The 55,524-nt window shown below is 66.4% G+C and carries 48 protein-coding genes and 2 pseudogenes (1 of these 50 only partly in view); 28 read left to right on the forward strand and 22 right to left on the reverse strand.

Annotation, left to right across the window (positions count from 1 at the left end; all coding sequences use genetic code 11):
* From EBQ26_RS08560 to EBQ26_RS08580, 5 genes and pseudogenes are all read left to right on the forward strand, one after another.
* Positions 1–117, forward strand: a pseudogene (locus EBQ26_RS08560) (IS5/IS1182 family transposase); the annotation flags it as partial.
* Positions 118–210: 93 nt separating this feature from the next.
* Complete coding sequence (locus tag EBQ26_RS08565; protein ID WP_122238610.1) at positions 211–1,032, forward strand: uracil-DNA glycosylase family protein; 822 nt, start codon at positions 211–213, stop codon at positions 1,030–1,032.
* A gap of 44 nt (positions 1,033–1,076) precedes the next feature.
* Entirely contained in the window at positions 1,077–1,364 is a 288-nt protein-coding gene (locus EBQ26_RS08570; RefSeq protein WP_122238611.1) for a DUF1330 domain-containing protein, read from the forward strand.
* A 145-nt stretch (positions 1,365–1,509) separates the two neighbouring features.
* On the forward strand, positions 1,510–2,796 hold the full coding sequence (eno, locus tag EBQ26_RS08575; RefSeq protein ID WP_122238612.1) for a phosphopyruvate hydratase: 1,287 nt from the start codon (positions 1,510–1,512) through the stop codon (positions 2,794–2,796).
* Between the two features lie 48 nt (positions 2,797–2,844).
* Positions 2,845–3,138, forward strand: coding sequence for an FtsB family cell division protein (locus tag EBQ26_RS08580; RefSeq protein WP_122238613.1), 294 nt, complete (start codon positions 2,845–2,847; stop codon positions 3,136–3,138).
* 168 nt (positions 3,139–3,306) lie between these two features.
* On the opposite strand, the gene EBQ26_RS08585 is transcribed toward EBQ26_RS08580, so the two are convergent.
* The 4 genes from EBQ26_RS08585 to ubiM all read right to left on the reverse strand — a co-directional run bounded on the left by EBQ26_RS08585 (position 3,307) and on the right by ubiM (position 6,045).
* Positions 3,307–3,732 carry a hypothetical protein gene (locus EBQ26_RS08585; protein WP_122238614.1) on the reverse strand — a complete coding sequence of 142 codons (426 nt, stop codon included), beginning with the start codon at positions 3,730–3,732 and terminating at the stop codon, positions 3,307–3,309.
* Positions 3,733–3,917: 185 nt separating this feature from the next.
* The gene (locus EBQ26_RS08590; RefSeq protein WP_122238615.1) at positions 3,918–4,319 is read right to left on the reverse strand and encodes a phage holin family protein; all 402 of its coding nucleotides are present in this window, start codon (positions 4,317–4,319) and stop codon (positions 3,918–3,920) included.
* A 50-nt stretch (positions 4,320–4,369) separates the two neighbouring features.
* Entirely contained in the window at positions 4,370–4,672 is a 303-nt protein-coding gene (locus EBQ26_RS08595; RefSeq protein ID WP_122238616.1) for a glycine zipper domain-containing protein, read from the reverse strand.
* 188 nt (positions 4,673–4,860) lie between these two features.
* Positions 4,861–6,045 (reverse strand): 5-demethoxyubiquinol-8 5-hydroxylase UbiM, encoded by a 1,185-nt coding sequence (gene ubiM / locus EBQ26_RS08600; RefSeq protein WP_122238617.1) that lies wholly within the window; start codon positions 6,043–6,045, stop codon positions 4,861–4,863.
* Positions 6,046–6,403: 358 nt separating this feature from the next.
* On the opposite strand from ubiM, the gene EBQ26_RS08605 reads away from it, so the two are divergent.
* Complete coding sequence (locus tag EBQ26_RS08605; protein ID WP_122238618.1) at positions 6,404–6,730, forward strand: FmdB family zinc ribbon protein; 327 nt, start codon at positions 6,404–6,406, stop codon at positions 6,728–6,730.
* Positions 6,731–6,895: 165 nt separating this feature from the next.
* On the forward strand, positions 6,896–8,689 hold the full coding sequence (aspS, locus tag EBQ26_RS08610; protein ID WP_122238619.1) for an aspartate--tRNA ligase: 1,794 nt from the start codon (positions 6,896–6,898) through the stop codon (positions 8,687–8,689).
* Positions 8,690–8,868: 179 nt separating this feature from the next.
* Here the strand turns inward: aspS and EBQ26_RS08615 are convergent, their stop codons facing one another.
* From EBQ26_RS08615 to EBQ26_RS08625, 3 genes are all read right to left on the reverse strand, one after another.
* Positions 8,869–10,401 (reverse strand): trypsin-like serine peptidase, encoded by a 1,533-nt coding sequence (locus EBQ26_RS08615; RefSeq protein WP_122238620.1) that lies wholly within the window; start codon positions 10,399–10,401, stop codon positions 8,869–8,871.
* Positions 10,402–10,556: 155 nt separating this feature from the next.
* Complete coding sequence (locus tag EBQ26_RS08620; RefSeq protein WP_122238621.1) at positions 10,557–11,288, reverse strand: ABC transporter ATP-binding protein; 732 nt, start codon at positions 11,286–11,288, stop codon at positions 10,557–10,559.
* The gene (locus EBQ26_RS08625) at positions 11,275–12,105 is read right to left on the reverse strand and encodes an ABC transporter ATP-binding protein (RefSeq protein WP_122238622.1); all 831 of its coding nucleotides are present in this window, start codon (positions 12,103–12,105) and stop codon (positions 11,275–11,277) included. The genes EBQ26_RS08620 and EBQ26_RS08625 overlap by 14 nt, the downstream gene beginning before the upstream one ends.
* A 105-nt stretch (positions 12,106–12,210) precedes the next feature.
* On the opposite strand from EBQ26_RS08625, the gene EBQ26_RS08630 reads away from it, so the two are divergent.
* The 4 genes from EBQ26_RS08630 to gshB all read left to right on the forward strand — a co-directional run bounded on the left by EBQ26_RS08630 (position 12,211) and on the right by gshB (position 14,969).
* On the forward strand, positions 12,211–12,717 hold the full coding sequence (locus EBQ26_RS08630; RefSeq protein WP_122238623.1) for a MarR family winged helix-turn-helix transcriptional regulator: 507 nt from the start codon (positions 12,211–12,213) through the stop codon (positions 12,715–12,717).
* Entirely contained in the window at positions 12,714–13,496 is a 783-nt protein-coding gene (locus EBQ26_RS08635) for a HEAT repeat domain-containing protein (protein WP_122238624.1), read from the forward strand. The genes EBQ26_RS08630 and EBQ26_RS08635 overlap by 4 nt, the downstream gene beginning before the upstream one ends.
* A gap of 27 nt (positions 13,497–13,523) precedes the next feature.
* The gene (locus tag EBQ26_RS08640) at positions 13,524–13,877 is read left to right on the forward strand and encodes a DUF6616 family protein (RefSeq protein ID WP_122238625.1); all 354 of its coding nucleotides are present in this window, start codon (positions 13,524–13,526) and stop codon (positions 13,875–13,877) included.
* Positions 13,878–13,988: 111 nt separating this feature from the next.
* Positions 13,989–14,969, forward strand: a complete 981-nt coding sequence (gene gshB / locus EBQ26_RS08645) for a glutathione synthase (protein ID WP_122238626.1) — start codon at positions 13,989–13,991, stop codon at positions 14,967–14,969.
* Between the two features lie 59 nt (positions 14,970–15,028).
* On the opposite strand, the gene htpG is transcribed toward gshB, so the two are convergent.
* Positions 15,029–17,026 carry a molecular chaperone HtpG gene (gene htpG / locus EBQ26_RS08650; protein WP_122238627.1) on the reverse strand — a complete coding sequence of 666 codons (1,998 nt, stop codon included), beginning with the start codon at positions 17,024–17,026 and terminating at the stop codon, positions 15,029–15,031.
* Positions 17,027–17,352: 326 nt separating this feature from the next.
* Positions 17,353–18,429, reverse strand: coding sequence for a zinc ribbon domain-containing protein (locus EBQ26_RS08655; RefSeq protein ID WP_122238628.1), 1,077 nt, complete (start codon positions 18,427–18,429; stop codon positions 17,353–17,355).
* A gap of 305 nt (positions 18,430–18,734) precedes the next feature.
* On the opposite strand from EBQ26_RS08655, the gene EBQ26_RS08660 reads away from it, so the two are divergent.
* From EBQ26_RS08660 to EBQ26_RS08675, 4 genes are all read left to right on the forward strand, one after another.
* Complete coding sequence (locus tag EBQ26_RS08660; protein WP_122238629.1) at positions 18,735–18,959, forward strand: (2Fe-2S)-binding protein; 225 nt, start codon at positions 18,735–18,737, stop codon at positions 18,957–18,959.
* Positions 18,960–19,235: 276 nt separating this feature from the next.
* On the forward strand, positions 19,236–20,012 hold the full coding sequence (locus EBQ26_RS08665) for an energy transducer TonB (RefSeq protein ID WP_122238630.1): 777 nt from the start codon (positions 19,236–19,238) through the stop codon (positions 20,010–20,012).
* Positions 20,013–20,051: 39 nt separating this feature from the next.
* The gene (locus tag EBQ26_RS08670; protein ID WP_122238631.1) at positions 20,052–20,762 is read left to right on the forward strand and encodes a MotA/TolQ/ExbB proton channel family protein; all 711 of its coding nucleotides are present in this window, start codon (positions 20,052–20,054) and stop codon (positions 20,760–20,762) included.
* Positions 20,763–20,767: 5 nt separating this feature from the next.
* Positions 20,768–21,241 (forward strand): ExbD/TolR family protein, encoded by a 474-nt coding sequence (locus tag EBQ26_RS08675; RefSeq protein ID WP_122238722.1) that lies wholly within the window; start codon positions 20,768–20,770, stop codon positions 21,239–21,241.
* A 219-nt stretch (positions 21,242–21,460) separates the two neighbouring features.
* Here the strand turns inward: EBQ26_RS08675 and EBQ26_RS08680 are convergent, their stop codons facing one another.
* Entirely contained in the window at positions 21,461–22,195 is a 735-nt protein-coding gene (locus EBQ26_RS08680) for a substrate-binding domain-containing protein (protein WP_238944260.1), read from the reverse strand.
* Between the two features lie 17 nt (positions 22,196–22,212).
* The gene (locus EBQ26_RS08685) at positions 22,213–23,670 is read right to left on the reverse strand and encodes an aldehyde dehydrogenase (RefSeq protein WP_122238632.1); all 1,458 of its coding nucleotides are present in this window, start codon (positions 23,668–23,670) and stop codon (positions 22,213–22,215) included.
* A 193-nt stretch (positions 23,671–23,863) separates the two neighbouring features.
* Here EBQ26_RS08685 and EBQ26_RS08690 point away from each other — a divergent pair, with 193 nt between their 5' ends.
* The 3 genes from EBQ26_RS08690 to EBQ26_RS08700 all read left to right on the forward strand — a co-directional run bounded on the left by EBQ26_RS08690 (position 23,864) and on the right by EBQ26_RS08700 (position 28,876).
* Positions 23,864–24,706: a p-hydroxycinnamoyl CoA hydratase/lyase gene (locus EBQ26_RS08690; RefSeq protein ID WP_122238633.1), complete on the forward strand. Its 843-nt coding sequence runs from the start codon at positions 23,864–23,866 to the stop codon at positions 24,704–24,706.
* Positions 24,707–24,731: 25 nt separating this feature from the next.
* Positions 24,732–26,942, forward strand: coding sequence for an acetate--CoA ligase family protein (locus EBQ26_RS08695; RefSeq protein WP_122238634.1), 2,211 nt, complete (start codon positions 24,732–24,734; stop codon positions 26,940–26,942).
* A 125-nt stretch (positions 26,943–27,067) separates the two neighbouring features.
* Positions 27,068–28,876, forward strand: coding sequence for an acyl-CoA dehydrogenase (locus EBQ26_RS08700; RefSeq protein ID WP_122238635.1), 1,809 nt, complete (start codon positions 27,068–27,070; stop codon positions 28,874–28,876).
* A 186-nt stretch (positions 28,877–29,062) separates the two neighbouring features.
* Here EBQ26_RS08700 and EBQ26_RS08705 read toward each other — a convergent pair.
* Positions 29,063–29,953, reverse strand: a pseudogene (locus EBQ26_RS08705) (MBL fold metallo-hydrolase); the annotation flags it as partial.
* A gap of 220 nt (positions 29,954–30,173) precedes the next feature.
* Positions 30,174–30,863, reverse strand: coding sequence for a ribulose-phosphate 3-epimerase (gene rpe / locus EBQ26_RS08710; protein ID WP_122238724.1), 690 nt, complete (start codon positions 30,861–30,863; stop codon positions 30,174–30,176).
* Positions 30,864–31,107: 244 nt separating this feature from the next.
* Here rpe and EBQ26_RS08715 point away from each other — a divergent pair, with 244 nt between their 5' ends.
* From EBQ26_RS08715 to EBQ26_RS08745, 7 genes are all read left to right on the forward strand, one after another.
* Positions 31,108–31,641, forward strand: coding sequence for a tetratricopeptide repeat protein (locus EBQ26_RS08715; RefSeq protein ID WP_122238637.1), 534 nt, complete (start codon positions 31,108–31,110; stop codon positions 31,639–31,641).
* A gap of 139 nt (positions 31,642–31,780) precedes the next feature.
* On the forward strand, positions 31,781–32,404 hold the full coding sequence (locus EBQ26_RS08720) for a peptidylprolyl isomerase (RefSeq protein WP_122238638.1): 624 nt from the start codon (positions 31,781–31,783) through the stop codon (positions 32,402–32,404).
* A 38-nt stretch (positions 32,405–32,442) separates the two neighbouring features.
* Positions 32,443–32,940: a peptidylprolyl isomerase gene (locus tag EBQ26_RS08725; protein ID WP_122238639.1), complete on the forward strand. Its 498-nt coding sequence runs from the start codon at positions 32,443–32,445 to the stop codon at positions 32,938–32,940.
* 242 nt (positions 32,941–33,182) lie between these two features.
* Positions 33,183–34,001: a UDP-2,3-diacylglucosamine diphosphatase gene (locus EBQ26_RS08730; RefSeq protein WP_122238640.1), complete on the forward strand. Its 819-nt coding sequence runs from the start codon at positions 33,183–33,185 to the stop codon at positions 33,999–34,001.
* Positions 34,002–34,191: 190 nt separating this feature from the next.
* Positions 34,192–36,735, forward strand: coding sequence for a TonB-dependent receptor (locus EBQ26_RS08735; RefSeq protein ID WP_147474035.1), 2,544 nt, complete (start codon positions 34,192–34,194; stop codon positions 36,733–36,735).
* 261 nt (positions 36,736–36,996) lie between these two features.
* Positions 36,997–37,521, forward strand: a complete 525-nt coding sequence (locus EBQ26_RS08740; RefSeq protein WP_095551970.1) for an RNA polymerase sigma factor — start codon at positions 36,997–36,999, stop codon at positions 37,519–37,521.
* Complete coding sequence (locus EBQ26_RS08745; protein WP_238944261.1) at positions 37,518–38,591, forward strand: FecR family protein; 1,074 nt, start codon at positions 37,518–37,520, stop codon at positions 38,589–38,591. The genes EBQ26_RS08740 and EBQ26_RS08745 overlap by 4 nt, the downstream gene beginning before the upstream one ends.
* 54 nt (positions 38,592–38,645) lie before the next feature.
* On the opposite strand, the gene EBQ26_RS08750 is transcribed toward EBQ26_RS08745, so the two are convergent.
* The gene (locus tag EBQ26_RS08750; protein WP_122238642.1) at positions 38,646–40,253 is read right to left on the reverse strand and encodes a M48 family metalloprotease; all 1,608 of its coding nucleotides are present in this window, start codon (positions 40,251–40,253) and stop codon (positions 38,646–38,648) included.
* 294 nt (positions 40,254–40,547) lie between these two features.
* Between EBQ26_RS08750 and EBQ26_RS08755 the strand changes: the two genes are divergently transcribed.
* On the forward strand, positions 40,548–41,066 hold the full coding sequence (locus tag EBQ26_RS08755) for a bactofilin family protein (protein ID WP_122238643.1): 519 nt from the start codon (positions 40,548–40,550) through the stop codon (positions 41,064–41,066).
* A 149-nt stretch (positions 41,067–41,215) separates the two neighbouring features.
* Here EBQ26_RS08755 and EBQ26_RS08760 read toward each other — a convergent pair whose 3' ends face one another.
* From EBQ26_RS08760 to EBQ26_RS08795, 8 genes are all read right to left on the reverse strand, one after another.
* Positions 41,216–41,470 (reverse strand): DUF2789 family protein, encoded by a 255-nt coding sequence (locus EBQ26_RS08760; protein WP_122238644.1) that lies wholly within the window; start codon positions 41,468–41,470, stop codon positions 41,216–41,218.
* A gap of 23 nt (positions 41,471–41,493) precedes the next feature.
* On the reverse strand, positions 41,494–42,270 hold the full coding sequence (creB, locus tag EBQ26_RS08765; protein ID WP_122238645.1) for a two-component system response regulator CreB: 777 nt from the start codon (positions 42,268–42,270) through the stop codon (positions 41,494–41,496).
* 12 nt (positions 42,271–42,282) lie between these two features.
* On the reverse strand, positions 42,283–42,750 hold the full coding sequence (locus EBQ26_RS08770; protein ID WP_122238646.1) for a barstar family protein: 468 nt from the start codon (positions 42,748–42,750) through the stop codon (positions 42,283–42,285).
* 463 nt (positions 42,751–43,213) lie between these two features.
* On the reverse strand, positions 43,214–45,493 hold the full coding sequence (recD, locus tag EBQ26_RS08775) for an exodeoxyribonuclease V subunit alpha (protein WP_122238647.1): 2,280 nt from the start codon (positions 45,491–45,493) through the stop codon (positions 43,214–43,216).
* Between the two features lie 57 nt (positions 45,494–45,550).
* Positions 45,551–47,665: a glycosyltransferase gene (locus tag EBQ26_RS08780; RefSeq protein ID WP_122238648.1), complete on the reverse strand. Its 2,115-nt coding sequence runs from the start codon at positions 47,663–47,665 to the stop codon at positions 45,551–45,553.
* Complete coding sequence (locus EBQ26_RS08785; RefSeq protein WP_147474036.1) at positions 47,665–49,791, reverse strand: tetratricopeptide repeat protein; 2,127 nt, start codon at positions 49,789–49,791, stop codon at positions 47,665–47,667. The genes EBQ26_RS08780 and EBQ26_RS08785 overlap by 1 nt, the downstream gene beginning before the upstream one ends.
* 255 nt (positions 49,792–50,046) lie before the next feature.
* Positions 50,047–51,381, reverse strand: a complete 1,335-nt coding sequence (ccsB, locus tag EBQ26_RS08790) for a c-type cytochrome biogenesis protein CcsB (RefSeq protein WP_122238650.1) — start codon at positions 51,379–51,381, stop codon at positions 50,047–50,049.
* A 68-nt stretch (positions 51,382–51,449) separates the two neighbouring features.
* Positions 51,450–53,801 (reverse strand): cytochrome c biogenesis protein ResB, encoded by a 2,352-nt coding sequence (locus EBQ26_RS08795; protein WP_122238651.1) that lies wholly within the window; start codon positions 53,799–53,801, stop codon positions 51,450–51,452.
* Positions 53,802–53,969: 168 nt separating this feature from the next.
* Between EBQ26_RS08795 and mutM the strand changes: the two genes are divergently transcribed.
* Positions 53,970–54,833, forward strand: coding sequence for a bifunctional DNA-formamidopyrimidine glycosylase/DNA-(apurinic or apyrimidinic site) lyase (gene mutM / locus EBQ26_RS08800; protein ID WP_122238652.1), 864 nt, complete (start codon positions 53,970–53,972; stop codon positions 54,831–54,833).
* Positions 54,834–55,068: 235 nt separating this feature from the next.
* Positions 55,069–55,524: the 5' portion of an HlyC/CorC family transporter gene (locus tag EBQ26_RS08805; RefSeq protein WP_122238653.1), read on the forward strand. The gene runs 408 nt beyond the window's last position; only the first 456 of its 864 coding nucleotides appear in the window; it begins with the start codon at positions 55,069–55,071; its stop codon lies off the right edge, out of view.

The following is a 55,524-nucleotide window of genomic DNA, read 5'->3' on the forward strand; positions in this document are numbered from 1 at the left end:
TTGTCTCGTGATTACGAGCGATTGCCAGACGTACTGGGGGGATTGCACTTCGTGGTCTTTGCCATTCTCATGCTGCCCAATGCCATGCCGTTGATTCGGTTGGCTCAAAGTTCATAACACGCTCTAGATGCATGGTCCTCAAGGCAATGTCTCTACAATCGGCGGCCTTTCTTGCCCTCCGCCTGCCTTGCGCCTTTCGTCTTTCGCCCCATGCTTGCCTTGTCCCTGGATAGCCGCAGACTCGCCATGTTGAAGGCGATGGGGACGGATGCGTGGTGGCTGAAGCCGCCTGCGGCCGTGGCAGAGCTTGCGGCAGCGCCTGAGGCCAAGCCAGCCGCCGTGCAGGCAGCGGTAGCCTCGCCCGCAGGGGCCAGGCAAGCGCCGCCGCCGATGCAGCCCCAGGCTTCGGAGCGCGCCCAAGCGAGGCCTTCGCCCGCCAAGCCCTTGCCGCCAGCGCCCAGCGCGCGGGCGGCGCATGCGCCAGCCTCATCGCCCGCTGCGCGCCAGCGCGCCAGCGCACCGGCGCCAGCCGTTGTGCCCGCTTTGGCGCCGCTGGGCTTGCTGGCCGCAAGCCCGTGGCTGCGCCCCGATGCGCTTGCAGCAGCGCCAGCCGCCTCGTCACCCTCTTATCTGCTGGTGGTGGACGATCTCAGCGCCTTGGGGCAAGAGCAGGAAACGGCTCAGCGCCTCTTGCACAACATGCTGCATGCCATGGGTTTGGCACAAAGCCCGGCGGTTTGGTGGAGTCAGGCGCGCCGCCTCGCTCAAGGGGAGCAGGCCACGCCCATTGAGGCGTTGCTCAGCCAGTGCCAGCCCCGGGTGCTGATTGCCCTGGGGCGCGATGCGGCGCAGGCGGTGCTGGGCGATGAGCGCCCGTTGGGCGTGTTGCGCCGCACAGAGCACCGCATGGCCCATGCGCCTACGGTGCCCGTGGTGGTGACGTACAGCCCTGCCTATTTGCTGCGCGCCGCACATGCCAAGCGTGGCGCGTGGGAGGATTTACAGCGTGCCCTGCAATTGGCAGCGGTGTGATTGCAACAATGCAACTTTTGCCTACGGAAGAAAAGGAAGCATCCATGCCTTACGGCTACGTTATTGCCAACGTCGATACCACCGATCCAGAAAAAATGGCCGAATACCGCCAGTGGAGCACCGCCGCTGTGCAGGCCCACGGTGGCGAGTTTCTGGTGCGCGGTGGGCAGCAGCAGGTGCTCGAAGGCAGCGCGTTTGCGCGCACCGTGGTGATCCGCTTTCCTGACTATGCGGCGGCCCAGGTGTTCTATGATTCGCCGCAGTACCGCAAGGCGCGTGAAATCCGCGAAGGTGCGGGCGTTTTTAATGTGGTCTGCGTTGAGGGCCTGTAATCAGGTAATGCCTGACAAGCGCTTTGAGGCCCGGCCTGCTGTGGCGGCTTTTCGCTGCCGCCTTGCGCCGCAACGCCCATCGTGCCGTTGCCTACTCCCTTTTCCCCATTCCCTATCCGATTCAAGCTTCAATTGAAGGAACATCATGAGCGCAATCGTAGATATCGTCGGCCGTGAAGTGCTCGACAGCCGCGGCAACCCCACTGTCGAATGTGATGTGCTGCTGGAGAGCGGCGTCATGGGCCGTGCGGCCGTGCCATCGGGCGCTTCCACTGGCGCGCGCGAAGCCATTGAGCTGCGCGATGGCGATAAAAGCCGCTATCTGGGCAAAGGCGTGCTCAAGGCCGTCAACCACATCAACACCGAAATTTCCGAAGCCGTGCTGGGGTTGGACGCTGCCGAGCAGTCCTTCCTGGATCGCACCCTGATCGATCTGGACGGCACGGACAACAAATCACGCCTGGGCGCCAACGCGCTGCTGGCCGTCTCCATGGCTGTGGCGCGCGCTGCTGCCGAGGAGTCGGGCCTGCCGCTGTACCGCTACTTCGGCGGCATGAGCGGGGTGACGCTGCCCGTGCCGATGATGAACGTCATCAACGGCGGCGCACATGCCAACAACAGCCTGGACTTGCAGGAGTTCATGATCATCCCCAGCGGCGCGCAGAGCTTTCGCGAAGCGCTGCGCTGGGGCGCAGAAGTGTTCCACGCGCTCAAGAAAATCATCCACGACAAGGGCATGAGCACCGCCGTGGGCGATGAGGGCGGCTTTGCCCCCAGCGTGGAAAACCACGAAGCGGCCATCGGCCTGATCCTGCAAGCCATCGAAGCGGCAGGCTATCGCCCCGGCGAGCAAGTTGCCCTGGGGCTGGACTGCGCCTCCAGCGAGTTCTTCAAGGACGGCATCTACACCCTCGAAGGCGAAGGCGGCCTGCGCCTGGACGCCGCCCAGTGGACGGATCGGCTGGCCCAATGGTGCGACAAATACCCCATCGTCAGCATCGAAGACGGCATGGCCGAAAACGATTGGGACGGCTGGAAGCTGCTGACCGAGCGCCTGGGCCGCAAGGTGCAACTGGTGGGCGACGATTTGTTCGTGACCAACCCGAAAATCCTGCGCGAGGGCATCGAGAAGAACATCGCCAACTCCATCCTCATCAAAATCAACCAGATCGGTACGCTGTCGGAGACGTTTGAAGCCATCGAAATGGCCAAGCGCGCGCGCTACACGGCTGTCATCAGCCACCGCAGCGGCGAGACGGAGGACTCCACCATCGCCGACATCGCCGTGGGCACCAACGCCGGGCAGATCAAGACCGGCTCGCTCTCGCGCTCGGATCGCATGGCCAAGTACAACCAACTGCTGCGCATCGAGGAGGACTTGGGCGACGTGGCCGTCTATCCCGGAAAAGACGCGTTTTACAACCTGCGTTGAGTGCGTACAGGCCCAGCGCGCTGATCCACCTCCCATTTGCCTCGCCCTATGCCATTTGTGCGATTGCGTTACTTTGCCACGCTGCTGCTGCTAGTCCTTCTGGGCTGGTTGCAGTGGCAGTTATGGACGGGGCGCGGCAGTTTTCCTACCGTGGGGCTGATGCGTGAGGAAATTCGTGTGCAAAAAGCCTCGAATGAACTCATACGCCAAGACAATGAGCGCTTGGCCAACGACATCGCGGATTTGCGCGAGGGGCGTGAAAAAATGGAGGAAATCGCCCGGCAAGAGTTGGGCATGATCAAACCCAACGAGATTTTCGTGCAGTACACCAAGCCCAAATAAAACGCCGGTTTGGATGTGCTGCAAACCAAAGGAAAGAATCAATCAAAATAGCCGCGCCAATGGTGGCTATTTTTATTTTCTTTGGTTTGGAAATTTGCTGTTGCGCCACACGTAGAGCACGCCGAAAGCATGGCGCGCGGGCTTGTGGTGTGCGCAACAAGGCGGACGTTACAGCCTGGAGCGCTGTGCAAACTGCTTGGCGCGTTCCGCCATGCGCCAGCCGCGCCAAGCCAGCGGCGCGGCCCATACCGTGAATCGGCGCAACCGGCGCGGCCCTAGCGCCAAGACCGCGCCCAAGGCCAAGCCAATCGCGATGGGGTGGCGATACACCCTGTCACGGGCATTGAGAAACAGCGATTCGGCCACGCCCATGGCAGAGAGGGCAGGCTGTACGTTGCGCTGTTGTGCCCGGGCGCTCAAGCGCTTGCCCAGGCGCTGGCGTTGCGCCTGGATGCGGTGCAGCACGCGTGCCGTCTCCAGGCTTGCGAGCGCGACATCGCGCTCCTGGCGCAGCTCGCTGGCGGCTTGGTCCAGCGCGTGCTGGATGCGTTCGCGGTGGGCTTTGGATGGGGTAGGGCGGTGTGAGGCGTTCATGGGCGTCTCCAAAGCACAGCAGCATAACGATTGGCTACTGCGGCGTTTTGAGGCGCGCCCATGTCAGGAGACAGCGAGGCTGCTGCACTTTGCGCGCCTTTTGATCGTTGTTGCGGTGGGTGCCAAGGCGTTGTGCCAATGCATAGCCTATTTGCATTCGCGCCAAGAGTGGTTTGGATAGGCTCTTAGAGGTGCTCACGCAAAGCGTGGAAATCCTCAGCCAATACGCGGCGCGTGAGGGCGAAGGGGCTGCCCATGCGGCGCCAGGCGCGCCAGGCAATCAACCCCGCTACGGCCATGATCGCCAGCCACACGCCCAGCACGCCGAGCCAGGCGGTGCCCCATTGCGGGGTTTGCCAGTAGTGCAGCAACACGATCATGGAGCCGACGAAAAACGCACCGAAGAAGAACAGCAGCAGCAAGGCGCTGGCCGCCAGCAGCAGCACGGTGGCTGATTTCTGCCGCTGCCATTCCAGCCGCGCCAGATCCAGCCGATCGCCCACGGCCAGGCTGCCCTCGTCGAGCCACAGGCGCGCCGATTCGCGCAGGCGCTGCACGCCTAAAAGCGATTGCCAGTCCAGGGCCATGTGCGGTGTTCTCCTATGTGTGCGTTGTGGCGGTGGCGCTGGTGCGCCAATCAGCGGCGGGCCAGCAAGAAGCCCAGGACGACGCCTGCGGCAGCGGCGATGCCGGCGGTTTGCCAAGGCGATTCGTGCACGTAGCGATCGGCCACTTCTGCGTGTTCGCGGGCGCGGACGGCGGTTTCGCGGGCGGCGCGTGCTGCGGCGTCGCGGAAGTCCTCTACACCGCTTTCAAAGCGCTGGCGCAATTGGCGGATTTGGGGGACTTCATCCAGATCGCGGCTGGCGAGCGCCTCGCGCAGATCGTCCACCAGTTTTTCAAAATCGCGCGTTTGGGGTTTGCTGGAAAAAAGGCTCATGTCAAAGCTCCTTCAGGGTGAGTCCCGCCAAAGCGGCGGTGTGAAAAAAAGCGCCGCGCTACGCAAATAGCGCGGCAGGCCGTGCATGATAAGTGTGGACGGTTGCTGAGATTGCAAGAGTTTGTACGCACATATCGGTTTTTCCAAACCCGGCGTGGCGTAAGTGGCATGCGATGGTGGTGCGGGAATTAAGCCTGCGTCAAATGCCGGGCCAGCGCCTTGCGCAAGGGCTGCATGGCCTGGGCCATGCGCAGTGCGCCATCGCGTAGCAGGCGCGCGGGCAGGCGCGTGTCGCCATAGAGTTGGGCGATGCCGTTGGTGGCCTGGTACAGCGGCCAGGTGGCCAGGCGGTGTTGGCGCTCGTAGGCGAGCAAAAAGGCTTCGTCACCCAAGGGGCGGTTGCGGCGCTTGGCCGTCCAAAGCTGCGTGGCCAGCCGGTGTTGGCTTTGCAGCCCGAAGTTAAAGCCATGCGCGGTGATGGGGTGCATGCCCACGGCGGCGTCGCCAATGAGGGCGTAGCGCGGCCCGACAAAGCGCCGCGCGTACACGCCCACCATGGGGTAGATGTGCGGCGGGCCTTCCTTTTCCATGGCGCCCAGGCGGTGGGCGAAGCGGCGGGTGATGTCGGCGGAGATGGCGGCATCGTCCTGCGCCAGTAGCGCTTGCAGCGCGTGGGGCGGCAGCGTCAACACCACGTTGCTGCGCAGGCCGTTGAGGGGCAGCAGCGCCAGCGTTTGGTCGATGTCGAACCATTGCCAACTGATGTGCTCGTGCGGCTTTTCGTGCGCGAAGCGGCACACCATCATGCTGCGGCCAAAGTCGTGCATGGCTGCGCCAATGCCCATCATGCGGCGCGTTTCGGAGTAGCGGCTGTCGGCGGCGACCACCAGCCGCGCGCTGAGGTGGCGTCCGTCCGAGAGGTGCAAGGTGTGCTGGTGTGCGCCGGTGGCGATGCTTTTGACGCTGCTTTCGCTGAGGATGTGCACATCGCCGCGCCCCTGCTCGCGCCCTTGCTGCACGGCCTCGAACAAGGCTTTGCGGATGAGGTGGTTGGGCACGAAATAGCCCAGTTGATCCACGCCCACCAGTTGTGCGTCGATGCGCAGGGCAAACAGCGAAGGGCCGTTGAAAATCTGCGCATCGCGCAGGGCGGAAATCTGCGTGGCATCAATGCGATCCCAAACGCCCAGCTCTTGCAGGATGCGGCGCGAGGCGTGGGTGAGTGCGATTTCGCGCCCGTCGTACGCAGGCTCGGCCAGGGCGGCCAGCGGCTGGCGCTCCACCAGCGTCACCGTATAGCCGCTGCCTTGCATGGCTTGGGCAAAAGCCAGCCCCACGGGGCCAGCGCCGATGATGGCGATGTCTGTTTGCATGAAAAGCTCTCCCTATCACTTCAAACCGGGGAAGGAAACCAGAGCGCAATGCGCGCGCAGTGGCCCGATTGTCTATCGGATGACATGGAGCTTTTCGGGCTTTCTAATTTTACAAATCAAAGGAAATGAAATAACCTTGTTTTGGCATGATAGGTATTAAATGATTTTTTCCTTGATTTGTCATTAAAGGGGTGGGAAATGGCCCCCGCCAACAGCGGCCAAAGGCAGGCCAAAGCAGCCAACAGGCGTTTGCCGCGCCTTGGCGGGCAGGGCAGGCGCGCGGAGCATGGAATGCTCTGTGCAGGGGCCAGTTCTATAATCCGCAGTTTTGCGAATTGCGCCCATTTTTGCCTGATTCATGCCTATTTACGCTTACCTGTGCAGCCAGTGCGGCTTCCGCAAGGATGTGCTGCAAAAACTCTCTGATGCGGCCCTGACCCTGTGCCCGCACTGCGGCGCGCAGGCGTTTAACAAACAGCTTTGCGCGCCCAGCTTTCAGCTCAAAGGCACGGGCTGGTACGCCACGGATTTCAAGCACAGCGGCACAGCAGGCGCGGCCAAAACCGCCAGCGGCGATGCCAGCGCAAACGCCCAAGGCGAGGGCAACAGCGCCGCCAGCGCCCAGGCTGGCGCCGCGCCTGCGGCCCCTGCTGCCCCATCCGCGCCCTCTGCTTCGGCAGCCTGAGCGCGCTGGCACGGCGAAGTCACGCAAAAGCCTCGCGTACAGCAACAGCACTTGGCGCCCCCAAGCGATGCCCTCACGGGGCGAGCCTGCGCGGGATGGTCGCCTGTCCCTCCTTCCCTCCCCTTGGCGACACCGCCCGCCAACTCCAAGAAACGGATTTTTCACATGTCAATGCGCACCGAATATTGCGGCCTGGTCACCGAAGCCCTGCTGGGCCAGACCATCACCCTCTGCGGCTGGGTCAACCGCCGCCGCGACCATGGCGGCGTGATCTTCATCGACCTGCGCGACCGCGAAGGCTATGTGCAGGTGGTGTGCGATCCCGATCGCCCCGAGATGTTCGCTGCCGCCGAAACGGTGCGCAATGAGTTTTGTCTGCAAATCACCGGCCTGGTGCGTGCGCGCCCCGAAGGCACGAGCAACGACAACCTCAAAAGCGGCAAGATCGAAGTGCTGTGCCATGAGCTCAAAGTGCTCAACCCCTCGGTCACACCGCCGTTCCAGATGGACGACGACAGCCTGTCCGAAACCACGCGCCTGACGCACCGCGTGATGGACCTGCGCCGCCCCTACATGCAGAAGAACCTGATGCTGCGCTACCGCGTCAGCATGGCGGTGCGCCAGTTCCTGGATGCGCACGGCTTCATCGACATCGAAACGCCCATGCTGGGCAAGAGCACGCCCGAAGGCGCGCGCGACTATCTCGTGCCCAGCCGCGTGCACGACGGCCAGTTCTACGCCCTGCCGCAATCGCCCCAGCTCTACAAGCAAATGCTGATGGTGGCCGGCTACGACCGCTACTACCAGATCACCAAGTGCTTTCGCGATGAGGACTTGCGCGCCGACCGCCAGCCCGAGTTCACGCAGATCGATATCGAAACGTCCTTCCTGACCGAGCAGGACATCCGCGCGCTGTTCCAGCGCATGATTTGCGAGGTGTTTGCCAAGACCATGGGCGTGGATCTGGGCGAATTCCCTGTCATGACCTTTGCCGAGGCCATGCGCCTGTACGGCTCGGACAAGCCCGATCTGCGCGTCAAGCTGGCCTTTACCGACCTCAAGGACGTGATGGCCGATGTGGAGTTCAAAGTCTTCTCCGGCCCGGCCACCATGCCCGGCGGGCGCGTTGTGGCGCTGCGCGTGCCCGGCGGCGGCGCCATGCCGCGCAGCGAGATCGACGCCTACACCGAGTTCGTCAAGATCTACGGCGCCAAGGGCCTGGCCTGGATCAAGGTCAACGACATCGCCAAGGGCCGCGACGGCCTGCAATCGCCCATCGTCAAGAACCTGCACGACAAGGCCATTGCCGAGCTGCTGGCGCGCACCGGCGCGCAGGATGGCGACCTGATCTTCTTCGGCGCGGACAAGGAAAAAATCGTCAACGACGCCATGGGCGCGCTGCGCGTGAAGATTGGCCACAGCGAATTCGGCAAGGCCAATGGTCTGTTCGAAGACCGCTGGGCGCCGCTGTGGGTGGTGGACTTCCCCATGTTCGAGTACGACGAGGAAGACAAGCGCTGGGTGGCCATGCACCACCCCTTCACCAGCCCCAAGGACGGCCACGAGGAATTGCTCGCCACCGACCCCGGCCAGTGCGTGGCCAAGGCCTACGACATGGTGCTCAACGGCTGGGAGCTGGGCGGCGGCTCGGTGCGTATCCACCGCGCCGATGTGCAAAGCAAGGTGTTCAGCGCCCTCAACATCGGTGAGGAAGAAGCGCGCGCCAAGTTCGGCTACCTGCTCGATGCGCTGCAATACGGTGCGCCGCCGCACGGCGGCCTGGCCTTTGGCCTGGATCGCCTCATCACCCTGATGACGCGCGCCGAATCCATCCGCGATGTGATCGCCTTCCCCAAAACCCAGCGCGCCCAGGACTTGCTCACCCAGGCCCCCTCTGCGGTGGACGAAAAGCAATTGCGCGAGCTGCACATCCGCCTGCGCAACCCGCAGCCGCAATAAGCACCGCTGCCCACGGCGCGGGCAAGCATACGCAAGAAGGCGGCCCAAGGGCCGCCTTTTTTCAACAACTTGCCGGATTGGTGGATTTTCTACTCAAAGGAAAAATTACTTCATGTCTATCGCGCCGTAATGGCGCGATTTTTTTGTCTATTGATTGGTAATTATCGGCATGGTGTGCCCTAAAAACGGGGCCGTTGGGCCGCCGCCAGGTAGTTTTTCATGCCCGCTTCAAAGGCCAGGTCCAACCGGCCGTGGTAGTCGGGGCGGCTTTGCGCCGTGCATGAGGCAAAACCGCCGTGCAGCACGCCAATGACATGGTTGGAGTAGGAAAACAGCGCCGCGCCGCTGCTGCCATCCTGCGTAGTGCCCTCGTGCCAAACCACCTCGTAATAGCGGCCATGCGCATCGCCCTGGCAGGTGGTGCGCGAGCAATTGCCGTAGCGCTTGGTCTGCCCGCTGGTGATCTTGGCCAGGCCGCCCGCAGGGTGGTGGATGCTGTAAACGTCCTGCCAGATGTTGTGCAGCCGCGCATCCCAGCCGGCCAGATACGTCCCCTCCGGCGCGCTGTCGTTCAGGGCGAGCAAGGCCATATCCTGCCCCTGCGAGACGTTGGAGGAGAACAGCAGCGTGGCGCCGCGCACCCGCGTGGTACGCCGTGCATCGACATAGCTGGCGTTGCAGCTCTCGGAGCGGAAGAACCAGTCGGTTTGCAACGTGTTGGCCACGGTTTGCGAGCTGACGCAATGGCTGGCGGTCAGCAGGTAGGGGATATCCGTTTCAAGCGCATCGTTGAGCAGCGTGCCGGTGCACCAATAGCCGTTGCCGTTTTTGATGTAGTGCATGCGGGCCACGGCATCGCGCTGGGCTTGGCCGGTTTTGTAGCAACTGGCATCCAGCGCGCACCAGCTCGCTTGCGGGATGGGGGCGTACTTTTGCACGCCATGCGGGTCCTGTTCGCCGTCTTGGGCATGCTCGCCATGTTGCCGGGACGCCGCGTCCAACGCAAAAGCGCTGGGGTCCACCAACCCATGCGAGATGCGCGGAAGCGCCAATTGCAGGGCTTGGGTGGAGAGGCCTGCGGGCAGCGTGAGGTGCAGGGTGACGGTGTCGCCGCCCAAGTCGGGCGACCACCAGGTGCGGCCCTCCTCGCTGTGATCGCCCGCCGCCCCATTACGCCGCAGCAAGGCGTTGATATCGGCGCCGCTGAAGGTGTGCACCTGCTGGCCTTGGGGGCTATAGACATGCAGCAAAGCCTGATCGGGCAAGGCATGCACCAGCAGGCCCAGCCGGATGCCAAAAGCGTCCGCCGCGTGAATCGTCAGCGCCGCGTGGCTGGCGCCATCTGCACTGCGCACCCACTCCAGCGCCTGGGCCAGTTTGGCGGGGGAGTCGGTTGGCGCGACGGCTTGCGCCTTGGCCATCAGCATGGCGCCGGGGCCGCTGTCATCGTCCAGCGCGGCTTTGCTCACCGCGTCCAACGCGGGCAAATGGATGGTGCGGGCGGGCGTCTGCGGCAGATGCAAGGCGGCTTTGGTGATGGCGGCAGGCGCATCTTTGCCGTGGTGGTAGCGCCCCTCCACTTTGGTGATTTGGAGCACGGGCGGATTGGGGTGGTTGCCGTTGTTGTCATAGCCCTCGTCGGCTTCGCCGCCACAGGCTGCCAGCAGCGCTGCGGCCGCAAAGGCCGATAAGCCGGTTCGCACATCAAGCATGGGTTACTCCCTTTTTCGTGTCATGAATGGCGGGCATTATTGCGGACGCGCATGCCGATCCCGTGGGGGATGCGTGTTGGCCCGTGTTTCGGCTGCGCAGCAAAGGCAAGCAAACGCAACAGGACGGGGCCGCGCGGTTGCAGGCGTCTGGGCGTTCACACTTGCAACCACTGCTGGCGCACAGCGGCATCGGCGCGCAATTGGGCGGGGCTGCCCTCGAACACGATGCGGCCGTGCCCCATGACCAGGCAGCGGTCGGCCACCTCCAGCGCGATGGCGAGCTTTTGTTCAATGAGCAGCACCGCCACGCCGCGCGCGCGCAACGTTTGCAAAAACTGCGCCACCTGCGTCACCAGCATGGGCGCCAACCCTTCGGTCGGCTCGTCGATCAGCACCAGCGACGGCTCGCCCATCATGGTGCGGCACAGCGCCAGCATTTGCTGCTCGCCGCCGGAGAGCACGCCAGCGGCCATATGCTGGCGCTCGCGCAGGCGCGGAAACAGGCAGTAGGCATCGGCCAATCCCCACGGCGGGCGCTCTGGCGCTGCGGTGCGCGTTGCGCGGCGCTGCTGGCCCAGCAGCAGGTTTTGCAGCACGCTCAGGCGGGGAAAGATATCGCGGTGCTCGGGCACATAGCCCATGCCCAGGCGGGCGATGGCGTGGGGCGGCAGGCCCGTCAAATCCATTTCAGGCGCGTCTGCGCTGGCTTGCCAGCGGATGCGCCCACGGCACGCCGTCAGCCCCATCAGCGCCCGCGCCAGCGTGCTGCGGCCCGAGCCATTGCGCCCCAGCAAGGCCAGGATTTCCCCGCGCTGCACATGCAAATGCACGCCACGCAACACCGGGCTGGGGCCGTACCAGGCGTGCAAGTCCTCAACCCGCAGCATGGGCCTCCTTTGCGGGCGCGTCGTCGCACGCGTTCGACGACGCGCCGAGTTGGCCCAGGTAGGCCTGCTGCACGGCAGGGTGGGCGCGCACGCGCGCGGGCGTATCGAAGGCAATCACCTGCCCTTGCGCCAGCACGGCGATGCGGTCGGCCAGGCTGAAAACCACCTCCATATCGTGCTCAATGATTAACAGCGTGCGCCCGGCCGTGAGCTGGCGGATCAGCGCCACGCAGTGCGCCGTTTCATCGCGGCTCATGCCCGCGGTGGGTTCGTCCAGCAGCAGCACCGGCGCGCCCGATGCCGCCGCCACGCCCATTTCCAGCGCCCGCTGCTCGGCATAGCTCAAATGCATGGCCAGCACATCACGCCGGTGCTGCAATTGCAAGGCCTGCAACAGCGCCTGCGTGCGGCGGTTCACCTCATGCAGCCGCCCCAGCGCGCGCCACCAGCTATAGCGCTGGCCGCTGTGCCACAGCAAACCGCAGCGCAGGTTGTCGAACACGCTCAAGCCCGGGAACAGGCTGCTGATCTGAAAGCTGCGCGCCAGGCCCAGGCGGTTGATGGCAAAGGGCGTTTTCCCCTCAATCGGCTGGCCCTGCAAAGCGATGGAGCCGCCATCGGGCGCCATGCGCCCGCTGATCAGGTTGAACAGGGTGGACTTGCCAGCCCCATTGGGCCCGATGATGGCCACCCGCTCGCCCGCGTGCACCGTGAGATCCATGCTGCGCAACACCTGTAGCCCGCCCAGTTTTTTATGCACACCGCGCAACTGCAATGCTGGCGCAGCAGGGGGCCCGGGCGGTGAAGGGAAGGACATGGCCGTCGATTCTAGAGCGCGTGATGCCGCCGCTGGCGCAGGTGAGTTGCTGGCATATAATTAGCCAACAAATTAAATGCTGGCTAATGATTTTCGCTTGCCACCATGCTAGAAGCCAAATACCAATCCTTGCTCCACGAAGCCAGCCAGCGCGGCTGGGCCGACGCGGAGAACCTTGCCCTGTGCTTTTCGTTGCTCTCGTTGGCTGCGCGCATCGACCGCGATTGCGCTGCCCGGCTGGCGCCAGCAGGCCTTTCCGAAGGGCGCTTTGTGCTGCTGTTTTTGCTGGCTTGCGCGGATGAGCCGTTGGCACCGCATGCCCTGGCCAGTCGTGCAGGCATTCGCCGCGCCACCGTCACCGGCCTGCTCGATGGCCTGGAGCGTGAAGCCCTGATTGAGCGCCTGGCCGATCCGCTCGATCGCCGCGCTCTGCGCATCCAGCTCACGCCCCAAGGCCAACGCCTGGCCGACAGTTTGCTGGCGCAGCACAGCCAATGGATTGCCAGCCTGTTTGCCGCGCTAGAGCCTACCGAGCGAAAGCAATTGGCCGCGCTGCTGCACAAGGCGGCCGCCAATTTGCCGCCCCCCATCACGCCACGGGAGGCCCCATGACTTCTGCCACCCCCCGCAAAGGCGCTACCCGCATGGCCGAGATTGCGCCCGATGTGCGGGCCGCGCTTTCACGCGGCGAAATTGCCAGCGCCACCTTGACCGAAGGGCTGGCGGTAGATCAGGCCGTTTTGCTGCGCACCGTCTTTCCCGATTTGCCCGCCAGCGCCTTGCGCGCCGCCCAGGCCATCGTGCCGTTGGGCATCCTCAAGCGTATGCAGGGGCTGGGCGAGCTGCTCTGGCATACCTTGGGCGAAACTGCCTTCGAGCGCGCGCGCGGGCATACCAGCGACACCGTGCGCGGCTGGGCCTGCTTCATGGTCGGGGCCATGCCCGCTCAGCCGCTGGCCCAGCGGTTGCAAACCATCCAGCCCTTGGCCGATGACCCGCATTTTGGCGTGCGCGAATGGGCCTGGATGGCGCTGCGCCCGCACCTGGCCGCCCAACTGGACGAGGCCATCGCCCTGCTGACCGGCTGGACGCACGCGCCGCAAGACAACCTGCGCCGCTTTGCCAGCGAAGCCCTGCGCCCACGCGGCGTGTGGTGCGCCCACATCCCCGCCCTCAAGCGTGCGCCGCAGCAAGCCCTGCCCATCCTCACTCCCTTGCGCGCCGACCCGGCCCGTTACGTGCAGGATTCGGTTGCCAACTGGCTCAACGACGCCGCCAAAGACCAGCCCGATTGGGTGCGCCAGATTTGCCAGCAATGGCAACAGGAAAGCGCCCACCCCGCCACCGCCTACATCTGCCGCCGCGCCCTGCGCAGCCAAAAAAACCACTGAAACCCGCCACACTCTGGAGAAAACCTTATGGCACAGGACAAGGACTTGTACTACTTGGTCGAGCTGTACACCCCCAAAGCCCGTTGGCACGCTCTGCCTGCAGCAGAGCGCCAGGCTTTTCTGGCTGCCGTGGGTGGTGCGTTGACGGAGCTGGCCGCGTTGGGCGTGCACGTCATCAGCCTGGCCCCCACCGAGGCCGGCATTGATCACGGCAGCCCGCACCGCTTTCTGGGGATCTGGAGCTTTCCCGACCGCGCCGCGCGCGATGCGCTGCTGGCGGGCATTGCCGCCAGCGGCTGGTACGACTATTTCGATCATGTCAATGCCGCCAGCGCGGCGGGCGACGCGGCCGCGCACCTGGCCGATTTGCAACAGGCGTAACGCCGCGCCCGTCCGCCTGGTGGGCCGTGGGTACATCCCCGGCGCCCGCTCCCGGGGTGAATGCGTGCAGTACAGTCGCGCCGTTTCGCCTTTTACCGCATTGCCACTGCCATGAATTTGCTGTTCATCATCGACCCGCTCGAGACTTTCAAAATCCACAAAGACACCAGCTACGCCATGATGCGCGAGGCGCAGCGGCGCGGTCACCGCATCGCGGTTTGCCACAGCGCTGATCTGTTCTGGCAACGCGGCGGCCAGGTCAGCGCGCCGGTGCGTGCGATTGAGCTGCTGGATGTCGATGCCCAGCGCTTTCACGCCGAGCATCCCGGCGCGCCCTGGTGGATCGAGCAAGGCCCAAGCGAGGCCGCTCTGGCCAGCTTCGATGCCGTGCTGATGCGCAAAGACCCGCCGTTTGACAGCGAATACTTCTACGCCACCCATTTGCTGGGCCAGGCCGAGCGCGAGGGCGCCAAAGTCTTTAACCGCGCCGCCGCGTTGCGCGACCACCCGGAGAAGCTCGACATCCTGGAGTTCCCCGATCTCATCGCCCCCACGCTGGTCACGCGCGATGCCCAGCGCATCCGCGCCTTTCACGCCGAGCATGGCGACATCATCCTCAAACCGCTGGACGGCATGGGCGGCATGGGGATTTTTCTCGTTGGCCAGGACGGGCTGAACCTGGGCGCCATCATCGAGACGCTCAACCAGCACGGCCGCACCACGGTGATGGTGCAGCGCTATCTGCCCGCCATTGCGCAGGGCGACAAGCGCATCCTGCTCATCGACGGGCAAGTGGTGCCGCATGCGCTGGCGCGCATTCCGCAAGGCACGGAGATTCGCGGCAACATGGCCGTGGGCGGCAAGGCCGTGGCCCAGCCCTTGAGCGAGCGCGACCGCGCCATTGCCCAGCGCCTAGGCCCCACGCTGGCCGCGCGCGGGCTGCTGCTGGTGGGGCTGGATGTGATTGGCGACTGCGTGACCGAGATCAACGTCACCAGCCCCACGGGCTTTCAGGAAATCACCCGCCAAACCGGCTTTGATGTGGCGGCCATGTTCCTGGATGCCATTGAGCGCCGCCAGCCGGATTGGTAAGCGCTCTAAACGCCAATCGCCTGCATGCCTTGGGGGCACACAGGCGATTGGCAGCCGTATCAGGCCAGCAAGGCGTTGACGCGCCGCACGTAGGCGGCGGGGTCGGCGGGCAGGCCGCCTTCGGCCAGCAGGGCCTGGTCGAACAGCACGTGGGCCAGATCGTCAAAGCGCGCGCCTTCGGCGGCTTCGAGCTTTTTCACCAGGGTATGTGTGGGGTTGATTTCCAGCACGGGGCGGGTGTCGGGTACGGCCTGGCCGGCTTGCTTGAGCAGGCGCGCCAGCTGGTTGCTGATTTGCCCGTCTTGCACCACCAGGCAGGCGGGTGAGTCGACCAGGCGGGTGGTCACGCGCACGTCCTCGGCCTGGCCTTGCAGGCTTTGGCGCAGGCGCTCCAGCAAGGGCTTGAGGTGCTCGGCCGCTTCTTCGGCGGCTTTGCGCTCGGCTTCGTCTTGCAGCTCACCCAGATCGACGGCGCCTTTGGCGATGGATTGCAGCGGCGTGCCGTCGAATTCGGGCAGAAAGCCCATGGCCCATTCGTCCACGCGGTCGGTCATCAGCAGAACTTCGATGCCTTTTTGGCGGAACAGCTCCAACTGCGGGCTGCTCTTGGCGGCGCTGAGGCTGTCGGCGGTGAGGTAGTAAATGGCCTTTTGGCCGTCCTTCATGCGGGCTTTGTAATCGGCCAGGCTGACGGTGACGGCATCGCTGGCGGTGCTGGCGTAGCGCAGCAGGCGGGCGATGCGGTCGCGGTGGGCGTGGTCTTCGCCCAGGCCTTCCTTGAGCACGGCGCCGAACTCGGCGTAAAAGCGCTGGTAGCGCTGGCCGTCCTGAGTGGGCGCTTGAGTTGGCGCGCTGGCCTGGGCGGCGTTTTTGTCCGTCACGTCGGTGACGTCGGTGACCTCGCTCGCGCCGTCCTCGGTGGTGGCAGCGCTTTCTTCGGCCAGGCTTTCCAGCAGGGAGAGCACGCGGCGGGTGTTGCCGTCGCGGATGGCGCGCACATCGCGGCTTTCTTGCAGCAGCTCACGGCTGACGTTGAGCGGCAAATCGGCCGAATCGACCACGCCGCTGACAAAGCGCAGATAAGCGGGCATCAGCGCATCGGCGTCGTTCATGATGAACACGCGCTTGACGTAGAGCTTGATGCCCGCCTGCTTGTCGCGGTTCCACAGGTCGAAGGGGGCCTTGGCGGGGATATACAGCAGTTGCGTGTACTCGGTCGTGCCTTCGACTTTGTTGTGGCTCCAGGCCAGCGGGTCGGTGAAGTCGTGGCTGAGGTTTTTGTAGAACTCGGTGTACTGCGCGTCGCTGATGTCTTTTTTCGGGCGCGTCCACAGCGCGCTGGCCTGGTTGACGGTTTCCCACTCGCCGGTTTTGACCATTTGGCCGGGCTGGCCTTCCTGCTCGGCGTCCTGCCACTGCTCTTGCTCCATTTGCACGGGCAGGCTGATGTGGTCGGAGTATTTCTGGATCAGCGAGCGCAGCTTCCAGCCGTTGAGGAACTCGCTGGCGTCCTCGCGCAAATGCAAGGTGATGCGCGTGCCGCGTTGGGCGCGCTCGATGCTCTCCAGCGTGAATTCGCCCGTGCCCGCGCTGCTCCAGCGCACGCCTTCGCTGGCGGGCAGGCCCGCGCGGCGGGTTTCGACGGTGACGCTGTCGGCCACGATGAAGGACGAATAAAAGCCCACGCCGAACTGGCCGATGAGCTGGGCGTCTGCCTTGGCGTCGCCGGTGAGGCGGCTGGCGAATTCGCGCGTGCCGCTTTTGGCGATGGTGCCCAGGTTGTCGATGGCCTCTTGCGCGCTCATGCCGATGCCGTTGTCCTCCACGGTGAGGGTGCGCGCGGCTTCGTCAAACGAGATGCGCACGCGCAAATCGGCGTCGCCGTCGTACAGGGCGCTGTCGGCCAGCGCCTCAAAGCGCAGCTTGTCGCAAGCATCGGCGGCGTTGGAGATCAGCTCGCGCAAAAAGATTTCGGGGTGGGAGTACAGCGAATGCGTCACCAGGTGCAGCACCTGCGCGACTTCGGCCTGGAAGGCGTGTTTCTGGGTTGTGCTCATGAAAGAAAAAGTGGGAAAGAAAAAACGTCCAACGGGCGCGCGGCAAAGCGCCGCAGCCTGCCCGGCATCGCAGCGATGTAAGGCCACATGGGCGGCTTTCAAGCCGAATGCCCGGCAGCGGCCTCACAGATCCGGCGTCAACCCAATTTGCATTTCAAAGGAAAGTCTGCTTTATTGACATCAAGCCGAAAAAGGGTGGTTTTCATTCGCTTGATTTGGATTTTTCGGTCGCCTGCAATTTCCATTAGAGGAAATCGGATGCATTGAATGTCATGCCGAAACAGGGTGATTTTGTTTCTTATTGATTGGTAAAAATGATTGCCCTGTCACTGCGAAACGAACTGCGACACATGGCCCTCGCTCAGCCACATCAGCACGCCCAGCGCCACCAGCGCGGCCAGCACCGCCAGCGCAATCTTCACCCAGCTATAAGGCCGCTGGCCCGCCAGTTGGCCGGTGTAGCCGTTGGCGACGATTTGGTACGTCTTGCGCCCGTAGGTGTAGTGAATCAGCCAGACCGGCGCCAGCACATGCTTGAAGGTGCGGCCCTCGTACTGCGCCTGCACGTACAGATTGCGGTAGGTGTCGCCCGGCACCTGGGCGGCGCACAGGCTTTCGAGCTTGGCCTGCATTTGCGCCTGGCCCAGTTGCGCCGCGCGGCGCAGATCGACCTGGTAGCGCTCCACCGTCCAGCCGCGCACGTACTCGGGCGCGTAGGGCACCAGATCGCTGGTGGTGGGAAACGGCTCAACCTGGCGCAGCAGCTCGGGCTGGATGCCCACTGTGCCTGGCACCAGCTCATCGTCGAAAAAATGGCTGAGCTGGCCCGCCGCCGGTTGCCAGCGTACGTGGCGCACCTGGCGCGTTTGCATCTGGCCGTTGCTGTCGCGGTAAGTCTCGGTGGTGTAGTAGTAATAGCCCGCCTCGGCGCGCCAGTGGGCGCTGGCATGGGCGTCGAACGTCCAATACGGAAGGTAAATGCCTTTGAGCGTGTCCGTCAGCGCCGCGCGCCGCAGCCGGTTGGGGGCAAACCAGCGCGAGCCATACCACTGGCGCACGCGTTCGCGCATCTGCGCATCGCTGATTTTGAACGGCAGGATGCTTTGCGGCGTGATGGCATCGCGCATCTGCTCATGCGCCACGATGGCGGGCGAGCCGCAAAAATCGCAGCGCTGCGCCACCTTGCCATCAACAAACACCGAAATGGCATGGCAGCTTTGGCATTGGACCTCGCGGCGCTGCGCGCTCCAGCCGCGCGTGGCCGCCGGATCGTTCAACGCCGCCACCAGATCTTGCTCGGCCACGGCGCTGCCATCGCCCGCGCCCGGCGCGGAGGGCCGCCACGCCGCATGCGTGCCGCAGTACGGGCACACCAGGGCCTGCTTGGCCGCATGCCACTCCATATCGCCGCCGCATTCGGGGCAGGGGTGCTTGCCAATGGCCGTCGTGCGTGCGCCAGCATCCGCCGCAGGGGCTGCGGGCGCAGGAGCAGGGGAGGGGGAAGGGGTAAAGCTCACGGTGCGGGGGAAAGATCAAACCAAGGGTGGACGATCCTAGAGCATGTGATGGCCCTTGCGCGAAAGTTGACAAGCCCTGGCCCGCGCAGCGCAACCCTGCATGAAGAAAGGTTAATGCGACTTAGAAGAATAAGAAAAATTCGTATTTATAATCGCGCGCCATATCAACCAGCCAGCCTAGAGGCCAAGCCATGATCGTCTGTGTCTGCCGCCGAGTTTCCGATCGTGAGATTGCGCGTCATGCACACGCGGGCATGAACTTTGATGAAATCCAGTTCGAGCTGGGCGTTGCTACCCAATGTGGGCGCTGCGAATGCACCGCGCGCGACTTGGTGCAACAGTGCCACGCCAGCCAGCCCGTGGCGTTGATCGACAACGCCGCCGACTGGAGTCCATCGGCAACGGCCAGGGTGTGAGCCGCAAGGCCGCTGCTCGGCAGCCGCGTAGCCGCCCGCCCGTCGCGCCCGGGGCCAGCCAGCCATTTGCAGAAAGCACAAGGTATGGAACCCATCGTCTCGCTTGCAGCCAGTCTGGTACTCGTACTGGGGTCGGTGTGGTGGATTTTGCATAAATAGAACCCTCCGGAAACGGCCTTTCTCCCATCCTCGCGCGCTTTCACTCCCTTCCCCTTTTTTGCAAATCGCGCCAGCCTGCGTCCCGTGGGCTGGCTGGGTTTGTTCGCTTCATGATTCATGAGCAGTTACACCCTTGAGCCTCCATCCTCCCTGGGCAGCAGCAGCTTGGCTGTGGGCGCGGCCTTGCTGCTGCATGTGGCTGCCCTGTGGGGCATCCAGCAAGCAGCGCAGCGCGCGCCGCAAAAAGAAGAAGTGGTCGAGCCTGCGGCCATTTTGGTGCAGTTGGTAGCCGCGCCTGCCCCCGAGCCGATGGCCCCGCCCCCGGCACCAGAGCCACCGCCGCCCGAACCGCCACCGCCCCAGCCACCGCCGCCCGCGCCCAAACCGCCGCCGCCCAAGCCACCGCCGCCCAAACCCAAGCCCAAGCCCAAGCCAGCGGTCAAGCCCGTCGTCAAACCCACGCCGACGCCCGCGCCCGAGCGTGCGCCGTTGGTGGAGGCCGACCCTGAGCCGGCACCGCCGCCGCCTGCTCCCCCGGCCCCGCCTGCGCCGCCCGCCGCGCCCGTGGCCGCCCCCGCAGGCCCGCCAGCGGGGGCGCCTGTAGAGGTGCGTGCTGTGTCGCACAACATCGCTGCCGTCAGTAACGCGGGCATCACCTACCCCGCGCAAAGCCTGCGCCTGCGCGAAGAGGGCATCGTGCGCGTGCGCGTGCTCATTGGCGCCAATGGCCGCGCCAAAGAGGCCACCATCGCCCAATCCAGCGGCTCCAGCCGCCTGGACAACGCCGCCATCGAGGGCATTTTGCGCAACGGCCGCTTCATGCCCACCAAGCGCAACGGCCAGCCGGTGGACGATTGGTACATCCTGCCCGTGAACTTCAAACTGCCCCGCTAATTCCTTTTTTTCATTTCGCCCCTAGGAGCTTTACTCACCATGCACTCCGGTTTCAATCTGATGCACGCCTGGCAACAGGCCGATAGCGTAGGCCGCAGCGTTGCGGTCATCTTGCTGCTGATGTCCGTCGCCACCTGGATCGTCATCCTGATCAAAGGCCTGAGCCTGATGCGCTACAAAGGCATGGTCAAAGCCAGCAAGGACTTTTGGCACTCCGAAGACTTGGCCGCAGGCATCCAGCGCCTGGGCAACCGCGCCGACAACCCCTTTTTGCGCCTGACGCTGGACGGGCGCGACGCCGTCAACCACCACCGCCAGACGCAGGCGCACCTGCACGACACGCTGGATATCAGCGACTGGATCACCCGCAACCTGCGCTACACCATTGAGGGCTTTACCGCGCGGCTGCAATCGGGCCTGTCCATCCTGGCTACCGTCGGCTCCATCGCGCCCTTCGTGGGCCTGTTTGGCACCGTCTGGGGCATCATCAACGCGCTGATGGCCATCAGCGCCGAAGGCCAGGCCACCATGGCCACCGTGGCCGGCCCCATTGGCGAAGCGCTGGTGATGACTGCCGCTGGCCTGGCCGTGGCCATCCCCGCCGTCATTGGTTACAACGCGCTGGTGCGCGGCAATAAATCACTGCTGCTGCAAGTGAGCGCCTTTGCCCACGACCTGCACGCCTACTACGTCACCGGCGCGCGCGTGGCGCACGGCGAAGGCAAAGTGCTGCAATTGAAAAGGGGTTGAGCGCCATGGCCTTTTCCAACCTGGAGGACAGCGCTGGCGACGTGATGAGCGAGATCAACATGGTGCCGCTGATCGACATCATGCTGGTGCTGCTGATCATCTTCATCATCACCGTGCCTGCCATCAACGAAACCATCAAGGTCAACCTGCCCGAGGCCGCCTCGCAAGAAAAAGAGGAGGAGCCCGACAAGCCGGTGAACCTGAGCATCGACCTGCAAGGCGTGTTCTACATCGACAAAACCCCGCTGACGGACGACCAGCTCAAAGCCCGCCTGGCCGAAGAAGCCAAGAAAGAGCCAGCCCCTGCGCTCTATATCAACGGCGACAAGGACGTGAACTACGGCCGCATCATCAACGCCATGGACTTGGCGCGCCAAGCCGGGCTGAGCAAAATCGGCTTCGTGACCGACCCCAATGGCGAAGCAGGCACCGTCAACCCCAGTGAGGACAAGCCCGCCGGGGCTGCGGCAGGCGGCTGAGGGTTTTGCTGAAAATACATATCAAAAGAAAACAAGAACATTGCATATCATGCCTAAAAAAGGCTATTTATTTTCCTTTTGATTGATAAAAAATGGGGCTTTAGCCCCGTTTTGTCGTATTGGCGTCTGGCCCTTTGCCCATTTGCGCATTTGCGCATCGGGCCGTTGGGCAAGGCCGTGCGTCGCTACCTGTTCCCACAGCGACAGCCCGCGCCGTATTCACGGCGCAGGCGCCATCCCCTCGCGCTGCTTGAGCGCCGCCGTTTGCGGCCCCGCCATGAACGCCAGTAGCTGCTCGGCCTGCTCGGTCTGGGTGCAGGCTTGGCCAATCGCGCCGGAAAACACCGTGCGAATCGCCACGCTCTCGGGCAACAGCCCCAGCAGCGTGATGCCGGGCACATGGATCAGCTCGCTGAGCTGCTGAAACCCCAGCGCCACCTTCCCCTGGGCCACCAGCTCGCCCACCGGCACGCCCGGCGGGGCCTGCACCGTTTTGGCCGCCACGGCCTCGCTCACCCCCCAATGCGCAAACAGCGCCTGCAAAGCCACGCCGCTGGGGCCGGTGGAATAGCCGATGGAGGGCGCGGCCGCAATCGCCTGGCGCAAGCGCTGCTCGTCGCCTATCTCCACCGCCGCAGCGCCCTGGGGCACGGCAGCGGCCACCAGCGAAAGCGCCAGCGCCCGCTGGCTGCCCGGGCGCAAGCAGCCGCTTTGGCCGAGCTTGGTCAGCGCATCGTCGGCCAGAAAAACCAGGTCAAAAGCCTCGCCCGCCTGCACGCGCCGGGCGGCATCGACGCCGCCGACCGATTCGATCTGCACCGGCGTGCCGCCCTGGGCGTGCCAAAGCGCCAGCATTTCGCCCAGCAGGCGTTTGGTGGCCATGGAGGAAATGCCGCGCAGGGGCGCTGGCGCGGCGGCGCTGGCAGAGGAAGTGGCTGAGAGGGCAGCGTGCATGCGGATCAAAATGGGGCTTAAAAGGGATAGTGGCGCGGCGAGGTCTGCATCGTGACCCAGCGCAGCTCGGTAAAGGCTTCGATGCCTGCGCGGCCGCCAAAGCGGCCAAAGCCCGATTCTTTCACGCCGCCAAAGGGCATTTGTGCCTCGTCGTGCACAGTGGGGCCGTTGATGTGGCAAATGCCCGATTCGATGCGGCTTGCCACAGCCCAGGCTTTGCCCAAATCGCGGCTGAACACGGCGGACGAGAGGCCGTAGGCGTTGTCGTTGGCGCAGGCAATGGCCGCTTCGGTGTCTTTGACGCGCACGATGGGCTTGACCGGGCCGAAGGACTCTTCGCGGTAAATCGCCATTTCGGCGGTGACGTGATCCAGCACCGTGGCGGGCATCAGGGTGGAGTCGGCCTTGCCACCGCACAGCAGCTTGGCGCCTTTGGCCAGCGCATCGTCGATCAGGCGGTTGCAGCGCTCGACGGTGCTCATATCCACCACCGAGCCGAGCACGGCAGGCCCTTGGCGCGGATCGGCCAGCGGCAGGGCCTGGGCGCGTGCGGCGAATTTCTGCGCAAACGCATCGGCAATCTTCTCATCCACCACGATGCGCTCGGTGGACATGCAAATCTGCCCCGAGTTGGCAAAGGCGCCGAAGATGGCCGCATCCACAGCGGCGTCCACATCGGCATCGTCGAGCACCAGCAGCGGCGCTTTGCCGCCCAGCTCCAGCACGCTGGGCTTGAGGTATTGCGCGCACAGGCTGGCGATGACCTTGCCCACGCGCGTGGAGCCGGTGAAGTTGACGCGGCGCACAGCGGGGTGGGCAATCATGGCCTCGACCACCGTGGGCGCGTCTTCAGGGCGGTTGGTAACGAAATTGACCACGCCCGGCGGCAGGCCCGCTTCGGCCAGGCAATCGACGATCAGGCCATGCGTGCGCGGGCACAGTTCCGAGCCTTTGAGCACCACGGTGTTGCCGCAAGCCAGCGGCACGGCGATGGCGCGCACGCCCAGGATGACCGGGGCATTCCACGGCGCCATGCCCAGCACCACGCCAGCGGGCTGTCGCACCGCCATCGCCAGGCTGCCGGGCACATCCGAGGGGATGAGATCGCCGTTGATTTGCGTGGTCAGCGCCGCTGCCTCTTGCAGCATGCCAGCGGCCAAATGCACGTTAAAGCCTGCCCACAGCGCCGATGCGCCTGTCTCGGCAGCCATCGCCTGGGCAAACGCCTGCTCTTTGGACTCCAGCACCTGCGCAGCCTTGAGCAAATAAGCGCGGCGCGCACTCGGCCCCAAGGCGGCCCAGGCAGGGAAAGCCTCTTGCGCCGCAGCCACCGCCGCCACGGCGTCCGCCGCAGTCGCCGCTGGCGCCACTGTCGCCACGCTGCCATCGAGCGGATTGCGCCGCTCAAAGCTGGCGCCGCCCTGGGCCTGGCAGCGCTGGCCGCCGATCAAAAGGGAAATGGAAGAAGTCGTCATAGGTGGTGTGCTCCTGTGTTTCAAGAAGGTTGCGCAATAAACCCGCGATTGGATGTGCAAGCCGCGCCGAAGGCAACTAGGGGAAGTCCCAACTTGTTATGAATCAGAACCTTTAACTAAGATAAACATTTTGCGAAAGCATCAAAACCCCAAGCCCACGCTTGGCCTATCCCCCTTACCAGGAGAATCTTTCATGAGCACCGATCGCACTGAAGAACAAACCGTTGCCTATACCGTTGCCGATGGCATTGCCTGGGTGCGCTTTAACCGCCCTGAGAAGCGCAATGCCATGAGTCCGGCGCTCAACCGCCAAATGATGCGGGTGCTCGATGCGCTGGAGTTCCGTGACGACGTGGGCGTGCTGGTGCTCACCGGCGAAGGCTCGTCCTGGACGGCGGGCATGGACTTGAAGGAATACTTCCGCGAAACCGAGGCCCAAGGCCTGGCGGGCACGCGCCAGGCGCAGCGCGAGAGCTATGGCTGGTGGCGCCGCCTGCGCTGGTACCAAAAGCCCACCATTGCGATGGTCAACGGCTGGTGCTTTGGTGGCGGTTATGGGCCGCTGTTTGCCTGCGATCTGGCCTTTGCGGCAGAGGAAGCGCGCTTTGGCTTGTCGGAGATCAACTGGGGCATCCTGCCTGGCGGCGGCGCGTCCAAAGTGGCGGTGGAGCTGCTGTCGTTTCGCCGCGCCATGTACCACGCGCTCATGGGCGAAAACATCGATGGCAAAACGGCGGCCGAGTGGGGCTTGGTCAACGAAGCCTTGCCTGCGCAGCGCCTGCAAGAGCGCGTGACCGAAGTGGCCAAAGTGCTGCTGCAAAAAAACCCCGTGGCGCTCAAGGCCACCAAAGACGCCATCCGGCGCGTGCGCGAGATGAGCTACGACAACGCCGAGGACTTCCTGGTGCGCGCCCAAGAAGCGGCCAACAGCTTTGACAACGAGGGTCGCAAAGAGGGCATTCGCCAGTTCATCGACGAAAAAACCTACAAGCCCGGCCTGGGCGCTTACGACAAATCCAAACAAGGCCAGGCTTGAGCGCCAACGCACCAGGAGACAGCCCATGACCGCCCTGCCCGAAACCGCCCCCGCCTCGCTCACAGGCGACATTGCCCGCTTGCTGCGCCCCCGTTCCGTTGCCATCGTTGGCGCATCGGCCACGCCTGGCGCGCTGGGCGCGTCGCTGCTGGATAACCTGGAGCGCAATGGCTTTGCGGGCGAGATCCACCTCATCAACCCCAAGCGCGCCGAGATTGGCGGCCGCCCCTGCCTGGCCTCGGTCGAGCAGCTCCCGCCGGGGGTGGATGTGGCCGTGCTCGCCATCCCGCAACCGGCTGTGCTGGAGACTGTGCGCGCCCTGGCCGCGCGGCAAGTGGGCGCAGCCATCATCTTCTCCGCCGGTTTTGCCGAGGCGGGGGAAGAAGGGCTGGCCCAGCAGCGCGAAATCGCCGACATCGCCCGCCGCGCCGGCATGGTGATTGAAGGCCCCAACTGCCTGGGCTGCATCAATTACGCCGCGCGCACGCCGCTGACCTTTGTGCAGGTGGACATCGACGCTGCCAATGTGCCCACTCACGCGCCCGCCAGCGCTGCGCCCAGTGCGGCTGCGTCGGGCGCGATGGGCGAGATGGGCGCGCACATCGGCGTCGTCTCGCAAAGCGGCGCCATGATGACCGTGCTGTGCACCACCCTGGCAAGCCGCAAGCTGCCGTTGAGCTACGCCGTCTCCACCGGCAACGAAGCGGCCAGCCATGCGGAGGATTACGTCCACTACCTGCTCGATGACCCCGGCACCCGCGTCATCGCCATGATCGTGGAGCAATTTCGCCAGCCCGCGCGCATGCTGCAAGCCGTGGCCCGCGCCCGCGCGCAAGGCCAACTCATCGTGCTGCTGCACCCGGGCAAAAGCAGCGCCGCGCGCGCTTCGGCCGCCACCCACACCGGCGCAATGGCGGGCGACTATGCCCTGATGCGCACCAAAATGCAGCGCGCGGGCGCCGTTTTTGCCGAAACGCTGGAGGAGCTGGGCGACATCGCCGAAATCGCCGTGCGCTGCCCGCGCCTGCCCGCCCCCGGCGTGGCCGTGCTGGGCGAATCGGGCGCCTTCAAGGCCCTGACGCTGGACTGGGCCGAAGAACTGGGCCTGCCCCTGCCTGCCATTGGCGATGCCGACTCACCCGCGCTGCGCCAGGCCTTGCCGCCCTTTGTCGGCGTGAGCAATCCGCTGGATTTGACGGCCCAGGGCCTGGTCGATCCCGATTTGTACGAGCGCGTGCTGCGCGCCCTGTGTGATGACGCGCGCTTTGACACCATCCTGGTGGGCCTGATCCAGGGCGACCCCCTCACCTGCGGCATCAAAATGCCCCCCGTGCTGCGCGCCGTGCGCGAAGGCAAGCCCGGCAAACCCATCATCTGCGCCGGCCTCGACGAAGGCGCGCAAGTGCCCGCCGCCTTCATCGACGAGATGCGCGCCCTGGGCATCCCCTACTTCCCCAGCACCGAGCGGGCCTTGCGCGCCCTGCAACGCCTGTGCGCATTCGCCCAGCGCCAGCCGCAGCCCAGCGCGCTGGCCCCGCAGCCGCTGGCCTTGCCCGCCGGGCGCACCGTCGTGCCCGAGTACGAAGCCAAACGCCTGCTGACCCCGGCCGGCATCCCCTTTGGCCCCGGGCGGCTGGCCACCAGCGCTGATGAGGCCGTGGCCATCGCCGCCGAGCTGGGCTACCCCGTCGCCCTCAAAGCCCAGGCGGCCCAGCTCAGCCACAAAAGCGATGCCGGGGGCGTGCTGCTCAACCTGGGCGACGAGGCCGCCCTGCGCGCCGCCTGGGCGCAACTGCATGCCAACGTGGCGCAGTACGACGCCAGCCTCCAGCTCGAGGGCGTGCTGGTCGAGGCCATGGGCCAGCGCGGGCTGGAACTCATCATCGGCGCGCGCAACGACCCGCAATGGGGCCCAGCCATCCTCATCGGCCTGGGCGGTGTCACCGCCGAAGTCATGCGCGACGTGCGCCTGATCGATGCCGACCTCTCCCACGCCGATATCCTGGCCGAGATCAACCAGCTCCAGGCCGCCGCCCTGCTGCACGGCTACCGGGGCGCGCCCAAGCTGGATGTGCACGCGCTGGCCGACATCGTGTTGCGCCTGGGCCAAATCCTGCGTGGCACGCCCGCCATCCGCGAGATCGACCTCAACCCCGTCGTGCTCTACCCCCAGGGCCAGGGCGCCATCGCGTTGGACGCCTTGATGCTGCTCGATGACGGGATGCCGAAGGCGTAAAATATTACAAATCAAAAAGAAATCAAGAGAATTGCCCAATATGCCTAAACAAGGAAATTTTATTTCCCTTGATTGGCATATTTGGGTATTTTTGGCATTTTTCGGGAAGACATTGAGATTGCCCCATGAGCGCCCAAGCCCTTTTGTACCAGCCGCCGCTGCAAGACATGCACTTTGTCATCGAGCACTGGCTCGACGCCCCCGCCGACTGGCGCCGCATGCCCGCCTTCCAAGCGCTTGATGGCGAAACCCTTGCCTTGAGCACCCAGGCGATGGGCCGCTTTTGCACCCAGGTGCTGGCCCCGCTCAACCACCCCGGCGATGCACAGGGCTGCACGCTGCAAGGCGGGCGCGTGCGCACGCCCGAGGGCTTTGCCGCCGCCTACCAGACCTTCGTGCAAGACGGCTGGCCCACCCTGGCCTGCGATCCCGCCTGGGGCGGGCAGGGCCTGCCCCAACTGTGGGACGCCGTGCTCTACGAAATGCTTCCCGCCGCCAACCACGCCTGGTCCATGTACCCCGGCCTGCTGCACGGCGCCTACGCCTGCCTGCGCGCCCACGCCAGCGACGCGCTGCGCCAGGCCTATCTGCCCCACATCGTCAGCGGCCGCTGGCTGGCCACCATGTGCCTGACCGAGCCGCAAGCGGGCAGTGACCTGGGCCTGCTGCGCACCCAGGCCCTGCCGCACGGCGATGGCAGCTTCACCCTGCACGGGCAGAAAATTTTTATCACCGGCGGCGATCAGGACATGAGCGAGAACATCGTCCACCTCGTGCTCGCCCGCCTGCCCGATGCCCCGGCGGGCAGCAAAGGCCTCTCGCTCTTTCTCGTGCCCCACCGCCTGGGCGACGACCTGGCGCAAGCCAACGGCGTGTTTTGCGACGGCATCGAGAAAAAAATGGGCATCAAAGGCAGCGCCACCTGCGCCCTGCGCTTCGAGCATGCGCGCGGCTGGCTCATCGGCCAGGCGAACAAAGGCCTGGCCGCCATGTTCGTCATGATGAACTCCGCCCGCCTGCACGTCGGCCTGCAAGGGCTGGGCCACGCGCAAATGGCCAACCAGCTCGCCCACGCCTACGCCGCCGAGCGCCGCCAAATGCGCGCCCAGCCCCGGCCCGGCGGCACGCAAGAAGCGGCCGACCCCATCGCCCTGCACCCGCCCGTGCAACGCATCTTGCTGGATTTGCGCGTCTGGAGCGAAGGCATGCGCGCCATCGCCTACTGGGCTGCGCACCAGCTCGATGTGGCCGAGCACGCCCCCGATGAGGCCGAGCGCGCCCAGGCCCGCGCCCGGGCTGCGCTGCTCACGCCCATCATCAAATCCCTGTTTACCGAGCGCGGCTTCGCCCTCGCCAGCGATGCCCTGCAAGTCTTTGGCGGCTACGGCTACATCCACGAATACGGCATTGAGCAAACCGTGCGCGACAGCCGCATCCCCATGATTTACGAAGGCACCAACCAAATCCAGGCGCTGGATTTGCTGCAACGCAAAGCGCTGGCCAGCCCCGATGCCCTGGCGCCCTTGCTGGAGGTATTCGATCAGGAGGCCGCCGCCAGCGCCTCGCAGCCCCAGGCCGCGCCGCTGGCCCAGGCCCTGCGCCACTGGTGCGACAAGCTGCAAGCCCTCACCGGCGCGCTGCGCGAGAGCGCCGCGCAACCCGACGGCCCCGGCGCTATCGCTACCGCTGCCGAGGATTACTTGCGCCTGGCGGGCCTGGTCTGCCTGGCCTGGGCCTGGACGCGCAGCGCCCGCATCGCCGCCACACAACCGGCTGTGCCTGCCCAACTTGCGCAGGCCAAGCACGCCAGCGCCAGCCACTTCCTGCACCACATCCTGCCCGAAGCCGCCTACCGGCTGCACCGCATCGAGGCCGCGCTGGCCGCGCCCATCCTGTGCGGCCCAGCCCCGGGGCCGACCGCGGCAGGCGGTTGAATGGGGGCGGCGCGGTGGCAAAATTGCCAATCATTTAGCAAAAAAATACCCTTGTTTCGGCAATGCCAGTATCAAGTAATTTTTACTTGGATTTGTAAATAATCAGCCGTGTGGCAGCGGCGGGCCATCGTGCCCGGCCAGGCTTTGGCGCACCAGCGCCTCGCCATCCAGCCCCCATTGGGGGTGCAGCCGCGCCAGGCGCTGCACGTGCGCCAGCAGCGACAGCCGTGCCACGGGCCAGAGGGCCACGGGCGTATCGGCATAGGCCAGGGCCAGCCAATCGTCCACCCCGCCGCCGGGGCACTGCTGCATGGCCTGCTGCACTTTGGCCTCGCGCGCCAGGCGGTGCGCCTTGAGCCGGGCGATGACTTGCCGCGGCTGCGCCAGCGTGGGGCCGTGCGCGGGCAGGATGTGGGCGATGTCCCAGCGCAGGCAGGCGGCGTCCAGCGCGTCCAGCGAATCGAGAAACGCCTGCATGCAGCCATCGGGCGGGAGGATGACGGTGGTGGTGGTGCCCAGGATGTGGTCGCCGCTGAGCAGCAGGCCATCCTCCTCCAGCACAAAGCACAAATGGTTGAAGGTGTGGCCGGGCGTGTGCAGCGCGTGCAGCGTGTGGCGCACGGCCCGCATTTGCCCCTGCGCATTGGCGCGCGTGCCGTGCAGCGCCAGCGTGTCGCCCGTGGCAAGGGCGCGCTCGGGCGCAAAGCGGCTATCGCTGCGCGCGTGGGGGCCGCTGGCCATACCGGCGATGACCGGGCGCGGTCGGCCGCTGGCGGCCACGGCCGCTTGCAGCGGCGCGGCGGCGGGCGAGTGGTCGGGGTGAGAGTGGGTGCAGAGGATGTAGCGCACATCGCCGCCGGTGTGCGCAAGGATGCGCTTGATGTGCTGCCGGTGCTGCTGCTGCTGTGGGCGCGCCGCGTCGTTGGCATCCGCCGGGCCGGGGTCGATCACGGCATAGCCGGTGGCGGCCTCGCCAATCAGATAGGTGTTGGTGCCCGGCCCCGTCATGGCGCTGGGGTTGGCGGCGGTGAGGCGGTGCACGTGGCGCAGCAGGGCCTCGGGGCGCTCGTGCTGCCAGGCAGGGCGCGCGCTGCCCTGGCTATCGCTGCGCACGCCGCCACCGCCGTCGCCCTCGGCAGCATGCGGGGACAAGGCGGCAGCGCCCCCTTCGGCGGGGGCCAGCAGGTATTCGGCGCGCATCATGGGCTACAAGATGTTTTGCAGATCAATATGAATTAAATTTATTGCACATCATGCCGAAACAAGGTTATTTTGTTTCTTTTTGATGTGTAATTATTTATGCCAGCTCCGCCCGCATGCGGGCAATCACCTCGGCGTAGCTGGGGGCGTTGAAGATGGCGCTGCCCGCCACGAAGGTATCCGCCCCCGCATCGGCAATGCGGCGGATGTTCTCGGCTTTGACGCCGCCGTCGATCTCCAGGCGGATGTCCTTGCCGCAGGCATCGATGCGCTTGCGCGCCTGCTCCAGCTTGCGCAGGGCCGAATCGATAAAGCTCTGGCCGCCAAAGCCGGGGTTGACGCTCATGATGAGGATCAGATCCAAATCGTCGATCACCCAATCGAGCACATCCAGCGGCGTGGCCGGGTTGAACACCAGCCCGGCCTTGCAGCCCTTGGCGCGAATGGCCTGGATGCTGCGGTGCACATGGCCGCTGGCCTCGGGGTGGAAGCTGATGTAATCGGCCCCTGCCGCGGCAAACTCCGCCGCCAGGGCATCGACCGGGGCAATCATCAAATGCACATCAATGGGCACGCTCGTGCCATCGGCCTGCTTGGCGTGCGGGCGCAGCGCTTGGCACACCATCGGGCCGAAGGTCAGGTTGGGCACGTAATGGTTGTCCATCACATCGAAGTGAATCCAGTCCGCGCCAGCGGCGATCACTTCGCGCACCTCCTCGCCCAGGCGGGCGAAATCGGCCGAAAGAATGGAAGGGGCAATGCGAAAAGGGGGGCGTTGTTGGGGCATGTTGCAGGGGGAGCTTTGGGTGGCCTTGGGGGCCTTTTGGGGCATCTTTGGAAACGTTTTGCAGGGCGTTGGCAGGCGCGAAGGGCTGCCGCGCGCCCGCATGGGCGGCGATTGTCGCAAAGGAACGCCGCAGCCGCAGCCACCCCACGGCAGCCCCCACAGACCGGGGAACTTTGCGCCCCCGCGATGACCGATACCGCGCACCTATACTTGGCGCCCTTGCACGCATTGCCCCCTGCCCCCTATGCCTTTGCCCCTTTTGCCCCCCCGCTGGCGCGCCCTGCCCGCCGCCTTGGTCGTCGCCCTGGCCGCCGTTTCAGGCAGCGCCCTGGCGCAAACCAATGCCCAGAAAGAAGTCGCCGCGCTGCTGGCCCAGGGCCAGGCACAGCAGGCGCTGACGCAGGCCGAAGCGGCCATTGCCCACACCCCCAAAGACCCGCAGTTGCGCTTTCTGCGCGCCAACGCCCTGCTGGCGCTGGGCCAAACGCAGGCGGCCGATGATGCCTTCACCCACCTGACGCAAACCTGGCCCGAGCTGCCCGAGCCGTGGAACAACCTGGCCACCATCCGCGCCAGCCAGGGTCGCCTGGCCGAAGCGCGCCAACTGCTGGAGCAAGCCCTGCGCAACAACCCCGATTACGCCCAGGCCCACGCCAATTTGGCGCAAGTGCTGGCGCAGCAGGCCCTTGAGCATGCACAAACCGCCGCCCGCCTGGCCCCCGCCGAAGCCGCCGCCCTGGCCCCGCGCATGCAGGCTTTGCAACAAGCGGTGAAATAATCTACAAACCAAAAGAAACAAAAAGGCCATGCTATGGCTCACCATAAAATAAAACGAATTTCTTTTGGATTGAAATAATCCCGTGGTGCGGTACACGCGCCCGGCCCTTTCCTTTCCCCCCAACCGAGGAGTTCAACTCATGCAACATCTTCTTCGTCGCCAGGCGCTGCGCGCGCTGTTGCTGGGCGCATGCGCCAGCGTGGCTTTCGGCGCTGCCGTGGCGCAAAACGCGTCCGCTGCCAACGCCAGCGCCGCCGCCAAGGCAGCGGCCCAGCCGCGCGTCAAGCTCAGCACCTCGCTGGGCGACATCGTGGTGGAGCTGGCGCCGCAAAAAGCGCCCAAGACGGTGGACAACTTCCTGCAATACGTGCAGGACAAGCACTACGACGGCACCGTGTTTCACCGCGTCATCGACGGCTTCATGATCCAGGGCGGCGGCTTTACCGCCGAAATGGTGCAAAAGCCCACCCGCGCGCCCGTCGTGCTCGAAGCCGACAACGGCCTGAAAAACCTGCGCGGCAGCATCGCCATGGCGCGCACCAGCGTGCCCAACTCGGCCACCAGCCAGTTCTTCATCAACGTCAAAGACAATGCCCCGCTGGACGCGCGCCCAGGCAACCCCGGCTATGCCGTGTTCGGCCAAGTCGTCGAAGGCATGGACGTGGTGGACAAAATCAAAGCCGTCGCCACCGGCAACAAAGGCATGCACCAAAACGTGCCCGTGGAGCCGGTAACCATCCTCTCGGCCACGCGCCTGCCCTGAGTTTTTTCAACCCTTTGCTTTTTTTGAAGGACCTTGCCATGAGCAACCCCCAAGTCGAACTGCACACCACCCACGGCGTCATCACCCTGGAGCTGGATGCGGAAAAAGCGCCCAAATCCACGGCCAACTTCCTCGCCTACGTCAACAGCGGCCATTACGACAACACCATCTTCCACCGCGTGATCGACAACTTCATGATCCAGGGCGGCGGCTTTGAGCCGGGCATGAAGCAAAAACCCACCGGCGCGGAGATCGAAAACGAAGCCAAGAACGGCCTGAAAAACGACCAATACACCATCGCCATGGCCCGCACCAGCGCGCCGCATTCGGCCACGGCGCAGTTCTTCATCAACGTGCGCAACAACGACTTTCTCAACTACCCCGGCCAGGACGGCTGGGGCTATGCCGTGTTCGGCAAAGTCGTCGGCGGCACGGACGTGGTGGACAAAATCAAAGGCGTCGCCACCGGCCGCCGTGGCTTTCACGACGACGTGCCCAAGGACGATGTGGTCATCACCAAAGCCGTAGCGCTGTAAGCGCGCTGCGCCCCCTGGCCCTCTCCCGCTGGCGGGAGAGGGCCGGGCAAAGGGTGTGCGCCCGCCAAGGCACCATGCGCACACCCTTGCGCCCACTACACAGATATCCAATCAAAGTAAAAGCAAATTCAATACTGTAAGGCCTAAACAAGGTGATTTATTTTCCTTTTGATTGATAAATTAAATTATCCGATAGCCACAAACACCACCTCCCACCGTCCCCCCCCCACCTCGCCCCGCCCATGCCAGAAGCCGGCCACCTTCACCTGCCCGCAGACGCCATCGTCGATTGCGTGGCCGACATGCACCTGCAACGCAGCCACGGTGCCACCTGGGCCGCGTTCGCGCACTACCTGCAAACCACCCCCGCCAGCCACATCCTGCTGCTGGGCGACGTGTTTGAAGTCTGGGTCGGCGACGACGCCCTGCAAGAGCCGGGCAGCTTTGAAGCCGAAGTCGCCCGGCAACTGCGCGCCATCACCAGCGGCCGCGAAAACGGCGCGCCCGCCAAGGCCCTGTACCTCATGCACGGCAACCGCGACTTTCTCATCGGCCCCGCCTTTGCCCAGGCCAGTGGCGTGCAACTGCTGGCCGATCCCACCGTGCTGCACATCGACGCGCCGCCCGCGTCTGCGCCTTTCGCAGCCGCCCCCGCGCGCTGGCTGCTCTCGCACGGCGACGCCTTGTGCACCGACGATTTGCCCTACCAGCGCTTTCGCGCCATGAGCCGCCAAAGCGCCTGGCAACAGCCCTTTCTCGCCCAGCCCCTGGCCGCGCGCCGCGCCTTTGCCGCCAGCATCCGCAGCGAAAGCGAGCAACGCAAAGCCGGGCAAAGCCTGGACAGTTACGTGGACCTCAACGCCGACGCCACCCGCGCCTGGCTGCGCGCAAACGACTGCGCCACCCTCATTCACGGCCACACCCACCAGCCCGGCACGCACGACTTGGGCGAGGGCCTGCAACGCATCGTGCTCAGCGATTGGGATTTGCACGCCCACCCACCCCGCGCCCAAGCGCTGCGCATCGCAGGTGGCCAATGCCAACGCATCGCGCTGGCATAAAGCGCGTTCGCACTGGCTCGCGCCTGCTCACGAAGCAGCGCTGGGCCTTCATCAAAAAAGCCTGCCCCCAGGCAAAAAATCCGGCAAAAAAACTGTCCGGTTCTGCACGGCTGTTTCGTCTTCACGGTTGCACCGCTGGCCGCAAACCCTCGGCCCACACTGGCCCAACCGCTTGAAAGGACAAGACAGCATGCCTGCCACCGCCTCGCCCTTCCTCCCCGCATCCATCCCCCAATCCGCACCTTCGCCCGCCGCCCTGCCGAGCAGGCGGCAAGCCTGGGCCTGCACCGCCGTGGCTTCGGCCTGCGCCTGGCTGGCGCTGACGGCGACTGCGCCAGCACAGGCGCAAACCCAACCCAACGCAGCCGCCCCGCAGGCCCAGCGCGTACACGCCATTGCCCTGCCCGCGCAGGATCTGGCCCAGGCCCTGAACGCACTGGCGCGGCAGACCGGCCAGGCCATCTCGGCCGACCACGCCCTGATGGCGGGCAAGAAAGCCCCCGCCGTGGCCGGGCAGCTCACCACCGCCCAGGCGCTGCGGCAACTACTGGCCGGCAGCGGCTTGCAGGCCGAAGCCGTCGCGGGCGGCTGGGTGGTGCGACGCGCCCCAGCCGCCACACCGGCCCAACCCGCCGCTGCCGCCACGCGAGGCGAGGCCCAAACCCTGCCCGCCGTCACCGTCAGCGCCGCGCCCGACTTGAGCGGCACCACCGAAGGCACGCGCTCCTTCACCACCCGCGCCATGTCCAGCGCCACCGGCTTGGCCCTCTCGCCGCGCGAGACGCCGCAGTCGGTCAGCGTCATCACGCGCGAGCGCATCGAGGCCCAGGGCATGAGCAGCCTGAGCGATGCCGTGGCGGCTGCGCCGGGGGTGCACAGCGCCACCGTGGATGGCCGGGGCGAGAGCTATAGCGCCCGCGGTTTTGGTCTGAACGCCATCCAGATCGATGGCGTTCCCATGAGTTGGGGAAGTGGCTGGGAGGCCGGTGAGTCGCGTAACAGCCTGGCCATTTATGACCGGGTGGAAGTGGTGCGCGGCGCCACAGGTCTGCTGACCGGCGCGGGCGATCCTTCAGCGTCGGTCAACCTGATTCGCAAGCGCGCCGAGGCCGATACTTTCACCGGCCATCTGCAAGGCCGCCTTGGCAACAGGCGGCAGCGCAGCGCAATGGCGGATTTGTCCGCCCCGCTCAATGCCAGCCGCAGCGTGCGCGCCCGCATCGTGGCGCAAGCGACGGGCGAAGATGGCTTCAACATGCGCGAAAAAGCCAATGGCAAGGTGTTTTTCGCCACCGCAGAGGCCGATCTTTCCCCCGCCACCCGCCTGACGGCCGGATTCGATTGGCAAGACAACCAGCGCCCGGGCATGCCCTGGCGCAGCCTGGTGATCTGGCATGACGATGGCAGCATCATCGACTGGCCGCGCGGTTACAGCCTGGCACCACACTGGGCCGCATGGAACACGCAGCAAAAAAGTGCTTTCGCCAACCTGGAGCACCACTTTGGCAATGACTGGCGGCTGAAGCTGGATGCGCAGCACATCCGCAACAACGTCGAGGAAATCCTGTCTTTCACCGACGGCCTGCTCCATCGCGGCAGCGGCCTGGGCCTGGCGGCAGAGCCCATCCAATACGACGCCCGGCGCAAGCAAAGCAATTTCACGCTGAACCTGCAAGGCCCGTTCAATGCCTGGGGGCGCAAGCACGAGGCCATGCTGGGCCTGTCGCAATCGCGGCAGGACTTTCTTTCGCTGCGCACGGCCGCCAACGATGAAAGGCCCTTGGGCAACGCCTGGACATTCGATGGCAATACGCCTGGCCCCTTGCCGCTGACCCCGCCCGAGCGTGTGGTGGACACCGTGACCAAGCAGCGCGCCGCTTACGGTGCCGTGCGCCTGCACGTGGCCGAGCCGCTGCGCCTGATTGCCGGCGCCCGCCTGACCCACTGGCAGCAGCAAAGCCCGCAGACCGAATGGAACAGCCCCTACCACATGCGTCACCCGCACGTGGTTACGCCCTATATCGGCGCGGTGTACGACTTGGGCGGCAGCTACTCGGCCTATGCCAGCGCCACGCGCATCTTCAACCCGCAGGACAGTCGCGACCGGCATGGCCGCTACCTCGACCCGCTCAAAGGCCAAAATCTGGAAGCCGGGCTGAAGGCCGAATGGCTGGGCGGCCAGCTCAATGGCAGCTTTGCGCTGTTCCAGACCACACAGGACAACTTTGCCGTCGAAGACGGCGAGTTGATCGTGCCCGGCACGGAAGACGAGCAAGCCTATCGCGCCGCCAAGGGCGTGAAAACGCGCGGCTACGAGCTGGAGCTGGTTGGCCGCCTGGCCGAAGGCTGGGACGTGGGGCTGGGCTGGACGCAGCTCAGCAGCAAGAACGCACAGGGCGAGCGGGTACAGACCAGCCGCCCCAGCCGCATGCTCAAGCTCCATACCCAGTACCGCCTGCCTGGCGCGTGGAACAAGCTGACGCTGGGCGGCGGTCTGTACTGGCAAAGCGGTATTCACGAGTGGCGCAATAACCCCGTGCTCAGGCAGCGCGTGCGTTTGAAGCAAAGCGCCTATGCGCTGCTCAACCTGAACGCGCGCTACCAGTTCACGCCGCAATTGGCCGCCCATCTGACCGTCAACAACGCACTGGACAAAACTTACTGGGCCACCCTGTGGCGGCGCACCTGGGGCGCGCCGCGCAGCGTGATGCTGACGGTGGATTACCGCTTCTGAGCGCGCCACAAAAATCCGCCCACGCGCCCTTGGCCTGGGCGCACTTGCCCTTCATGCCTGGCGCTCTTTGCAGGCATGAAGGGCAATTTCCTTTGTGGAGATAGGCTCTTCGGGAAAATCGCAATCTCTCTTCGGGAGGGCGGCAACAGAAAATTACTAGAATGCAAACCCTTCCTATTTAGATTGCACGCATCGCGCGTGCTTTTTTGCAGCCTTGGGCCGCCCAACCCTTCTTGGCTTGCCTTTTTGCTTTGCACGCGCATGTCTTTCACCCGCCATTACGACGAATTGCTGGGCCATTTCACCCGCGCCACGGGCGACCGCGAGGCCGCGCGCGATGTGGTGCAAGAAAGCCATGCCCGCGCCTGGGCGCTGGGGCCGAGGCTGGATGCGGTGCTGGATTTGCGCGCGCTGCTGTTTCGCATTGGGCGGCATTTGGTGATCGACGAGGCGCGCCGCCGCCGGGCCGAGGCCCAGGCCCTGCACAACCTGGCGCTGCTGTGCGAGCAGGATGCCGCCCCCAGCGCCGAGCGCTGCTGCGCAGCCAGCCAGCAGCTCGAACGCCTGAGCGCGCGGCTGGCGCTGATGCCGCTGCGGCGGCGCACGGCTTTCATCCTGGTGCGGGTGCATGGTTTCAGCCATGCCGAGGCCGCGGCCCACATGGGCGTGAGCGTGGCCGGCATTGAAAAACACGTGGTGCGCGCCACGCTGGACTTGGCCCCGCGCGCGCTGCTGGCCGCTGCCGCTGCAGCGCCCACGGCGGCTGCCGCCACCGCCCTACCATGAAGATGCCGCCGCCCCATGCCGCCGTGGCGCATGACAGCTTGACGGATGAGGCTTTGATGGATGAGGCCCCAAGCAACGATGCCCTGGTCAGCGAAGCCCTGTTGCTGCTGGCGCGCAGCCACGGCGGCGATGCGCAGCAGGCGCAGGCAGCCCAAGCCGAGCTGCAAGCGCGCAGCGCGCGCGAGCCGGCCTTTGCCGCCGCCTGCCAGGTGGCGCGCCAAATCTGGCAGGCCACGGACGGCAGCGCCCTGCGCGACAGCCTGAGCCTGCCGCCCAGCGCCCGCGAGCGCCAGGGCGCGCCGCGCCGCGCCGTGCTGGGCCTGATGGGCGTGGCGGCGCTGACGCTGGGGCTGGGCGCAGCCGGGCGCTGGCTGTGGCTGCGGCCGACTTTTGCGCAGGCGCTGGCCACCGGCCAGGGTGAAATCCAACGCCTGAGGCTGCCCGATGGCACCGAGCTGGCGCTGGATGCGCAAACGCGCGTGCGCGTGGCCCTGTACCGCCAGCGCCGCGAGCTGCACCTGGAGCGCGGCGAAATTCACCTGCAAGTGGCCCCGGATGCAGACAGCCCGCTGACGGTGTTCACCGCCCAGGGCCGGGTGCGTGTGCTGGGCACGCGCTTTAGCGTGGCCGTGCGCCAGGCGCACATGCACGTGGCTGTGGCCCAAGGGCGCGTGGCCGTGTGGGCGCAGGCCGATGCCCCGGCCGCCCAGGTCGAACCAAGCGCGCCGCTGGCGGAGCTGGGCGCGGGCCAGCAATTGCGCCTTGGCGCAGGCCACAGCGGCCAGCCCCAGCCCATCGACGCCGCCGACGTGGGCGCATGGCAAGGCGGTATGGAGGGTGGCTGGCTGGTGTTCCACGCCATGCCGCTGCCGGAAGTAGTGGAGCGCTGGAATGGCTACCTGCGCCCCGGCCTGCGCCTGGCGGGCAACGCCCAGCGCCTGCAAGCGCTGCGGCTGACGGGCAGCTTTCCCATCCGCGATCCGGGCGCTTTTCTGGCCAGCCTGCCGCGCACGCTGCCCGTGCGCGTACAGCGCCAGGGCGACGGCGCCTGGCTGATTGCGCCGCGCTGAAGTGGTCTGCGCGGCGCAGGGCGTGGGATTGCAAACGGGGTCATCCCGGGCGCGTTATTGCAAGCTCTTTTGGGCTTGCTCCTGCTCGCGGTGCAGCCGTTGCATCAGGCTCAGGCGGCTTTGCAGGATGGAGGCATCGACGTGGTCGGCCTTGGGGCCGAGTTCGCGCAGCAGTTGCTGGCCGGCCTTGAGGCGGTCGATGGCGGCGGCGTAATCCAGGCGCGCGGCTTGCGCTTCGGCCTGGGCGCGGATGGCGCGCAGCGGCAGGCCTTGCGCCGTCCACAGCCGCGCCAGTTGTTGCCAGCCGCCCGCATCGTCTGGATGTTCACCCAGCCAGCTTTGCCATTGCTCGGCCAGCGTGGCGTCTTGGCCTTGCGCATCGACGACGTAGGCGGTGCGCAAAAACAGCTCGGGGCGGCGGGCAGGGGTGTCGCTGGGGAGGGAGCGCAGGCGTTGGGCGGCGGCGTGCGCCCAGTGCGTATCGCGTGCGGCCAGGGCCAGCTCCAAATCCAGCAGCCGTGCCTGGCGCAAGGCGTCGGCGTCGTTTTGCACCGCTTCGGCCAACTGAGCGGCCCACTGCCGGGCGTGGGCAAAGTCGCGTAATTGGGCGGCGGCCAGCGCACCTGCGTACAGGCGCGCGGCTTGCTGGTGCTGGGCCGATGGGGTTTGGCGGTTCTCGGTTGTGTTGGCTTGGGCGGCGGTGGCCTGCACGGGCTGGTGGGCGGCTTGCACGGTGGCGCGCAGAAAGTCTGCCTGGCCCAGCGAGAGGACGCGCGAGCGCGCCACGATCAGCGCGTGCTCCAGCGTGGGCTGGGGGCGGCGGTAGCGCGGGCCTTGCGGCAGCCGCCCTTGCATGTCGGAGAGGCGCTGCGAGGTCAGCGGGTGGGTGCGCAAATAGGGGTAGGCGCCGCTGTCGTTGAGGCGGTTGGCTTGGTGCAGCTTTTCAAACATGCCGATAAAGCCCGTGGGGTCGAAACCGGCGCGCTTCATCAGTCCCAGGCCGATGCGGTCGGCCTCTTGCTCCATGGCGCGGGTGAAGTTCAGGCTGTTTTGCACGGCCAGCGCCTGCCCGCCTGCGATGACGGCTTGCGCCGCATCGGGGCTTTTGCTGGCGGCCAGCGCGCCCAGGATCATGCTGGCAATCAGCAGCGGCGTTTGACGCGCGTTTTGCGCCGCCATGCGCGAGATGTGGCGCTGTGAGACGTGCGAGAGTTCGTGCGCCATGACCGAGGCCAGCTCGTCGCGGCTATCGACCACGTTGATCAGCCCCAGATGCAGGCCGAAATAGCCGCCGGGCAGGGCGAAGGCGTTGACGGATTTGTCCTTGCCCAGCAGCACGCGCCAGGCGAATTGCTCGCCCAGTGCGTCGCCCAGCGCGCCGGTTTGGCTGGCCGCTTGCATCAGGGCCTGCCAAATGCCTTGGACGTACTCTTGCAGCACGGGGTCGTCGAGGTAGTCGGGGTCGCGGTAGAGCTGGCGCGCAATGGCATCGCCCAAGCGCCGCTCGTCGCCGACGGAAAAGCCGTCGCTCTCGCCCAGTGATGGCAGGGCCTGGGCTGCGGCGGGCAGCGGGGCCTGGGTGGCGGCCACGAGGGCGGCAGCCAGGGCGCTGGCGAGAAGGCGGGTGGCGGCACGGGGCGTGAGACGGCAGGTGGCGGACATGGCGGCATTCCTCATGAGGCGAAAACAACAGGGCCAGGCGGTGTGGATGATCGGCGCGGATTTTGGTTCAGCCCGCGGGCAAATTTGCCAATTGGCAAGACCTGCAAGAAATCGCAAAAACGCCGGGAGTTTCAGTTTTGACAGCGGCTTGTCCGCATAATCTCAACCGAATTCTTGCTTTCATGCGCGATTTGGCGGGGCGCATCGCCCCCTGGTTCGCCAGTCTGTCAGGACGGGGCCGCTGCGCCCTGTTGTGTTTTTTACCCCCTTATCCCTTTAGAGAGGACTAGCGTCATGGCCCAATCTTTTTTCGGCGGCGGCAAGCGCACGGAAACCAAACCTGAAACCACGGCTGCGCCTGCTGCGCCCGAGGCTGCGCCGGTAGCGGTGCCCGCGGCGGCGCCGCGTGCGCCCAATTTGTTTGCCGCTGGCGGCGCGGCCTCGTTTGCCAGCGCCAGCCCCGCAGCCGATGGCGGCAAGGAGGAGGCCAAGCAGCAAAGCAAGCTCACCGTCGGCCCCAATATCAAGCTCAAGGGCGTGGAGATCACCGATTGCGATGTGCTGAGCATCGATGGGGTGGTGGAGGCGACGCTGGAATCCAAGCTGATCCAGATTTCCGAGCAAGGCTCGTTCAATGGCACGGCCAATATCGATGTGGCGGAGATTCGCGGCAGTTTCGACGGCGAGCTGACGGTGCGCGAGAAGCTGACGGTGTTTGCCACCGGCAAGGTCACGGGCAAGATTCGCTACGGCAAGCTGGTGGTGGAGGAGGGCGCAAGCATCAGCGGCGAAATCAGCGCGATGGCCAGGTAAGCGCTTGCAGCACGCAAAAAAATACGCCCAACGCCGGGCGTATTTTTTTGTGTGCGCATGGGGTTTTGCCAATCAAAAGGAAAACAAATTACCTTGTTTAGGCATGATGGTATTGATATATATTTTCTTTTGATTGGTTGATTCGGATTTTAGCGCAAGGCCTCGCCAAGCTGGTCGATGAGGATGGCCCAAGGCGGCTCGTCGAGCTGTTTTTGCTCCCGGATGAATTGCGCCTGGGCGGCGTTCCAAAACGGCGCCTCGGCCAGCAGGACGTTGCCCGGCAGGGGCTTGTGGGTGGCGATGAAATCGGCAATGGCCACGGGGCTGCTGGGCAGGCCAAGCTGGTCGAACAAGTCGGTAAAGCTGGCGCATTGCTCGATGAATTCGGGGCTATGGGCGGGCATGAGGCTCTCCTTTTCAGGTGGGGTCAAAAAATGGGGTGGGCAGGCGGCGCGGGCACGGGCGTTGGCGCGGATGCGCGCACGCTGTAGCCCAGGCCACGATGGGTTTCGATGGCGTCGTGCTCGGGGGCGATGGCGCGCAGCTTGGCGCGCAGGGTTTTGATGTGCGCGTCCACCGTGCGCTCCAGGCTGTCTTCGGCATCGCTCCAGGCCAGCTCCATGAGTTGGGCGCGGCTGTACACGCGCCCGGGGCGGGCCAGCAGGGCCGCCAGCAGGCGGTATTCGTAGCGCGTCAGGCTCAGCCATTGGCCGAAGTAGGCGATGCGCAGGCCCTCGGCATCGTGGGCAAAGGGCAGGCTGGGCGCGCTGACTGGCTGGCTTGGCGGGGGCGTGGCGGCAGACGCTGCGGGCCAGGCGGGCGGGCGCGACTGCGTGCGGCGCAGGATGGCGCGCACGCGCGAGGCGACTTCGCGCGGGCTAAAGGGTTTGGTGACGTAATCATCGGCGCCGATTTCCAGGCCCACGATGCGGTCCACCTCATCGCTGCGGGCGGTGAGAAAGAGCACGGGCAGCTCGCTGCGCTGGCGGATGCTGCGGCACAGGTCAAAGCCGCTGATGTCGGGCAGGCCCACATCCACAATCGCCAGCGCAAAGGGCGGCGCGCCCGCTTCGAGCTGCAAGGCGTGCAAGGCGGCGCTGCCCAGCGATTCCCAGTGGGTGGCAAAGCCTTCGGTTTTGAGCGCGTAGGCCAGGGTTTGGGCGATGGCGGGCTCGTCTTCCACGATCAGGATGCGCTCGCTCATGGGGTGCCTGGGTCAGAAGAAGGAATAAAAACAGCGAAACGGCGTTTGCCGATCGGCCCAGAAGTCAGCGGTGTCGCGGAATACATCCAGCAGTTTTTCGCGCATTTCCTTGTCGAATTTGACGCTGATGGGGATGTGTTCGAGCACGACGATAAAGCCTGGCTGGGGGCCGCTTTGGTGCAGGTGGGTGGTCAGGCTTTGGAGCAAGGCTTGCAGGCTACGGCCAAAGGGGCTGGCTAGCAGGAACTGGCGGCTGATTTCCTCCAGGATGCGCGGTTTGGTGGTGGCCTCGTCCAGCGCGGCGTGCAGAAAATGCTGGCCCCAGTGCTGCGCAATGGCTTGCAAATGGGCGGGGCGGTAAGCGCGGATGGATTGCACGAGGTTGGCTGGCACCGCTTTTTCCAACTGGGCGGCCCATTGGGCCACTTCTGCGGGCAGCGGTGCGTCGTCCTGGCGTGCATGGTTTTCAAAAGCACTCATAAGGCGGCATCTCCCTCGGATTGGTTTTGCAAGGGCCGCGCCTGCGCAGGCACGCGCGGCCAAGTCGCAAACGGCCATTGTGCCGAGAAAATCGCCGCTGCCGGAGCAATTGGCATGCCTGGCGGCGTGTGATGGCGTTGTGCGCGCCCTGAGAAAGCGTGCAGTGCATTGCCGGGGCGGAGCAAAAATGCCTAGAGCGTGTTACGCACTTTGCGCTCCCCCGCGCTGGCCCCAAAACCGTGTAATCGCAAGGCGGCGCGCGCCGCCAAGGCTGGCTGCCTTGGCAAGCGGGCCAACGCGGCGAGTGCATGGTTTTGGGGCCAGCCCGAAGGGAGAAGCGCCCCGGCATGCGCATTGAGGCGTTGCCGCCCCCTTGCAGCGCAGCCAGGCTGCGGCGGGGACGGCGCCTTGCACTGCACACGCCGGGGCGCTCTCGCGGGGGGCGGAAAGTGCATAACACGCTCTAGGCGTTGCTCTCGTCGTCGGTGGCGCGGTGCAGGAGCTCGGCCAGGCCGCTGGCGCGTTGGGTACGGCGGCGCATGGCTTGGGGCCAGAGGCCGGTGGCGGGGGCGAGGTAACTGAGGTGGGCGCGCGCGCGGGTCAGGCCGGTGTAGAGCAGCTCGCGCGTGAGCAGGGGGCCGGTGTGTGCGCTCAGGCACAGCAGTACGTGCTCGAATTCCGAGCCTTGGCTTTTGTGCACGGTCATGGCGAAGGCGGTTTCCACGTGCTGCATGCGGCTGACGGAGAAGGAGCGCAGGCGCGGGCCATCTGGCCCGGCTTCGGCCTGGGCGGCGGGGGGGAAGTACACGCGCAGTTGGCGGCGGTCGTGCGCGGCGGGCAGGGCGATGCCGACGTCGCCGTTGAAGATGCCCAGGTGCGCATCGTTGCGCGTGACCATGACGGCGCGGCCTGCGAACCAGCCGGGTTTGACGGGCAGGCCCGCTGCGGCGAGGTGCTGCAAGACGAGCGCATTCATGCCCTCCACGCCCCAGGGGCCGCTGCGCGTGGCGCAGAGGATGCGAAAGCGCGCGAGTTGTTCGAGCACGCGCCAGACCCAGGCGGTGTGCTGGTGTTGCCAGTGTTGCTGCCCCTGCCCCTGCTCCTGTGTGGCATCGCCGTTGCGGGCAGGCGGCTGGGGCCAGGCGGGGGCGTCGCGCACGGCGTCGGCCAGTGCGCCGTAGCCGGGCCAGGGGCCGCTGCCGCCCTGGATGCGTTGCAGGGCATCGTCGAGGTTGGCGGGCTCTTTCCACCACACGGCTGCGGCGGCGTCGGGTGCGGCCTGGGTGGGGGGCGGCACGTGGTGCAGCGCCTGGGCGAGTGCGTGCTCATCGCCCGATTGCACGATGCGGGCGAGCTGGCCGATATCGCTGCCAAAACGGCGGCTTTCGCGCAGCATGGCGGTGGCTTGCGCCAGCAAGGGCGGGGGCGCGATGGGGGGCGCGGTCCACTGCTCGGGCAGGCTTTGGCCGCAGGTGGCGTGCAGATAGCGCGCGGTGGCGGGGCTGTACTGGCCTTGTTCGGCGTGTTCGCAGATGTCGCCCAGCACGGCCCCGGCTTCGACGGAGGCGAGCTGGTCTTTGTCGCCCAGCAGCACCAGGCGAGCGCTGGCGGGCAGGGCTTGCAGCAAGGCGGCCATCATGGGCAGATCGACCATGGAGGCTTCGTCGACGAACAGCCAGTCCAGCGCCAGCGGGTTGCCCGCGTGGTGTTGCAGCGCGCGCGTGCCGGGGCGTGCGCCCAGCAGGGCGTGCAGGGTGCGCGCGGGCGGGATGTGCGCCAGCGCCTGGCGCAGGGCTGGGGGCAGGTGCTCCAGTGCGGCGAGGGCTTGTTGCAGGGATTCGCTCAGGCGCGCGGCGGCTTTGCCGGTGGGCGCGGCCAGGCGGATGCGCACGGCGGCGGGGTCGGGCGCCAGGGCCAGCGCGGCGGCCATCAGGCGGGCGGCGGTGTAGGTTTTGCCGGTGCCTGGCCCGCCGGTGATGACGCTGAGATGGCGGCGCAGGCCCAGCGCGCAGGCGGTTTTCTGCCAATTGGGTGTTGCTGGCGCTGGCCGCCGCGCGGGGCGGGCGGTGGCTTGGGGAGCGGGCGTGGGGTGGTCGAACAGCATCGCCAGCGTGGCGGCAACGGGGGCGTGGGCCAGCGCCACGGTGTGGCGGGCGCGCTCCAGCAGGCCGTGGGCGACGGTTTGCTCCAGGTCGTGGTAGCGGCGCAGGTACAGGCGCAGGGGCTGGGGCGCGCTGGCGTGGGGGGGCTTGCCCAGGTGCAGTACGAGCGGGGGGGCGGGCGTATCCAGCGCGAGCAGGGGGTTGGCGGCGCTGGGGGGGGCTGCGTCGGAGGGCAGGTGCGCGGGGATGTCGATGGCTTCTACCAGCGGTGATTGCAGCGCCGCCAGCCAATCGGCGTGGCTGGCGGGCAAGTGGCTGCAAAGCGTGTGCAAGGCGGCTTGGGCTGGCTCATCGAGCGGCCAGCTCAGCATGTCGCCCAGGCGCTGGCGCAGGTGGCGTTCATGGCCGGGGTGTTCGTGGCTGAGGCGGTCGATGGGCAGGCAGCTATGGCCGCGCGTTTGCAGCGCCGAGAGCACGGCGGCGATGTAGGGCAGGCTGGGGTGGGGCGGGGCGTTGGCTGAGGCGGCCTGCTCGAACACCCATTGCGCAAAGGCGGCGTCGATGCGCGCCAGCCAGCCTTGCTGCGCCCATTGCCAGAGCTGGGCGAGGTCGGTGTGGGCAGGGGGAAGCGGATCTGGCATAATTTTATCAATCAATAGGAAATAAAATTGCCTTGTTTTGGCTTGATGTGTATAAAATCAATTTTCCTTTGATTGGTTTTCTTGTGAAAGTGGCGAAGGGGTGGCCGGGTGCGGGCTGGGCGAGCGCCTGCGGCGCTTGGCCAGGTACATCAGGCTGGCGCTGAGGGCAAAGCGCAGGCGTGCGAGCAGGCTGGGGCGCGGGCGTTGGGCCAGCTCGGGCAGGGGCAGGGTGTGCAAGTCCAGCCCGGCCTGGCGGGCCATGAGCAGCAGGCCCATCTCGGGTTGGTCGAGCAGGGACAGGCGCATGTGGTGCACTTTTTGCATGGCGCTGCGCTGGTAGAGCTGCACGCTGCGGCTGAAGTAGGGCGCCAGCGCCCAGCGGCGGGCGCGGCGGTGCTGGTCGGCGGGGATGGCCAGCAGGGCCTCGGGCGCGGCGGCGGGGCTGGGGGGCGCGGCGCGTTGCAGCAGGGCGGCGATGGCGGCATCCAGCGCGGGCCAGGCGTTGCGGTCCCAGGCCAGCTCGGCGGGGATGTGCAGCAGTTGCTCATGCCCTTGGCGCAAGGCCCAGCGCATGCCGGTTTGCAGCGCGCCCAGGCGGTTGGCGCTGTAGGGGGTGTGGATGGCGACGGCGCTGCATGTCGGTGCGGTGCGGGCGGTGTCCGTCTGGGCGCGCCATTGCAGCGCCCATTGGCTCAGGCGTTGCATGGCGGGGCGTTCGTGCGTGGCTTCGTTGACGAGCACCAGTGTGGCGTGGCGGCCGGGCGCGCCGGAGGCGATGCGGCTGAGGTGCGTGGCCAGCGCGTCCAGCTCGGCGGGGGCGGGGAGGTGCCGCAGGGGCAGCACCAGCGCCAGGGTGCGGCGGGCGGGGCGGCGCTCGGGCACTTCTGGCGTCAGCGAGCTGTAGAGCGTGTGGACATGGCGGCTGTTGGCACCGATGGAAAAGAGCTGCTGCGCGGCCACGCGCCCGGCCTGGCCCAGGCGCTGGCGCGCGGGCGGGTCGGCGCGCAGGCGCTCCAGCGCTTGCTGCCAGGCGGGCACATCGTCCATGGGCACGCACAGGCCTGCGCCGGATTGGCGGATGAGCCAGGGCATGCCCGAGCCGTGCAGGTCGGAGACGACGCAGGGTTTGCCGAACTGCATGGCTTCCACCAGCGCCAGCCCAAAGGCTTCGGTGCGCTCGCGCGAGGCCAGGGCAAAGACGTCGCACTGGGCCAGCAGGGCGTGCTTGCGCGGCTCGTCCACGCTGCCCAGCAGTTGCACGTCGGCGGGCTGGCCCTGGCGGCGCAAATCGTCGATCAGCGCTTGCAGGGGCGCGCGCAAATCGCCTTCGCCGACGATGCGCAGTTGCGCATGGGGCAGGTTGGCCACGGCGCGCACCAGCGTTTCAAAGCCTTTGTAATAAGTCAGCCGCCCGATGGAGACGATGCGCAGGCGGTTGGCGCTCCAGCTCGGGTCGCTGGCGGCGTCGGCGGCGTCGGCCGTGGCGTCGATGGGGGCTTGCGGCGCCTGGGCTTGCAGGCCCAGGGGGATGGCGACGCATTTGTCCAGCCAGGGGCGCAGGGTGGCGCTGGCCTGCAAGTACGGCGGCGAGGTGGCGATGATGAAGTGCGCCTGGGCCAGGATTTTGTGCTCCAGCGGGCGGTAGAGGCGATAGGCCAGCGCCAGGGCGGTTTGCTCGCGGGTGAAGGTCACGTCCGAATGCCAGTGCACCACCCAGGGCACGCGCCGCGCGCGCCGTCCCAGCGCCAGCAGCCAGAACACGGCGACGTTGGGCATGTGCAGGTGCAGCACATCGGGCTGGAAGGTTTTGAGGCTGTGGCGGATGGCGCGCGCAAAGCCCAGCGAGATGGGGGTGAAGATCAGCCGGATGTGCACGGGCAGGCGTTGCAGCCAGTAGGGGTCGCCCGGCTGGGGCTGGCCGTGCACGAGCGCGCGTGCGTCCATGCCGCTGGCGCGTTGCTGGGTGATGAGGTCGGCCAGGTAGGTTTCGATGCCGCCGCGATCGGGCGGGTAGAACTTGCCGATGTGCAGGATGCGCAAGGGCCGCGCATCGGGGGCGGCAATAGGCGCTGCAATGGGCGCAGCAAGGGGGGATGCGCTGGGTGCGGGTGGTGCGGCGTGCAAGTCCGCCGGGCCTGCGCACCCGGGCGGGGCCTCGGGCTGGGCGGGCATCACGGGCGGCCGGGGGCCAGTTCGCGCAGGGGGCCAACAGGCGCGCGCGGCGCGGCGGCAGGCGCTGCTTGCAGTTGGGCTTTGAGCTGGGCGTACATGGGGTTTTGCGGCTCCAGGGCGATGGCTTTGTCCACATCGGCCAGCGCGGCGGCGGCCTGGCCGGTGCGCGCGTGCAGCAGGGCGCGGGCGAAGTATGCCGAGGCGCTTTCGCGCTGCGCCAGCGCCTGCTCAATCTGCGCCTGGGCCTGGGGATACTGCTCTTGCGCCAGGTGGGCCATGCCCAGGCCGATGCGGTATTTGCCGCTGTGCGGCGCCAGCTCCAGCAGCAACTGGTATTGCCGGGCGGCCAGCTCGTGCTGGCCCAGCGCGGTGTAGATCTCGGCGCGCAGTTGTTGCAGGTGTTCGCTGGTTGCTGCGTCGGGCTGGCGTTTGAGGCCCTCCTCAATGGCGGCCAGGGCGTTTTGCGGCGCGCCCATGCCGCGCAGCGAAAAGGCGGCCTGGTAGTACAGCGAGGGCGGCTGCATGCCCAGCTTTTCGGCGGCATGGAAGGCTTGCACCGATTCCGCATAGCGCCCCAGCAGTTGCAAGGCCATGCCACGGCTGAACTGGGCGCTGCCCAGCGGTTCGCCCAGCGCGATGGCGCGGTCGAAGTCCTCCAGCGCGGCCTGGGCGCTTTCGCGTTCGAGCAGTTCGGCGCCGCGGTTCATGAAGGGGCGCCAGCGGCCGAAAGCCTGGGGCGGGGCGGCGGTGTCGATCTTGCTGGCGGCATCGCTCCAGACGCTGTAGGCGCTTTGGAAGCTGCTGATGCGCTCGTAGCTCAAGGCCGCCAGCGCGGCCAGGGCCACGCAGCCGGCCAGGTAAATGGCTTTGCGTGGCAGCATCAGCGCCAGAACCAGCGCCAGGGGCGCGGGCAGGAAGATGGCCCAGAGGTAGCTGCGGTAGAGCACGAAGGGGTCTTGAATCCAGGTGGTGGCCAGCTCCAGGCCGAACAGCAGCGCCACGCAAACCACGCTCAGGCCCAGCAGGCTCCAGCCGTCGCGGCGCGCCAGCAGCGCCCAGACGCTGGCGGCCAGCACGGCGACAAAGGCCAGCGCGCCAGCCAGGTGCAGCGGCTCGGTGAAGGCGAGCGGAAAGGCTGGGCGCATGTCGATCGACATCGCGCCCACGTAAGGCGCCAGCCAGTAGCCCAGGTAGGCGAAAAACAGCCCGGCCTGGTTGAAGATGCTCAGGCCATAGGCTTGCGCGGCTGCGCCTGGGCGAAGGCGCTCGAGCTCGCGCACGTAGGCGGCGGAGGTTTCGTCAAACGCGGCGGCGCCGATCACGTGGCCAAAGCGCGGCCAGAGGATGGCGGCCAGCACGGCGCAAGCGGCCAGGGCCAGCGCCGCGCTCAGCGCCACGCGCTTGAGTGGCGGGCGCTGGATGTAGAGGTACAGCGGCGCGGCCAACAGCGGCACCAGCGCGCCATGCTCTTTGGAGAGAAAAGCCCCCAGCGCGCAAGCCGCGGCCAGCGCGGCCCAGCCCAGCCCGGTGCTGCGCGGGGCGTGCGGGCCAGCGGCCTGGCGCACTTGCAGGCAGCGCACCCAGGCCCAGCAGGCCAGGGCGGTGAACAAGGCCAGCATCACCACTGCGCGCTGGATCAAATACCCGGCGGCGTACACCGCCACGGGGTTGAGCGCAAACCAGCCCACGGCGATCAGCCAGGCGGCATCGGCGCGCGTGCGCAGCTCCTGGGGGCTGAGGCGTTGGTCCAGCGCTTCGTCCAGGTTGCTGCGCGCTGCCTGGGCGGGCTGCTGCGCCAGCCATTGCCGCAACAGCGCGTGCGCCAGCAGGCCCACGGCGGCGGTTGTGGCCAGGTGCAGCAGCAGGTTGAGGGCGCGCTGGGCGGCCCAGTTTTCGCCCAGCCACTGCTGGAGCCAGACGAAGCTGCCGTAGGAAATCAGCCGCTGCTGCCAGGGCCAGAGCGCGCCGTAGGTGTCCAGCGTGCCGTCGGTGAGGCGGTTGTCGTCAAACACCAGGCCATTGCCCAGGCCATGCCAGTACACGCCCGCCGTCGCCAGGGCGATCAGCAACAGGCCAATCCACCATGCGCGCCGGGTGGGAGCCGGGGAGGGAGGGAGAGCATTCATGGGAAGCGAAAAAAGAGGGCTGCGCTGCGCGCCAGGGGCGTTGTGCGCCGGACGAAACGAAAGCGCAGGCCGCGCTGGGCCTGCGGCGGGCATTATGACAGCCCGTATCGCCGGGCCAGCTTGCCGACAGGCGCTGTGGGTAAGGCTGCGGATCTTCTTTTTGTAAATCAATAGTAAATTTTATTTGATATGTATATTGACTAAACAATCCAATTAAATTGCCTTTGATTGGTGATTTGGCAATCGCTCAAGACCTCAAAGCTGCCCGTAGCTGTGCAGCCCTGGCAGCAGCAGGTTGACGCCCAGGAAGGCAAAGCTGGTGACCAGCAGCCCCAGCAGCGCCCACCAGGCCAGGGCGCTGCCGCGCCAGCCGCGCACCAGGCGCATGTGCAGCCAGGCGGCGTAGTTGAGCCAGACGATCAGCGCCCAGGTTTCCTTGGGGTCCCAGCTCCAGTAGCTGCCCCAGGCCTGGGCAGCCCACAGCGCGCCCAGCACGGTGGCGAGGGTGAAGAAGGCAAAGCCGGTGGCGATGGCTTTGTGCATCAGCTCCTGTAGCGCGTCGGGCGCGGGCAACGCGGCGGCGATGCGGTGGCGCAGCGCCAGCGCGGCGGCTACGGCCAGGGCGGCGATGCCGCAGTAGGCCAGCCAGAAGCGCACATCGGCATTAGGGCTGCGGCGCAGCAGCAGCGGCGCACAGCACAGACCGACGCCCAGCAGCCACAGCAACCCCAGGGGCAGGCGTTGCCGCCAGCGTGGGCGGTTGGCATGGGGGTGCGCCTGTTGTTGCAGCAGCCAGGCAAAGCCCATGGCGGCGGCGATGGCAAAGGCGCCGTAGCCGATGAGGTTGGCGGGCACGTGCAGCTTCATCCACCAGCTTTGCAGCGCGGGCGCCAGCGGCTGGATGAGGTGGCCTTGCCGCGCCAGCGCGTACCACAGCAGAAAGCCGACGGCGGCGCAGACGATGGGCATGACCAGCGGCCCCAGGCTGCGGGTGCCGAATTGGGCTTCGTAATACAGCATGAACAGGGTGGTGATCCAGCAAAACAGCACCAGGACTTCGTACAGATTGCTCACGGGGATGTAGCCCAGGTTTGCGCCCAGCAGGTAGCTCTCGAACCAGCGCACCAGCGCGCCCGTCAGCGCCATGGCGCTGCCTGCCCAGGCCAGCTTGGCCCCCAGCGCGGCGGCGCCGTGCCAGCGGCTGCGCGCCAGCAGGCCCAGCCAGTAAAACAGCGCGCTGAGCAGGTACAGCAGGCCCATCCACACAATGGCCGATTGGCTGGATAGGGCGTAGCGCAGCAAGGGGGCGCTGTCGGCGCGGGCCAGATCGGGCTGGCCGCCCACGTGGTATTGCCCGATGGCCAGCAGGGCCAGGGCGGCCACGGCCAGCGCAAAGCCTTGCAGGGCGCGCCAGTGCCAGCCCAGCGCGGCCAGTGCGGGGGCGCTGGCCAGGAGGATGGCTTGCTCATACCCATCCATGCAATGTCCGTAGCGGCGCAGCGCCAGGGCCACGCCGAGGGCGAGCAGCAGGGCAAAAGCGCCATCGAGCCAGCGGCGCAGGCGGGGGGGGTGATGGGGGGCGGGCGTCATGGCGTTTGCTGGTATTTCAATCAATGGTAAATTTGATTTATTTGTTGTGTTGCCGAAATATGGTTATTTTATTTCTTTTTGATTTGTAATTCTTGAGGGCTTGCCGGGTGCAAAAGCAGGGTTTGCAGGGCATCGAAGCGGCGTTGCATGCCTTGCGTGCGATGGGGGCTGTTCATGCCCAGCAGGGCGTCGCAGGTGGCGCTGTCAGGGCGCTGGCGCAGCCATAGCCACAGGCGTTGCTCGCGCACATACAGCATCAGGCCCACGCCCAGCACGAGCAGGGCCAGACCGGCAAACACCAGCGGCTGGCCGGGCGCGCGGGTGATTTGGAACGCGGCTTGGTACACCGGCGTGAAATCTTCCAGCGTGAAGGCGACGGGCACGGGGTAGGCGTGCAGCGCGTCCAGCGCCGTCAGGGCGGTGTGGAGGAAGGCGTGCGTGGCGGGTGCGTGCCGATCCAGCGCGGGCAGGCCCTCGGCATGGCGGCGGGCTTGGAGCAGCTCCAGCAGCAGCCCCTGCAGCATGCGCAGCAGCAAGGCGGCGCTGCGCTGGGCGTGCTCGGGCGGGGCTTGCTCCAGCAGGCGCGCCAGGGCGGGCAGGCCGCCGTTGGGCCAGTGGGTGGCGTCGGCAGCGTTGGCGGGTGGGCTGACGGACGGGCTGCCGGGTGGGGTGTCGGATAGGGTATTGGGTGGCTGGGCGGCGATGTGTGCGCCAGAGGTGTGTGCGCCAGCAAATGCGGCCAGCGCCTGGCTGGCGCTGGCGTGCAGGGCGGCGGCGGCTGGGGCGCTCAGGGCGGCGGTTTGCACGTAGCGTTGCACGGCCTGCTGGCGCGCGCGCGCATCGCCCAGCGCGTGGCTCAGGCGCAGAAAGTCGTCCATGCGGCCTTGGGCGTCTTGCGGGATGCGCAGATAGCGCCAATCGGCCTCGTGCGCCAGCGGCTCGCGCACGCCCAGCAGAAACACGGGCACGCCATCGCCCAGATCGGCCGCGCGCTGAAAGTGCCGGAAGGCATGGGCCTGGCCGCTGGCATCGCGCAGGCGATAGGTGATGTGGGGGCCAAAGTCGCGCCACGGCGGCTCGGCTCCTGGGGCGTGGCCCGCGCGGGTAGCGGCGCGCAGGCGCTCGCGCCAGATGCTGGCGGGGGGGAGAGCGGGCGGGGCGGCTTCTACTGCTGCTTCGGCATCGGTTGTGGCCTGGCGGGCGTTGCGCTCATCTTCGATGTGGAACAGGCCCAACTGCGCCGCTTCCAGCGTGTAGGTCTGCGGTAAGCCCTGGGCCGGGCCGACGGGCAGCGCCTGACCGATGCGGGTGTGCAGCAAGGGCGGGGGCGGGGTGGGTGCGGCGTCCGGGCGCTGGGGGGCGGTGCGCAGGGCGACGGGGCGCAGGGTGACGGGCGAGCCGCCATCGCCAAAGCCAGCCAGGTACACATCCACCCCGTGCACGCGCAGCGGATGGTTGACCTCAATGCGGTGGCGGCTGAGCTGGCCGCTGTGGCGATCGGTGATGGCGACTTGGCTGGCAAAGCGCTGCGGCGTGCCGTTGGGGTAGTAGGCCACCTCGAAGCGCTCCAGCCCCAGCGCAAACGGCAGCGCCAGCGCCAGTGCGCCGGGCGGGCTGGCAATCAAGGCGGTGGCCGATTGCTGGCCTTCGGCCACATGCAGCTCGCCCCGGTAGGCGGGCGTGCGGGGGCTGAGCCAGTGCGCGGCGTTGGCGGATTCGGGCGCGCCAGCTTGCGCCCACGGCTGCAAGTCCTGCCGCCAGCGCTGCCACTGCACCCACAGCCCGCTATCGATCAGGCCGCCCAGGCCAATGAGCACGATGGCGCTGTGGCTGGCGATATAGCCCCATTTGCGCGAAGCGCCCTTGCGCGCCGCCACCAGCCAGCCCGGCGCGCCGTGGGCATCGTGCCGGGGCAGGGCGGTGGCGCGCCAGCGGCGCTGGCGCAACGCCTGCACGGCCTGGGCAGCCAGTGCGGGGGCATCGCCTGCCAGCGCTGCGCGCGCGCGCCAGGGCAGGGCGGCAAAGCCGTTGATGCGGATATGCACGGGCAGGCGGCGCATGCCCGCCAGGTAGTAAGGCGCGTGGCGCGCCACGCACAGGCTGGTGCTGGCGATCAAAAAGCCCAGCAGGGCCAGAAACCACCAGGCGCCGTAGGCATCGTCCAGCCCCAGCGCCAGAATCACCGCCCCGCCCGTGGAGCCAAAGTGGGCGTAATAACTGGCCGCCGCCTGTTGCTGCGGCACCAGCGAGGCCGCCAGCGCGCCCAGGCACAGCACCAGCATGATGGCGATGGCAAAGCGCATGGAGGCCAACAGGCGCAAGGCGCGCCGCCACCAGGGGGCCGGGCGGGAAGGCGCAGCGGGAGCGGTAGAAGCGGCAGCAGCAGCGGCAGGCGGGCGAAAGCGGTGGGCGGTGGGCATGGCGTGGGCGATTGTCCCGCCGAACGCGCGTGGGCGCTGCCGTGGTGTTTTGGCCTGGGGCGCTCTGGCGGGGGAGCGCAAAGTGCATCACACGCTCTAAGCGCCGCTGCGATGGGCCTGTGGCTGGTACAAAGCCGCCTTCGTCCACGACCTTTGCAGAGAACGCCCATGCCTGAATTGCCAGAAGTTGAAGTCACCCGCCTGGGCATTGCGCCCGCGATTGAGGGGCAGACTTTGCGCCAGCTCATCCTGGGCAAGCCGTTGCGCTGGCCGCTGGGGTGTGACCCGCAGGCCCTGGCGGGGCGGCGGGTGGCGGCGGTGACGCGGCGTGGCAAGTATTTGCTGATCCATTTACGCGCCGGGGTGGATGAGGCCGGAGATGATGCCGAGGGCGGCGTGTTGCTGCTGCATTTGGGCATGTCCGGCAGCGTGCGCTTGTTGGAGCGCGATGGCCCGCATGGCCCGGTGCCTGCGCGCGGCCCGCATGAGCATATGGAGATGGTGCTCGATCGCCACGTGCTGCGCCTGCACGATCCGCGCCGCTTTGGCGCGCTGGTGTATGCGCCCAGCGTGCAGGACGCGGCGGCGCAAAAGCTGCTGGCGCGCCTGGGGCTGGAGCCGCTTTCGGCCGAGTTCACGCCGCAGGCGCTGGCGCAGGGCCTGCGCGGGCGGCGCACGCCCATCAAGCAGGCGCTGCTGGCGGGCGATGTGGTGGTGGGCGTGGGCAATATTTACGCCAGCGAGGCGCTGTTTCTGGCCGGCATCCACCCCGCGCGCGAGGCCGGGCGCATCAGTGCGCCCAGGCTGGCGCGCTTGCATGCGGCCATCGTGCAGGTGCTCTCGCAAGCCATCGCCCAGGGCGGTAGCAGCTTGCGCGATTTCGTGGCCGTCGATGGCAGCCACGGGCACTTCCAACTGGCCGCGCGCGTGTATGGCCGCAGCGGTCAGCCGTGCCTGCAATGCGGCAGCGCCGTGCGCCAGATCACCCAGGGCCAGCGCAGCACCTACTATTGCCCGCGCTGCCAGCGTTAGAAAATTACAAATCATTGTAAATTTAATTTAATTCATATCATGCCGAAATAGGTATGTTTTATTTCTTTTTGATTAGTAATTTGTGGGGTTTTCCTGGTCTTGAACGGTTTTGGGCGCGCTTTTGGGGCATTGAAGGGGCTTTTCGGGGGGGGCTTTTGGGTTTTGCAGCGGCTCCCAAGGCTTGGGCTATGCTTGGCGCCCATGTGCAACCCCGGCCCCGAGGCCCCCGGTTTTTGTGAAATCTGACTCCCATCCCCAGCGCCCTCAGCCAGAGACGCAAGACAAGCGCAGCCTGCGCCGCCGTCTGGCCGATTTGCTTTGCCCGCCCCCTTCGACGCCGGAGGCGTTGATCGACAGCATCGCCGAGGCCGAGGAGCAGGCGGCCATTGGCCCCGAAGTGCGCATCATGCTCGAGCGGGTGATCCGCATGGACTCCATGACGGCGGCCGATGCGATGGTGTCCGCCTCGCGCATGGACATGCTCGATGTGGATGCGCCTTACGAGCAGTTGCTCGACACCATCATCCGCACGGCGCATTCGCGCTTTCCCGTCTATGAAGGCTCGCGCGAGAACATCATCGGCGTGCTGCTGGCCAAGGATTTGCTCAAGCTCCAGCGCGCGCCGCAATTCAACATCCGCGCCCTGCTGCGCACGCCGCTGCTGCTGCCCGAGAGCAAGCGCCTGAACGAT

It is taken from the genome of Allofranklinella schreckenbergeri (assembly GCF_003703475.1).
In the GTDB taxonomy this organism is placed as follows: Bacteria; Pseudomonadota; Gammaproteobacteria; order Burkholderiales; family Burkholderiaceae_C; genus Lampropedia; species Lampropedia schreckenbergeri.

What these genes read in the sequence shown, in the direction of transcription:
- EBQ26_RS08565 (WP_122238610.1), top strand. Translation starts at nt 211, where the DNA reads ATGCTTGCCTTGTCCCTGGATAGCCGCAGACTCGCCATGTTGAAGGCG.
- EBQ26_RS08570 (WP_122238611.1), top strand. Translation starts at nt 1,077, where the DNA reads ATGCCTTACGGCTACGTTATTGCCAACGTCGATACCACCGATCCAGAA.
- eno (WP_122238612.1), top strand. Translation starts at nt 1,510, where the DNA reads ATGAGCGCAATCGTAGATATCGTCGGCCGTGAAGTGCTCGACAGCCGC.
- EBQ26_RS08580 (WP_122238613.1), top strand. Translation starts at nt 2,845, where the DNA reads ATGCCATTTGTGCGATTGCGTTACTTTGCCACGCTGCTGCTGCTAGTC.
- EBQ26_RS08585 (WP_122238614.1), bottom strand. Translation starts at nt 3,732, where the DNA reads ATGAACGCCTCACACCGCCCTACCCCATCCAAAGCCCACCGCGAACGC.
- EBQ26_RS08590 (WP_122238615.1), bottom strand. Translation starts at nt 4,319, where the DNA reads ATGGCCCTGGACTGGCAATCGCTTTTAGGCGTGCAGCGCCTGCGCGAA.
- EBQ26_RS08595 (WP_122238616.1), bottom strand. Translation starts at nt 4,672, where the DNA reads ATGAGCCTTTTTTCCAGCAAACCCCAAACGCGCGATTTTGAAAAACTG.
- ubiM (WP_122238617.1), bottom strand. Translation starts at nt 6,045, where the DNA reads ATGCAAACAGACATCGCCATCATCGGCGCTGGCCCCGTGGGGCTGGCT.
- EBQ26_RS08605 (WP_122238618.1), top strand. Translation starts at nt 6,404, where the DNA reads ATGCCTATTTACGCTTACCTGTGCAGCCAGTGCGGCTTCCGCAAGGAT.
- aspS (WP_122238619.1), top strand. Translation starts at nt 6,896, where the DNA reads ATGTCAATGCGCACCGAATATTGCGGCCTGGTCACCGAAGCCCTGCTG.
- EBQ26_RS08615 (WP_122238620.1), bottom strand. Translation starts at nt 10,401, where the DNA reads ATGCTTGATGTGCGAACCGGCTTATCGGCCTTTGCGGCCGCAGCGCTG.
- EBQ26_RS08620 (WP_122238621.1), bottom strand. Translation starts at nt 11,288, where the DNA reads ATGCTGCGGGTTGAGGACTTGCACGCCTGGTACGGCCCCAGCCCGGTG.
- EBQ26_RS08625 (WP_122238622.1), bottom strand. Translation starts at nt 12,105, where the DNA reads ATGTCCTTCCCTTCACCGCCCGGGCCCCCTGCTGCGCCAGCATTGCAG.
- EBQ26_RS08630 (WP_122238623.1), top strand. Translation starts at nt 12,211, where the DNA reads ATGCTAGAAGCCAAATACCAATCCTTGCTCCACGAAGCCAGCCAGCGC.
- EBQ26_RS08635 (WP_122238624.1), top strand. Translation starts at nt 12,714, where the DNA reads ATGACTTCTGCCACCCCCCGCAAAGGCGCTACCCGCATGGCCGAGATT.
- EBQ26_RS08640 (WP_122238625.1), top strand. Translation starts at nt 13,524, where the DNA reads ATGGCACAGGACAAGGACTTGTACTACTTGGTCGAGCTGTACACCCCC.
- gshB (WP_122238626.1), top strand. Translation starts at nt 13,989, where the DNA reads ATGAATTTGCTGTTCATCATCGACCCGCTCGAGACTTTCAAAATCCAC.
- htpG (WP_122238627.1), bottom strand. Translation starts at nt 17,026, where the DNA reads ATGAGCACAACCCAGAAACACGCCTTCCAGGCCGAAGTCGCGCAGGTG.
- EBQ26_RS08655 (WP_122238628.1), bottom strand. Translation starts at nt 18,429, where the DNA reads ATGGAGTGGCATGCGGCCAAGCAGGCCCTGGTGTGCCCGTACTGCGGC.
- EBQ26_RS08660 (WP_122238629.1), top strand. Translation starts at nt 18,735, where the DNA reads ATGATCGTCTGTGTCTGCCGCCGAGTTTCCGATCGTGAGATTGCGCGT.
- EBQ26_RS08665 (WP_122238630.1), top strand. Translation starts at nt 19,236, where the DNA reads ATGAGCAGTTACACCCTTGAGCCTCCATCCTCCCTGGGCAGCAGCAGC.
- EBQ26_RS08670 (WP_122238631.1), top strand. Translation starts at nt 20,052, where the DNA reads ATGCACTCCGGTTTCAATCTGATGCACGCCTGGCAACAGGCCGATAGC.
- EBQ26_RS08675 (WP_122238722.1), top strand. Translation starts at nt 20,768, where the DNA reads ATGGCCTTTTCCAACCTGGAGGACAGCGCTGGCGACGTGATGAGCGAG.
- EBQ26_RS08680 (WP_238944260.1), bottom strand. Translation starts at nt 22,195, where the DNA reads ATGCACGCTGCCCTCTCAGCCACTTCCTCTGCCAGCGCCGCCGCGCCA.
- EBQ26_RS08685 (WP_122238632.1), bottom strand. Translation starts at nt 23,670, where the DNA reads ATGACGACTTCTTCCATTTCCCTTTTGATCGGCGGCCAGCGCTGCCAG.
- EBQ26_RS08690 (WP_122238633.1), top strand. Translation starts at nt 23,864, where the DNA reads ATGAGCACCGATCGCACTGAAGAACAAACCGTTGCCTATACCGTTGCC.
- EBQ26_RS08695 (WP_122238634.1), top strand. Translation starts at nt 24,732, where the DNA reads ATGACCGCCCTGCCCGAAACCGCCCCCGCCTCGCTCACAGGCGACATT.
- EBQ26_RS08700 (WP_122238635.1), top strand. Translation starts at nt 27,068, where the DNA reads ATGAGCGCCCAAGCCCTTTTGTACCAGCCGCCGCTGCAAGACATGCAC.
- rpe (WP_122238724.1), bottom strand. Translation starts at nt 30,863, where the DNA reads ATGCCCCAACAACGCCCCCCTTTTCGCATTGCCCCTTCCATTCTTTCG.
- EBQ26_RS08715 (WP_122238637.1), top strand. Translation starts at nt 31,108, where the DNA reads ATGCCTTTGCCCCTTTTGCCCCCCCGCTGGCGCGCCCTGCCCGCCGCC.
- EBQ26_RS08720 (WP_122238638.1), top strand. Translation starts at nt 31,781, where the DNA reads ATGCAACATCTTCTTCGTCGCCAGGCGCTGCGCGCGCTGTTGCTGGGC.
- EBQ26_RS08725 (WP_122238639.1), top strand. Translation starts at nt 32,443, where the DNA reads ATGAGCAACCCCCAAGTCGAACTGCACACCACCCACGGCGTCATCACC.
- EBQ26_RS08730 (WP_122238640.1), top strand. Translation starts at nt 33,183, where the DNA reads ATGCCAGAAGCCGGCCACCTTCACCTGCCCGCAGACGCCATCGTCGAT.
- EBQ26_RS08735 (WP_147474035.1), top strand. Translation starts at nt 34,192, where the DNA reads ATGCCTGCCACCGCCTCGCCCTTCCTCCCCGCATCCATCCCCCAATCC.
- EBQ26_RS08740 (WP_095551970.1), top strand. Translation starts at nt 36,997, where the DNA reads ATGTCTTTCACCCGCCATTACGACGAATTGCTGGGCCATTTCACCCGC.
- EBQ26_RS08745 (WP_238944261.1), top strand. Translation starts at nt 37,518, where the DNA reads ATGAAGATGCCGCCGCCCCATGCCGCCGTGGCGCATGACAGCTTGACG.
- EBQ26_RS08750 (WP_122238642.1), bottom strand. Translation starts at nt 40,253, where the DNA reads ATGTCCGCCACCTGCCGTCTCACGCCCCGTGCCGCCACCCGCCTTCTC.
- EBQ26_RS08755 (WP_122238643.1), top strand. Translation starts at nt 40,548, where the DNA reads ATGGCCCAATCTTTTTTCGGCGGCGGCAAGCGCACGGAAACCAAACCT.
- EBQ26_RS08760 (WP_122238644.1), bottom strand. Translation starts at nt 41,470, where the DNA reads ATGCCCGCCCATAGCCCCGAATTCATCGAGCAATGCGCCAGCTTTACC.
- creB (WP_122238645.1), bottom strand. Translation starts at nt 42,270, where the DNA reads ATGAGCGAGCGCATCCTGATCGTGGAAGACGAGCCCGCCATCGCCCAA.
- EBQ26_RS08770 (WP_122238646.1), bottom strand. Translation starts at nt 42,750, where the DNA reads ATGAGTGCTTTTGAAAACCATGCACGCCAGGACGACGCACCGCTGCCC.
- recD (WP_122238647.1), bottom strand. Translation starts at nt 45,493, where the DNA reads ATGCCAGATCCGCTTCCCCCTGCCCACACCGACCTCGCCCAGCTCTGG.
- EBQ26_RS08780 (WP_122238648.1), bottom strand. Translation starts at nt 47,665, where the DNA reads ATGCCCGCCCAGCCCGAGGCCCCGCCCGGGTGCGCAGGCCCGGCGGAC.
- EBQ26_RS08785 (WP_147474036.1), bottom strand. Translation starts at nt 49,791, where the DNA reads ATGAATGCTCTCCCTCCCTCCCCGGCTCCCACCCGGCGCGCATGGTGG.
- ccsB (WP_122238650.1), bottom strand. Translation starts at nt 51,381, where the DNA reads ATGACGCCCGCCCCCCATCACCCCCCCCGCCTGCGCCGCTGGCTCGAT.
- EBQ26_RS08795 (WP_122238651.1), bottom strand. Translation starts at nt 53,801, where the DNA reads ATGCCCACCGCCCACCGCTTTCGCCCGCCTGCCGCTGCTGCTGCCGCT.
- mutM (WP_122238652.1), top strand. Translation starts at nt 53,970, where the DNA reads ATGCCTGAATTGCCAGAAGTTGAAGTCACCCGCCTGGGCATTGCGCCC.